This window comes from Bergeyella zoohelcum ATCC 43767, assembly GCF_000301075.1.
GTDB classification, from domain to species: Bacteria; Bacteroidota; Bacteroidia; order Flavobacteriales; family Weeksellaceae; genus Bergeyella; species Bergeyella zoohelcum.
In genome coordinates this window covers 50,878-106,395 of record NZ_JH932293.1, presented here as the reverse complement: position 1 = coordinate 106,395, position 55,518 = coordinate 50,878, and the positions used below count along the sequence as shown (strand labels likewise).

Genomic DNA, 55,518 nt, shown 5'->3' with positions numbered 1-55,518 from the left:
ACTACATTAGCCAGCTTATGGACGGAAGATGTTACTAACAATTCCATTAAACTTGCTGTAAATTCGGATGGTTCTACTCGTTCAAATACGGTTAGTATTTTAGATGATGGTAAAGTACATGCGTCTTCATTTATGGGTACCAATGGAGCTACTATTTTCCCAGACTATGTATTCCAAAAGTACTATACAGGGACTTCGTCTATCAAGGCAGATTACAATTTCAAATCACTGAGTCAAATAGAAGATTTTGTAAAAACCAATGGACATTTACCAGGGTATAAATCTGCGGAGACTATTAAAGCACAAGGTTATGTAGATTTAATGGAAACGCAGCTGACCAATGTAGAGAAAATAGAAGAGCTTTATTTACATCTTATGGAGAAGGAAAAAGAGATTCAAGATTTGAAGCAAAGATTAGAAAGACTAGAACAATTGTTAAAATAAAGATGGAAAGTTGTCTCATTTGAGGCAACTTTTTTACATTTGCAAAAAATAGAAATGAAAAAATTATTTGTGTTATTATGCACCCCTGTGCTTACCATGGCCCAGCTACAGAGTGGCGTACAAACTTACTTTGTGGGAGGAAGAGCGTATGATATTACTACACCTACCAATTACAATCCTAGTAAAGAATATCCCATTGTATTTGAACTTCATTCCTTTGGAAAAAATAAAACCCAAATGGATGACCAGGATATCATCAATGCTCAGCAATACATTTCGGTACGCCCAGAAGGGAAATATATAAATTTATTCTTCTGGGAAGGTAATGTGTGGAACACTTGGAAGGTTACAGATTCTTTTACTAATAGGAGCGATGATGTGGTATATATTACCCATGTTTATAATGATGTACAGCAAAAAATGGGTTCGGTATTTAATCCTGAGAAAGTATTTGTATATGGTTTTAGTAATGGTGGAGCTATGGCAATGAAACTAGCAGAGGAAACTTCGCTTTTCAAGGCAGCCGTTATTCGTTCCATGAGTTTTGAAGCAGGGCATGACATCCCGAATACTGCATCTAAAATCCCTATGATTTTTATCCATGCTACAGGTGATGAAGTAGTACCTTACCAAGGAGGGAAGGGGAAGTATTCTCTTGTAAGTCCTAATTTTGAATCGGTAAAAGAAACGGTAAATAAATGGGCAGCTTATAATGGGCTTTCGCACTTTACAGAGATTAAATATTTGGCAGGTAACCCTACTACTTCCAAAGAAAACTTTTATTTTAGAGAGTATCCACATGCTATACATCCTCTATATTTTTTTGTAATAGAAGGAAATAAGCATGCTACGGGTAATCTATTTTCTAATGCGAACATAAAACGAGCAATGCAGAGACTGATAAAAGACCCTAAACGATACGGAATTTATAAGTAGTAAAGCAATGGGGGAAGTTTATTTTTATCAAATACAGAAACCACTTCCTTATAAATACGAAAAGAGTCCTCACAAAAATGAGGACTCTTTTCATGTTTCAAAAAGGTATTACTCCCTATTCTTCACTAAAATCCATCCTGTGCTTTCTATTAATTTTTGAGTATAAGGGTCACGCCATGTTACTTGATACCAATAGGTGTTGGTAGGCACATGGGCATTCAAATATTTTCCTTTCCATACCGTATTCCCTTGGGAAGCACGGAATACCTCCTTTCCATATCGGTCAAAAATGACGGCTTGGAAGTCGGGGTATTTACTCACGCCTGAGAAATCTAGTACATCATTAATTCCATCGCCATTAGGGGTAAGCACATTCTGAAGGTTAAAAGTATAGTATTCTGTCATAGAATAGCAGTTCATACCTTTTTGTCTCACATAGATAAAATAAGCTTTGTTTCTTTGGATATAATGAAAAATAGCACTCGATTGCCAATTAATTCCATCGGTAGAATATTCATAATTCAATGCTGAATTTTTCATTACGATACTCAGTGTATGTCCTTTGGGGTCATAATGAATTTCCGACGGCTGTGGCATTTCTGCATAAGAAGCCGTGATGGTAAATTTCTTGGTACAAGCACCATTGGAAATCTCCACCCAATATTCTCCGTCTGCAGTAATTTCGGTAGTTTGGGTGGTAGCTCCCGTACTCCATAGGTAGGTGTAGTTAGGTCCTGTTCCTGCATCTAAAATATATTTTTCACCTTTACAAAATTCCACATCAGTGAGCGGACTGGTAATATTCGGACGAACGATAATGGTTACCGTAGCTACATTTCCTTGGCATCCATTTGCTCCGATACCTGTTACGGTATAAGTGGTAGTTGTAGTAGGCGAAACGGTCTGTATAGCCCCATTCCCTGGAAGTCCATCCCAAGTATAAGTAACTGCCCCCGTCGCTACCAAATCTACAGATTCTCCTTCGCAAATCACGGTTTTATTCGCCATAAGAATAATCCCTGGAGCACTGGTATCCCTAAGCACCGTTACACTACGAGAGACTGCACATTGTAATCCCGAAGGATTGGTAATCGTAAGGGTATAGGTTCCAGGCTGATTTACGATAGGGTTAAGCGTATTGGCACCTGACACAATATTTCCACCCGGACTTGCTGTCCATGCAATGGTAGCACCAGTAGGCATATTGGTTACTGTGGCATGAATAGGCACAGCATTTACGGCACAGTTCAATTGTGCTGGATTTGCAATGGCAATAGCAGCTACTGCTTCTCGAACTACTTGTACCGTCTGTGTATATTGGCATCCCGCAGGAGTAGTTACTGTTACCGTATAGGTTCCCGCTGTATTGACTGTAATAGATGGTGTAGTAGCTCCATTAGACCAATTGTAGGCATTCACCACTCCAGTAGTACTAGCAGTGAGTGTAGTAGAACTTCCTTGGCAGAAAGTAAGATTCCCTGTAATACTAAGATTCGGGTCATTTTCTTGAACAATGGTAACTGAAACAGGCGTACTGGTACAATTGCCATTGGTTACAGTAAGGGTATAAGTTCCGGGAGTATTTACGGTAATGGATGGGCTTGTTGCTCCATTAGACCAAAGGTTTCCAGTAGGATAATTGGAGGTCAAAGTAACGGGAGCAATACCACAAATAGCGGGAGCAGACTGCTGAATTTGCGGTGTAGGAATTAGCTGAACATTCAATGTCAATTCCGCTATTGCGAAACAATTTCCATCGCTTACACGCACAAAGACGGTTCTGGTGCCCGTGGTATATGCTGTAGGGTTGGCAATGGTATTCGCATTTCCTGCCATTGCATCTGCTTGATTTTCATAATAGGTAAACACCACTCCTGCGGTAGTAGAGATATTCGGTTCATAAGTGGTAAGGTCAAAGGCATGCATACCATTAGGACTACATACATCTACTTGATGGGGGGCTACAGTAGGGGCGTTGGTTATTATTACAGTAGCTGAAGCCTCAAACTGGCAACCATTTGCTGTAGTAACCGTTACCGTATAAGTTCCTGCTGTATTCACTGTAATGGTAGGAGTAGTAGCTCCATTAGACCAAAGGTAGCTATTTATTGCTCCTGTAGTATCAGCAGTAAGCGTGGTGGTACTACCTTGGCACAATGAAAGATTTCCTGTAATATTAAGATTCGGATTCAATTCTTGAGCAATGGTTACCGAAACAGGCGTACTGGTACAGCCATTTTCTGTTACTGTAAGCGTATAAGTCCCGGGGGTGTTTACAGTAATGGATGAGCTGGTTGCTCCATTAGACCAAAGGTTTCCAGTAGGATAATTGGAAGTCAAAGTAACGGGAGTAGTACCACAGATCACAGCAGCAGACTGCTGAATTTGTGGTGTAGGAATTGGTTTAATATTTAAAGTCAATTCCGCTATTGCAAAACAATTCCCATCACTTACACGCACAAAGACGGTTCTGGTGCCCGTGGTGTATGCTGTAGGGTTGGCAATAGTGTTCGCATTTCCCGCCATTGCATCTGCTTGATTTTCATAGTAGGTAAACGCAATTCCTGTAGCGGTAGAAATATTCGGTTCATAAGTGGTAAGGTCAAAGGTATGCATACCATTAGGACTACATACATCTACTTGATGGGCTGTTACTACAGGAGCAGTGCCTATGGTCACGGTAGCTGAGGCCTGAAACTGACAACCATTTGCTGTGGTTACCATTACCGTATAAGTTCCTGTTGTATTCACAGTAATGGTAGGAGTAGTAGCTCCGTTAGACCAAAGATAGGAAACAAAGTTTCCATTTCCGACAGCCGTTAATGTGGTATCATTTCCCGTGCAGATGCTCAAATTTCCTGTAATTTGTAGTGCAGGGTCTGGGTCATGAGTAATGGTAATATCAGCAGAAGAACTACTACATCCGTTTTGTGTGGCCGTTACGCTATATACTCCACCCGTATTTACGGTAATAGAAGGTGTAGTTTCTCCTGTAGACCATACAATTCCCTGAGTAACACTAGAGGTTAATGTTACCGTGCCTGTTCCACAAATATTCGTTGCGGAAGCTGTAATTACAGGCGTAGGAGGTGTAGGATTCGCAGTAAGGGTAATGGTAGCAATGGCGTAACATTGCCCTACCGAAACACGGGCATATACTATGCCTGACGCTGAAGTATAAGCATTAGGATTAGCAATGGTGTTGGCATTTCCTGCCATTGCATCGGCTTGATTTTGATAAAATTGAAAGGTAGCATTTGGTGTGGTACTAATGGTATTTTGTACCGAGGTAAGGTCAAATATCGCCTGATTCCCCGTAGTACATACAGAAATATCGGCATTGTTTACCTGAGGGGCAGGGAGTACATTTACTGTGATTTCCACCGACTCATTACAGCTATTATTCCCAGTTTGAATTTCCAATTTATAGACTCCAGATTGAGTGGCTGTATAGGTGTTAGTATTAGCTCCAGTGATAGGATTTCCGTTCAGAAACCACTGATAAGTAACACCAGCAATAGCAATATTTGCGGTCAGTACTTGAGATTCTCCTTGGCATAATTCAATTGTAGAAGGAAGTGCATTTCCGGAACTATCTACTAACTGCAATCCTAGATTAAAAGACCCTCCTTTAAGGAAAACAGCTGTGTCAAACTGAGCATCATTATAATCTGCTAAAACCATTTTAAATCTGTAAGTTTCTCCGGGAACTACGGAAGCTGTGGCAGTGAGAGGAATGGTTCTTCCTGCAAAATTAGTTTCTACATTTCCGGAATTTAGCCCATGAAAATACTGTTGATTTACCGCAGGACATGAAGAATTAATATAATGATGGATATTAGAGACGCTTACAGGGCCTCCATTATTGGGAAGTACCGCCAAGTTGGTATAATTAGGGTCAGTTACTTTTTTTAGTAATAAGGCAAACCCATCGGTGTAGTTACATGCATAGCTCCCTGAATATTCCTCAGAGGCAAAAATGTATTCAAAGCTAATGGTATTGCTATTGGGTACAAAATCAAACTGAATATAAGTAGCATCTTTAAATCGAGATGGGTTTATAGAAAGAGCAGTAGCTAAGTCTGTATCTCCCCCAGTGCCTAATGTGGTACTTAATGTAGCAGCGAACTGACTATTGGCAATGTTATTTAGTCTTCCTGTGGCAAGGACCACTCCTTCATCAAATGGAAAAGGGGAAGTAGATTTATTAAAATAGCCCCATGAACGCCTAGAGCTGGAGGCCTGAAGATTGGGAGAAACGATGACATTAGAAACCGTTCCTGCACATCCGCCACCGCTAATGAGCACATTCTGAATTAACTGCTCTATAGTGTAAGCACTTTGTGGATATTGTGGTACATTGACATCAATAAAATTCCCAGCTCTTGCCATAGAAATTTGCTGGGGTTTCTTAGTTTCAGGGTTCCTTTGTAACTGTGCGTTATACAATACACAAAAAGCTAAAAATAATATGGTAAAAAAATTCGTTTTCATGCTTATCATAAAATAATCGTAAAAATAATAAAAAAAGAAAACTGAACACAAGAAATGGCATTAAAAAATACTAAGTGCATTATATATTAATTTTTTGTTAAAATTAAATTTTGTTTTCATACAGGCATTATATTTGTATGTCTATGACAATTTTCTCCATAAAATGGATGTATGAAAGGATTCTTAAATATATTGGTTTTATTAATTTTTGTCAATTTTTTAGCACTACCGAGTATTGCTAAAGTATTTGATATTCATATTATGACAGCCAATATTATTCTTTCCGAAGAAGAAAATACCGTTTCTCAGGGATTTGTTTATTCTGAAAAAAATATTCCCAAAACGCTTTATATTCATGATTTTGTTAAATTCTTTGAACCGATAAAGAATCCTAAAAAATTTACTCAAAACAATGAGGATACGCATGTATCTCCTCATCTTTCTATATTTTCTCCTCCTCCAGAGTTTTTCATTTAACCGAATGGTGTTGGAATAAGTAGAGGCCAATAAGCCTTTTTTCTTTTACATGATGTTTTTTTATTCATTGTAGCTCGTACCGTTAGTCAATCTACAATGGTAAGAAATTATAATATCCTCCATTCTCCTAGTCTCAATAGGGAATGTGATTTTTAAATGTTTCTTTAAAAAACATCGCCAACTAAAATAATTCCAAACGCCTTTCAATATAATTGAACACATTTAGTTTCAAAAATTTAGAAACTGACAGTGATTTTTTCAATCTTTTCAATTTATTTCAATTTATTTTACAAATGAAAAAAACATCTTTAATAGGAGGTTTAAAAGAAAACTTCCCCTCTGGGTTAGTGGTATTTTTAGTAGCATTACCACTATGTTTAGGAATTGCATTAGCATCGGGGGCACCGCCTTTGTCTGGAATCATCTCTGGGATTATTGGAGGAATTGTGGTAGGATATCTCAGTAATTCTCATATTTCCGTAACAGGACCTGCCGCTGGACTTACAGCCATTATTCTCTCTGCCATTACAGATTTAGGGACATTTGAGCTATTTCTATGTGCAGGAATCATCGCAGGGGCATTACAGTTGGCACTCGGGTTTATAAAAGCGGGAAGTATTTCTAACTATTTTCCTACCAATGTCATTGAAGGGATGCTGGCAGGTATCGGGGTTATTATTATCTTAAAACAAATCCCTAATGCTTTAGGGTATGATGCTGATTTCCATAATAATGAAAGTCTTTTTAGTAATGGATACAGCTATGATGCCATCTCCAATAATTTGAATAATATGGTAAGCTCTATTCACTTAGGAGCTATTGTCATCACTTTAGTATCATTAGCTATATTATTAATTTGGGATAAAGTTCCTATGCTTAAAAGGTTAAAAATGCTTCCAGGTGCATTGGTGGCTGTAGTAGTAGGGATTCTCCTTAATCAGTTTTTTATCTCTTCAGGAAGTAGTCTTGCCATTGATGAAAAACATTTGGTAAAACTTCCTGTGCCACAATCTGCAAGTGATTTTGTGAACTTGATAACGCTTCCAGATTTCTCAGGCTTCCTGAATCCTAAAGTATGGATAGTGGGTGCTACCATTGCTATTGTAGCGTCCATTGAAACTCTCCTCTGTATTGAGGCATCAGACCGATTGGATAAACAAAGGAGAATCACAGATACCAACTTAGAGCTGAGAGCTCAAGGCATTGGGAATTTAGCAAGTTCATTCATCGGAGGATTACCAATGACCTCTGTGGTAGTTCGTTCATCTGCCAATGCCAATGCGGGAGCCACTTCTAAACTATCTGCCATCATCCACGGATTTTTACTTTTAATCTGTGTACTCACTATTCCTGTACTACTTAATAAAATTCCTTTGGCTACTTTAGCTGCCGTACTTCTTTTGGTGGGATATAAACTGGCTAAACCTGCTACGGTAATGCACTTTTGGCATAAAGGTAAATATCAGTTTATTCCTTTCATAGCAACCATCATTGCGGTAGTAGCTACAGATTTACTCACAGGGGTGGGCATAGGTATGGCCATTGCCATATTCTATATTTTACAAGGAAACATGAAGAGAGCATATTACTATAGCCGTGAGGAATTAGATGACGCTGATGAGATTAAGATTAAGTTGGCCGAAGAGGTGTCGTTCCTAAATAAAGCCGCAATTAAAAAGACACTCAAAAATATTAAACCCAATTCTAAAGTCATTATAGATGCTCGTACCACCCAATACATTACCATGGATGTTCTGGAACTGATTCAGGATTTTGCCAATGTACGAGCCAGAGAAAACGATATAGAGGTAGAACTATTAGGGTTTAAAACTTCCTATACAGACTATGAAAAAGACCAGCACTCCCACATTGAAATCCATCATAGGAGAGCTATGTAATTTTTTTATGGAAAAGAATACTCATCTCTATTTGAGCTTTGACTGATTTGAACAACAGAATGAGTGGATTTTTACCATTCCATAGTTTTCAAATTCAAAAATAAAAATCATTAACTTTAACAAATTTTAAAAACAATATTATGTCGCATTCGTATAAAAACATTTTCGAAAACAATAAAAAATGGATAGAAACTCGCTTAGGTGAAGATGCTGATTTTTTTAATCGCCTTGCAGAGGGGCAATCTCCTGAATATCTGTATATTGGATGTTCAGACTCTAGAGCTACCGCAGAAGAACTCATGGGGCTAAAACCTGGGGAAGTCTTCGTACATAGAAATATAGCCAATGTAGTGAATACCCTAGATATGAGTTCTACGGCAGTAATAGAATATGCTGTAAGCCATCTCAAGGTAAAACATATCATCGTATGTGGACACTATGGCTGTGGTGGGGTAAAAGCCGCAATGACGCCTCAGAACCTCGGTCTTCTTAACCCTTGGCTGAGAAATATCCGTGATGTTTATAGATTACACCAAACAGAATTAGACGCCATAGAAGATGAAGAAGCAAGATATAACCGACTTATAGAACTCAATGTACAAGAACAAGCCATCAATGTTATTAAAATGGCATGTGTACAAGAGCGATATGCTGAAGAGGAGTATCCCATTGTACACGGCTGGGTATTCGATTTAAAAACAGGGAGACTGAAAGATTTAGAAATTGATTTTGAAAAAATACTTAAAGACATTCAAAAGATCTATAATCTTACTGAAACCAACTGGAATATGAGCTTAAACTCTAACAGAAATCTATTGGATACACCATAGACTAACAAATAAAAAATAACTCCTCAGAAATGAGGAGTTATTTTTTTATCATTGCGATATTTTATCGTAATAACACTTCGAAAGTGTTGCCCTGTCGGATACTCTGAGCACGATACCCCTTCATGAACCATTCTTTTCTTTGAGCAGAAGAACCATGTGTAAAACTTTCTTGGTTTACATGTCCTTGTGTGCGTCTTTGGATATTATCATCTCCTACTGCTTCCGCTGCTGAAATGGCAGCTTCTATATCTCCTGGTTCTATAATCATTTGTCTTTGGTTGGTTCTATTCGCCCAAAGCCCTGCGAAAAAATCCGCTTGAAGCTCTGTAGCTACAGATATTTCATTAAGCTGTTTCTCTGTATATCTTCCACTCTGTCTCATCTGATGTGTTTTAGTGAGCGTTCCCAAAAGATACTGAATATGATGTCCATACTCATGCCCTAAAACATAGGCAACAGTAAAATCAGAGACCTCTGCACCAAATCTTTTTTCTAATTCTTGAAAAAAGCTCATGTCCACATATATGGTTTGGTCTGCAGGGCAATAAAAAGGTCCCATTGCCGATTGTGCCGTGCCACAGCCAGAATGCGTAGTTTGTTCAAAAAGTACCACTTTGGCCGCCTGAAAAGGAATTCCTTCTTCTTTAAATAATTGATTCCAAGTTACCTCATTTGCCCCAGTAAGCATATTTACAAATTCATACACATGCTTTTCTTCTTTGGTTAATTCTCTTTGTTCGGTTGTGGGTGAAGAAGCATTCATATTAGAATTGAGCACCATGGAAGGGTCTCCTCCTAAGAAAAAAACTATTGCAGCAATGATGAGGGTGCCTAGTCCTCCCCCGATGACAGCTCCGCCACCTCTACCACGGCGGTCATCCACATTGCCACTACGATCGTTGGTCCATTTCATACTTATTTTGATTTGAGATTATTCTATCTTTCTTTTAAAGTCTATCATTTGTAATGCCGTTACAGCAGCTTCTACGCCTTTATTTCCCAGATTACCTCCACTTCTGGCTATAGATTGTTCCTTAGTGTCATCTGTGAGCACACAGAAAACAGCAGGCACATCTGTAGAAACATTGCAATCTTTAATTCCCTGAGCTACCGCAGAGCAAACATAATCAAAATGCGATGTTTCTCCACGAATAACGCATCCTATAGCAATTACTGCGTCATACTTTTTACTTTTACAGAGCTGCATTGTGGCATAAGAAAGTTCAAAGGCACCAGGCACTTGGAAGATGGAAATATGATTTTCTCCTACGCCTTCTTTTTTTAAAATTTCTATCGCTGCATCTCTGAGACGATGCGTAACAAAATTATTCCACTCTGAAAATACAATGCCGATGGTGAATTCATCGGCATTATTTATTTCTAATGGTTGGTATTCTGAAAGATTAATTGTAGCCATATTAATAATATTTTACCATTTCTATATATGCATCAGACATGCCATTATCATAGTCTTTGTATTTCTCATCAATAGTAGTAAAATGTTTTTTAGCAATATCTTTTTTGTTTAGGGCTACTGCTAAAACGCCTGATTTTTTTGTAAAATAATATACGGTATATGGGTCGTCTGAAGCAGAAATTGCTTTTTCTAGCAGAGAAAGTGCTTCGTCATTTTGGTTCATGCCTGATTTAGCATCTGCCATAGCACCGTACTTCAGTGCCATAAGTGTTTTATTATCAGAAGAGAATTTTTCTAGGAGTTCAAATGCTTCTTTGTATTTTCCTTCTTTGTATTTAAGTAGCCCTGCATTATAAGCCGAAAGTTTACCTACATTGGTTTCTGAATACTTGTCATAAGTTCCTAAAAAACCTGGATTTGCTCCAGATTTCCCTCCTAGAGCTTCTTTATCTTTGCCCTCTTGAAGATTTTTCTGAGCTGCCAAGAAAGTTTTCATTGCTTCTTCATTTTTAGGAGCTACCACAAACTGTTGGTACACAAAATAGCCCAATATAGCCAATATCAGTGCCCCAAAAATTCCAGCCAAAAGCTTAGCATTTCTCTCTATAAATCTTTCTGTTTGTAGGGCTTCTCTATCTAAATCTTTAAAAAACTCTACGGTTTCTTTACCTTCTTGTTCTTGTTTGTTCTGAGAATGTTTTGCCATTATGATTAATTTCTACAAAATGCAAATGTACTATTTTCTAATGATATTGCAGAAAAAAATAATAAATAATTACCATAAGCATATTTGTTTTTCAAGCGAAATTTATTAAAATATTAACACTACTGATAGACCGTAAGCGTATTGTTATAAGGATCATAGACATAGTTTCTATACATTTTTGGGGGAACATTGGCTATTTTAAGCATTTCTCCAGTAAGAAGCATCCATTCTGCTCCATCTTTGGGGCATATTATTTTGGTATCGTTAATTACTTCTAAAGTAGTTCCATTATCGGGACAAATATGCGGAGCGTTTCTATCGTAAATATGAAAGCCTGTATTCGTTCTGACAATGATAAGCCCTCTTGTTCCTGAAGATTGTTCATCTATATATTGCCATCCACCAATGATATTAAGCGGTTGGTAGGCAGGTAGATTAAGATGGATAGTAACATTAATTGGGCTGTGAGGGAAACAATTTATGGCTTCGGGTGTATTTCGGCATGATATTGGTATTAATGTAAAAAGTAAACATAATAACAATGCTGCGTAAAGGGAAATGATTTTTTTCATCACAAAAATTTTATACCTTTGCAAAGTAAAATAAAATTTATCTATTGTCCGTGCCATTGGGGCGGATAATTTTTTTTATATTAATTTTTAAACAATAAAACTATGGCAACTTATGTTACAAAAGAAGGCTTAGACAAGATGAAGAAAGAACTAGAGCATCTAGAAAGTGTAGAAAGACCAAAGGTTACTCAGCAAATTGCAGAAGCGAGAGATAAAGGAGATTTGTCTGAAAATGCAGAGTACGATGCAGCGAAAGAAGCACAGGGACTACTAGAAATGAAAATCTCTAAGTTAAAAGATGCTATTGCTACTTCTAAAGTTATCGATGAGTCGCAGTTAGACACTTCTAAAGTGGCAATTCTTACCACAGTAAGACTTATGAATAATGCTACAAAAAAAGAGCAAACATTTACCTTTGTTCCAGATAATGAAAGTGATTTAAAAGCAGGCAAGATTTCTGTAAATACACCTATCGCTAAAGGTCTTTTGGGGAAAGCTGTAGGTGAAACGGCTGAAATAGTACTTCCAAATGGTAATAAACTTTCATTTGAAGTTCTAGAAATTACTTTGTAATTTTAGGCATGATTATTGGTACTAATAAAAACTAAGCGATGAGTTCCATTTTTACGAAAATAGTGCAAGGAGAAATTCCTTGTTATAAAGTAGATGAGTCTGAAAATGAATTGGCATTTTTAGATGTCATGCCTTTAGTAGAAGGGCATACTTTGGTGATTCCTAAAAAGGAGGTTGATTTTATCTTTGATATAGATACACCAGCGTATCAGGAGTTATGGGGGTTTGCTCAGCAGGTGGCCAAAAAACTTCAGAAAGCATACCCAGATAAACGCATCGCTGTAGCTGTGGTAGGCTTAGAGGTGCCACATGCACATATTCATCTTTTACCTATTCATAAAGTGGAGGAAATGAATTTTTCTAATGAAAGATTAAAATTTAGTACAGAGGAATACCAAAATATCATCAACAAAATAAGTAGAGCGTAATTGTATGGATGCAAATACTTGTACTTTCTGCGGGAGAAATAGAAAAGATGTACAGATGCTTATCAAAGGTATGTATGGGCATATTTGTGAAAATTGTGTAGAACAGGCACATCATATCGTAGAAGAAAATTTAATAGAAGGAGAAGAAGACTCATTAGATTTTAATTTTGAATCTTTAAAAAAACCTAAGGAGATTAAGGTGTTCTTGGACCAATATGTGATAGGTCAAGATCAAGCCAAGAAACAGATGTCCATTGCGGTATATAATCATTATAAAAGATTGTTACACGCGGAGAATGATGATAGAACGGTGGAATTGGAGAAATCCAATATCATTATGATAGGTGAAACAGGAACGGGAAAAACACTCTTAGCAAAAACTATAGCGAGAGAACTAGATGTTCCTTTTTGTATTGTAGATGCCACGATTCTTACAGAAGCAGGGTATGTAGGTGAGGATGTGGAGAGTATTTTATCAAGGCTGCTTATGGTGGCAGATTATGATGTGGAGAGAGCGGAAAGAGGAATTGTTTTCATTGATGAGATTGATAAAATTGCAAGAAAATCAGATAATCCAAGTATTACCAGAGATGTTTCGGGCGAAGGGGTACAGCAGGGTTTGCTAAAACTCTTGGAGGGAAGTATTGTTAATGTACCTCCTCAGGGCGGAAGAAAACATCCGGATCAGAAATACATTCAGGTCAATACACAGAATATATTATTCATTGCTGGAGGTGCTTTTGATGGTATTAAAGAAATCATAGAAAGAAGACTTAATAAACAAGCAATAGGTTTTAGTTCTGAAAAACATCAACAGGGGGAAGATGCCAATGTTTTGAGTAAAATCAATGCGATTGATTTAAGAAAGTTCGGGTTGATTCCGGAGTTGCTTGGAAGATTTCCTATCATCACTCATTTAGATAGCCTTACCAAAGAAACCATGATAAGAATCATGACGGAACCGAAAAATTCCATCGTAAATCAATTTGTTGAATTATTTAATATGGATGGAGTGGAACTTGTATTCACCGAAGAGGCAGTAGAGAAAATAGTAGAGGAAACCATAGAAAAAGGACTTGGAGCAAGAGGTTTAAGAGGGACAACGGAAAAAGTATTGGAGCCCTATATGTATGCCATCGGTGAACAGGAAAAAATAATATTAACAAAAGATAATATACTGAATTAAAAATATTTTTGTTTAGAGTGATAAAATATTTGTATATTTGCCTACTGAAATAAATTGTAATTAATAAAAAATATATAAAAATGAAGAAAAGTTTATTGTCTATAGGTCTTTTGGCTGGACTCTTTTCTATATCTGCACAGTCTACTTTGCATATAGATGATCAGTCCTCTATGTATGTTTCGGAGGAATCGCTATTGTATAATGGTGGAGGAATGCAAACTAAAGGGGCAGGATTGTTAGATGTTTATGGCAATGTTATGGTGGTAGGTGGAAATACTGATACTTTCCGTACATTGACTGTTGCTGGATTAGATAAATCAAATGCTGAGGATAATATTGTTCTTAGGCTTAACGATGCCGCGAATTATGGTGCTTCCAAATACGGTCAGTTGTATATTACGGGTATTTTGCAAGGTAATATGAATGCTTTTGTAACGAAAGAATACAAAGCGAAAAAACATGGTGCATATCAGCAAATGGCGTTGCCTTTTTACCAAAAGACGCTAGCGTCTTTAAAAACAGAGTTAGGACTTCAAGGTTTTAGCAATCAAAGGGGTAACCCGTCCGTGATGTACTGGGATAATAATGGGATGCCACAGTTTCATCATTTGTTAGCTGCACAAAGTACTCAGCACAAAAATCGATTTGATGACGATAATATTTCAGAAAAAAATTATGCTGCAAGATATTATATTGTAGGGACAGGTTCTGGTACTAATACTTGGGATCCTGAGGGTTCTGTTAAAAAAATTTCTGGTCAGTTGTATAGTGATGTAGATGAAATAAGCTTTACACTTAAAAATGCTGGATATCGTCTGGATGGTAGTCCGGTGCCTTATGGGGTAGGGACTGGTAGAAGACTTAATAATCATGGTGAGTTAGTTTATTCTTACTTGCAAGATGTTCTTGATTATAATACTCAAGGTTTTTTTAACCAAACTATTGGTTCTGAGAATGGTACTTTTGGTAGAAACTACTATCAGTTTGGTAACCCATTTATGACGAATATTGACCTTAGTACTATTGGTTATAAGGAGCGTACTGATGGAACGGATGACGGAAATACACTTTGTCAAATTCAAGCAGTTCGTTATGAGGCAACGGGGGTTAAAATAACGAATCAAGTGAATGGGTCTACTTCTTTTAAATATATCACTTATACAGATAAAACCCCTTCTGGAATTCCTGTAGGGGATTATGAAGGTGCTCTTATCAAGCCAATGCAATCATTTGCTATTAAGATGAGAAATAATACTTGTCCTGATAATGAAAGAGTATTTTCGTTTAATAAACTTAGGAGATTTTCTTACAAACCAAGAAGAGTTGATCCAAATTCCAATATAGCATTTAACCCTTATGGAGTTAATTCGGATAGAAATGGAAATATCTCTTCTATCAAACAGCTTAAAGTGATTGCTTTTGATTCTGATGATAGTGAAGTGGGAAGAACTTATTTTGTAGTATCTGATCAATTTAAAACAGGGGTTAATAATGGAGCTACTGTTCAAGTAGGGACTTCTATTCATTCTAATGTATTTACAAAAGAAGAACTTCCAACTGGTGGAGCAGATACTTCATTAATTAGTAATACAGCAATGTACATTAATGAAGCAAATGAGACGGACTTTGAAGGCAAGAAAATGCATTTAGAAACTAAACTTGCCAATGTTGCTAAATATAAATTTGAACTTGCAGAAAACGCACAAGGGTTTACCAATGGTCAGTCTCAATTTGCAGATGGAGGAAAGAGTTTTTATATAGAACAAACTCCGGGGCAATTTGTTAAGATTACTCATGATATGGTTGTTTCGGCTACTGTAGGAGAGGCAGGATTATATTTTGGATTACCAGCAACGGCTCAACTTTCTATAAATGAAAATAAATTAGAAGTAGATAATGAGTTAGAAGTAGCTTATGAAAAAGAATCTTCAACACATCAGGTTATTTTCCCTAAGAGATGGAATAAGGCAACAGTAACCATCTTCGATATGTCAGGAAGAAGAATTTCAGTCAATAGAGATGTAGATGCTTCTAAAAACTTTGTACTTCCTTCATTAGTAGAAGGAGCCTACATCGTAGAGGTAGTTTCAGACAAAGGGGTTAAGGCCGTTAGAAAAGTAATTAAATAAAATTAAAAAAATGAAAAAAATACTAGCGATAGGGCTTCTCTTTATGGCACACCTCATGTTGGTTTTTGGCCAAGGAGGTTCTGCTCCAGGAAATAATCCTCCTACTCCTGAAGAAGGTCCAGGAGGAGCGGGAGGTACTGCCCCAGGACATAGAGTGGTGGATATAGATATGTATATTCCTTTGTTAATCATAGTGGCTGTTATGCTTGTTCTATTTTACACTTACACTTATAAGAAAAGAAGCCTCACAGAATAGTTGTGATAATATTTCAAAACTCATCAGACTTGTGTTTGATGAGTTTTATTTGTTCGGAGTAAAATAAGGTTAATGAATTCTTATGCTGCTAAAATGCTGACTATAGGTTATTAAAAGACTAAAAGTCTTATAGTTTTTTATGCTTATTCAAATATCTGTGTAAGTGGAATTATAGCAAAAATACAAAAACTATTTAGTAAAATTTTATCAAGTAAATTTTAAAGTATGATCAATAATAAAAGTATATTTTTAGGGGCAATGTTATCTGTAGCTATGATGGCAAATGCCCAAATATCTTTAAAACTTTCATCAAGTTCTGTTTTTCCAAATCAAGAAGTATATATATATGGTGTAAATGGTTCTAAAGATATAATGCTCGGTAGAGAAAAAACCAATAATAAAGGGGAATTAAATTTTTCATCTAAGCAAAATTATATAGGACTCATGAAGGCTTATTTCCCAGATGAAAATTTTACTGTTCGTTTTGTTTCTGAAAATAAACCTGTGTCTATTGTCATTAATCAAGATAAGAAAATCACCTATCTAGATGAAGCAAATAAAATGATGAATACTGCACAAGAGTTAATGCATAAAAGTGAAATCATCCTCCCAGCATTAGTTCAGATTGCGGGGTATTATGAGCCATCATCTGCCTTTGGAAAAGCATTAGATCAAGAGATTAATTTCTTGAAAAATACCAATACAAATACCAGTGCATATCCTTTTGTAACTTATTATCTTACTACTTTTTCTAAGTATGGGAAGCAAATGACAGGAAAGGAAAAGAATATTAAGGGGGAAGATTTCATTTCATTTATTAATAAATCTGGCCCTTATTTAGAAAGTTCAGGATTGCTTAGAACCATCTTGTTAAATTATCTTAATATCAGCGGTAAAAATCCTGAACAAGCAACGGATGATATGATGGCGGTATTACAATATGAAACCCCAAGGGGACAAACCGTACTATCTGAATTTATTGATATCTTTGATGCTTATGGTATGAAAGATACGAAACAAAAGTACCTTGCCAATGCTCAAAATTTAAAATGTACAATCAATGACCGACTGGCAAAAACCATTAAAGCGAATAAAGATACTTCTGTAGGAGCTACCCTCCCCAACTATGCTTTCGTTAATGCGATTAATACCAAAGCTAAAACGGTACATGAGGTAAAAGCGGATAAAAAGGTGATTGTATTTTGGTCTTCTACTTGTGCACATTGCGAAACCGAACTTCCAAAAATTTTGGAAAAATATCCTCAGATGAAGCAAAAGGGGATAGAAGTTATTGGATTATCTCTTGACGCTGATAAAGCGAATTATGAAAACAAAGCGAATATGTATCCGTGGATTAACGCTTCAGAGCTGAGAGGATGGAATAGTTCTTTTGTTTCTACTTATAATGTTCACGGTACACCATCATATTATGTAGTTGATAATAAGAATAAGATCATTGCAGTACCAGAACATTTACAAGATTTATTACAATTTTTAGGATTATAATTTTGTAGATAACTTTTTTTTGCTATCTTTGCACCACTCAAATGGCGAGGTAGCTCAGATGGTTAGAGCGCAGGATTCATAACCCTGAGGTCACGGGTTCAATTCCCGTCTTCGCTACAAATCGCACTGATTATCAGTGCGATTTTTTATTTATACTTCATCATTTATTGAATAAATGCAGTGGTAGAATCCTTGTTTTGGATAAATCCATATTTGTTTTACTTATTTTTCGTATTATTATACATAGAACTCATCTCGACTTTCTCTTTTGTTTAAATTTTCTGAGTCCTAAGACGATAAAGGCAAGGTAATTAAAACCTATCCAACTACTTACGGTAGTATCAAAACGATTTAAAACCGAACGAAAACTATCCATCCAAGCGTTGCTTCTTTCAATGGCGTAACGCTCTTTATAGAGTTTTTTATCGAAATAATGTTCCGTTTCAGAGGGTGATTTTTGGTTTCTTTTGTTTTCACAAATATTGGCTATGATACCTTCTGAGGCGGTTATTTTCCGAAGATTTTCACTGTCAAAACCTGCATCAAAATTCACAAATAAACCTTCTGTGGAGATTTCAGCCTTTTTCAAAACGGATGTAATTTCTTGAAAATGAGTCTCTATGTTATACAAGTCGTGATGCTGGCCAGATATAGGCTGAGACATTGCTAACATCAAACCTTGCCTGTCGGACAAGAACAAACTATTCGTTGTTTTTGCTTTTTTACGAGCTTGATATCCTACTTGTTCCCCTCCTTTTTTTGCGGGTGTTTGGCTACCGTCAAAATCGCAACTTGAACAATCTATTTTCGATTTGTTTTTCTTCAAAATTTCTACCCAACAAGTCTGCCAAGCACCTTCTTTGCACCATTTCCGGTAATGCCCAAACACGGTTTTATAGCTCGGAACTACCTCTGAAAACAATTGTTCCATTGGTAAAAGTGCCCATTGAATACCTGTTTTTAATTTGTATAAAATACAGTTAATTATCTCACTAATAGGCGATTTTGGTTTAAATCCTCTTTTTCTTTTAGGTAAATGTGGGATAATTTCTTCTACTATCGTATCTTTGTCCAGTACTACAAACAAGGTCTTAGGTTTTTATGTTTCACACCACAAAAATCATAATTCCTTGTTTGTTTTCAAAAAGTCAAGATAGACTCATAGTAAAATACTCATCTAAGGTATTAAAGAAAATTTTACGCCTTACCACTCCGATATTATTCCTTATCTTTGCACAAATTTTTTAAAATCAATGACTAAAAGCGGAAAAATAGAACTCATGTCTCCTGCGGGAGATTTTACTTCCTTACAAGCAGCGTTGGATAACGGAGCAGACTCCGTCTATTTCGGAGTGGAGCAGCTCAATATGAGAGCAAGGGCTTCCATGAACTTTACCATAGATGATTTGCCCGAAATTTCCAGAAGATGCCAAGAAAAAGGAGTGAGAACTTATCTTACGCTGAATACTATCATCTATGATCATGACTTATCCATTATAAAAACCCTTTTGGATAAGGCTAAGGCAGCAAATTTAACTGCAGTCATTGCGATGGATCAAGCGGTCATCGCTTATGCAAGGCAAATCGGGATGGAGGTGCATATTTCTACGCAAATCAATATTACCAATATAGAGACGGTGCGTTTCTATGCCATGTTTGCAGATACTATGGTAATGAGCCGAGAGTTGAGCATTAGCCAGATCAAAAAAATTTGTGATCAGATAGAAAAAGAACAAATCAAAGGCCCTTCAGGGAATTTGGTGGAAATTGAAATATTCGGGCATGGGGCACTTTGTATGGCAGTTTCTGGGAAATGCTATCTCAGTTTGCACTCACATAATTCCTCTGCCAATAGAGGGGCTTGTAAACAAAATTGCCGTAAGAAATATACCGTGATTGACCAAGAATCAGGCTTCGAAATAGAACTGGATAATGAATACATGATGTCTCCTAAAGATCTTTGTACCATAGGATTTTTAGATGAAATCATCGGTGCAGGGGTGAAAGTACTTAAAGTAGAAGGGCGAGGCAGAGCTCCCGAATATGTAGCTACCGTAACTAAATGCTACCGAGAAGCTATTGATGCTATAGCGGAAGGTACTTTTTCCCAAGATAAAGTGGCGGAATGGATGAAGCAGCTGGAAACGGTGTACAACCGAGGCTTTTGGAGTGGTTATTATTTGGGACAAGAGTTGGGAGAATGGTCACCGAATCCAGGCTCTAATGCGACGCAGAAAAAGGTGTATATCGGTAAGGGAAGACACTTCTATCCAAAGTCCAATATTTCCGAATTTTTGATAGAAGCTTATGATTTAACGGTGGGCGATAAAGTGCTTATCCAAGGGCCTACTACTGGATCTCAAGAGATGGAAATTACGGAAATGATGGTAGATGGTAAAGGGATGCAAGAGAAAGCTACTAAAGCGGATGTGATTACTTTTAAAACCGAATTTCGTGTACGCCCGAGTGATAAACTGTATAAAATAGTGAAAGCGGATTAAAGCAGTGCTAATATGAGCTTCTTGCTTAAAGCCTAAAGTGAAAACATGGTCATCATTACATTACAAAGAGATAAATGCATCGGGTGCAACTATTGTGCAGAGTTTGCTCCCGAGTATTTTCGCATGTCCAAGAAAGATGGAAAATCAGTCCTTTTAAAATCTACGGATAAGAAAGGATTTTTTACACTCAAAACTCCTATCCCTGATGCTTTTGAACCTTGTGATAAAGCAGCCAAAGCGTGTCCTGTGAAAATTATTTCAGTAAAGGAGGTTTAGACTGAAAATTAATTCGAGTGTTTCTTAACTTTATTTTTTGCCCAAGTGCATAGTGTTTTCTCTATGATTTAGATTTGATAATTAGTTTTTTTGGTTATTAAAATCACAACTAAAATGATTTGCTATTTTTTAAATTTTTGAAAAGAAGAACCGTTTCTTTCCCATAGTTTTGATGTAAGATTTCTTCTAATTTTGAAATAGAGGATATTTTATTTTTTATAATCGTTTGTAAGAGATTTCTAAAATTATTTTTTCCAATCTTTTTTTCAACTTCATAACAAATAATAGCTCCTTTTGTATAAAGTATTTTTTCACGAACATTGCCATCCATATTCTTACTTACATCCATCAAAGAGTAAGCTATTTCATTAGACTCTTTTTTCTTTTTTTCAATAAGATTTTTAAAAGCATCTTCTCCATAAATGGTTCTATAGTAGATATAGCTCATGTACTCTGATAGACTCTCATTAATGAAAGCATCACTGGTATAATTAAATATTTCCGCATTGTGAAACCAGCTATGGGCTATTTCATGGGACAGAAGATACACAGTTCCCTTTAGATATGGGATATTCTGTAAACTTATAAAGTTGTCTCTAGAATAAAAAGAATAGTCGTAATAATTATTAATGAGTATGTTGATGCTCTTTAGCTCATTTATTTTCAGGTAATTATTGTAAATATTCTTTATTTTTTCGGTTTCTTTTATTATGAAATTAATTTTATCATCGGTTACTTCAGTAGAAAATACATTAATATGGTTTTTGCTTAATTTTGAATATTTATTATTCGATAATATTAGTATTATTCTATCTGTCAGATTTTTATCTGTGATATCATGATTAGTTATATAATATTTGTAAGGTGTTATGTTTTTAGGAATGATTTCATAGGAGAAAAAATGAATATGTGTATCATCATTTATTTGAGGTACAAGAGACTTATTCATTAATAATAAGCCTGATGTATCCTTGTAATGAATAGACTTTAAAGGGATTTTGTATGTGAATTTTATATTTTTTACATGATCACTTAAAAAAGTGAAATTTATTTTTTTGACATCTGAAAGAGTGTCCATGGTATAATGGTAATCAGCAGTATTATTTATTCTTATATCATAAATATTTTTGTCAATTACAAAAGAGAGTGTTTTCTTAATAGGTTTATTAAATTCAAAATGACTTTCCACTTCTATTGTTTCATTATTTTTGATGTCAATAGCTATGGTGCATAGATTATCTTTCGGTGTGCTTGGGGTTTGGCAAGAAAAGGGGATGCTTACATACACGAGGCAAATTATGATGAGAAATAATTTTTGCATTTTTAGTAATACTTTGTTTCTATACAAATTTAGGTAAAATAAATTTATAGTATGAAAAATTATACTTGAGGATTGAATGTGCCTGACATATTATTTGGTATAAATTTTGACTACTAATGAAAATAATGCTTAACTTTGTCTCAAAGAATTTAATCAATATATCCAGTTAATTATGAAGAAAACATTCGCGTTTTTTGCTTTTCTAGGAGCAATGGCATTTACTGCAGCACAAACTATTACATTTGATAATACCACTTTGGATTACGGAACAGTAAAACAAAATTCAGATGGAAATAGAGTTTTTACGGTAAAAAATACAGGAAAAAAACCATTGATTATCACCAGTGTAAAACCTTCGTGCGGGTGTACTACGCCAGATTTCAGTAAGGACCCTATAGCACCAGGAAAGTCAGGGCATATTAAAGTACATTACAATACTGCTATAACAGGCGGCTTCCAAAAACTCATTGAAGTTTTTTCTAACGACCCTGAAAATAGCCGTTCGGTGATTTATATTAAAGGAAATGTATTGGCAGCAGGTACTCCTGAAACGAAATCAGTAACCAATACCGCTCGTAAAAAATAATCTTTTAAAGGTGGAATAACGAAAAAACACTCTTCAAATTTGAAGAGTGTTTTTTCGTTGTTGATGAAAAAGTAGGAAAACTTATAAGCCGGATTCTGTACTTCTCTGTGGAGAAGTGTCTGCTATTTATCTGTATTTTACTTTGCAGTAAAATTATAGCTGCTTACCCCTCGGCATTGGACGAGCCACCCTTAGTTGCCGATATACTTAGCATTGCACCACATAGAGTTTACCTGATTTCACTACAGCCGAACTGTACATTCTTTCTGTTGCACTGGTCCTCGTATTACTACGGATGGGCGTTACCCATTATGCTGCTCTATGGTGTCCAGACTTTCCTACCATTCTAAATTAAGAATGATCAGCAGACTCATTTTCCTACTGGCAAAGATACTATTTTATCATGTATATTGAAAAAAACGAAAAGAAGGAAAAATGAAAATAATAGAAACAATTTTTCTCTTCCTTTTATTATCGAAGCTATATCTCGACTTATTGGATAAGAATAGCCATTAAGAAGTAAGGAAAATGAAGTGATAACATTCTTTTTTTGTTAGAAATCTATAAATGAGTTAATGAAGAATATTGAGTTGAATGAATTTCGTTATTTTGGGTACTTTATCAAAGTACTAAAAACTTTGACAAAGTGTTTTGAAAGCGAATAAAGCTCAAGAAATTTAAACAAAATAAAAAGTCAAGACGAGTTTATCGTTAATTATTTTGATGAGAGAAAAAATGAAAAAGCTGTTTCATAATGGATGAAACAGCTTTTGTTGTTTTGTTAACAATTTTTTATGCTTTTATTGCTTTCTTTTTGGCACTTCTCTTAAGTATCATAAATCCTACAATTCCTGAAAGTCCTGATGCGATTAAAATAGCGAACTTAGCTTCATTTTGTATGTCTATATGGCTTTTAAAAGATAATAAAGCGATAAAAATAGACATAGTGAAACCTATTCCTGCTAAAAACCCAGTTCCAATCATTTGAATCCAGTTACTTCCTACAGGTAATGAGCTGAGTTTTAATTGGATTGCAACCCACGAGAAAAGCCCAATGCCCAATGCCTTGCCTACGAAAAGCCCACCTAGAATTCCTAATCCTAAGCTAGAAGCCAATCCATCTACCATACCCTCTACAAAGGTAATATTCGTATTGGCCAAAGCAAAAATTGGCATGATGAGAAAATTAACAGGTTTGTGGAGTCCGTGTTCTAATTTTTCCAATGGTGAAATTTCTGTTTTAGAAACATTAGTAGGGATGGTAAATGCTAAGAGCACTCCTGCAATGGTAGCGTGAATCCCAGAATGGTGCATACAATACCAAAGTACTACTCCAGGAAGGAGGTAGAAAATATGTTTTTGCACATTAAAATAATTGAGTGCAGCTAATAGCAGCATGATTCCACCGCTGATGCCTAGGTACATCCAATGAATCTGTTCAGTATAGAAAATGGCAATTACCAGAATAGCTCCCAAATCATCCACAATGGCGAGGGCAGCTAGGAAAATTTTAATAGATGCAGGAACTTTTTTGCCCAGCATAGAGACAATGGCGAGTGAAAAGGCGATGTCTGTAGCCATAGGGATTCCCCATCCGTTGCTATACTCAGTACCCGAATTGAAAATAGCGTAGATGGCAGCAGGTACAAGCATTCCTCCTAATGCTGCCACAATGGGCAGTGAGGCGTTTTTGATGTCTGACAATTCTCCCTCCACTATTTCTCTTTTAATTTCTAAACCTACCAAGAGGAAGAATATGGCCATCAGTCCGTCATTAATCCATATTTCTACGGAATAAGCACCAAGGGTATAATGAAGGAGATGCTGAAAACTTTCTGCCAATGAAGAATTAGCAATAAGTAGTGAAATAGCTACACAAAATAGGAGTATAACGCCAGAAGACTGGCTATTATTGAAAAAGTTTTGAAAATACTTAGTAATTGTAATCATATATTCTTTTTATTTTTTAATCTATATTCTTTTTATTTTTACTACACCAGTGATGCCTTTTAATTTTTTTAGTGTTTCTTCCAGTTGGTCTTTATTTTTTACTTCTAGAGTGATGGTACCTAGGAAAAGACCTTCATTAGAAGAGATGCTCATGTTTTTCATATCAATGTTCATAGCATTGGTAATCACCTGAGAAATATCACTCATCATTCCCATACGGTCTATACCTTCCACTTCTATTTTTACTCTGTTTTTGAAACTTTCGGCATTTACCCATTTAGCGGTCATCACTCTGTAATCGTATTGAGCACGGAGGTTTATCGCATTAGGACATACATCATTATGTACTTTGATGCCGTCATTGATGGTAATGAACCCAAAAATCTTATCCCCAGGAACTACGCTACAGCATTTGGCGAAAGAGTAATTCAGTTTTTCTTCATCTTTCCCGAAGACAATCATATCCACATTGGCGGGTTCTGTGGCTAATGGGGCAGCAGGGTTTTTGCTGGTACCTTTTCTAAATCTGCTCAGTAGGCTAGAGAAAACACTCTTGCTATCAGCGTATCTTTTGAGGTCCCCAATATCTAAAACGCCATTATAAAATGCTAGGAAGAGGTCTTGAGAGTTTTTTAAATTAAAAAACTTCTGCATTTTATTGATTTCATCTTCAGAAAATTGCAGTTTAGCATTTTTCATTTTTCGCTGAAGAATTTCTTTTCCTTCCTTGGTGTTTTGGTTTTTCTCTGCATTAAGGAAACCTTTGATTTTAGATTTTGCCCTTGCCGTTACCACGATGTCTAGCCAGTCGGGTTTAGGTTTTTGATTTTGGGAAGATAGAATATCTATTTGGTCTCCATTTTTTAGGACATAAGAAATCGGCACCAGTTTTCCATTGACCTTGGCACCTAGGCATTTGGTGCCTAAATCTGTATGTACAGAGAAAGCAAAGTCTAGTGCTGTAGAGCCTACGGGAAGTATTTTTATCTCTCCTTTAGGAGTAAAGATGAAAACTTCCTTGGAGTAGAGATTGAGTTTAATATTATCTAAAAGTTCGGCAGTAGATACATCCTGTGGATTTTCTAATACTTCACGGATTTGTGTTACCCATTGTTCAAAATTGGTGTCATCAGAGTTTTGTCTAAAACCTTCTTTGTAACGATAGTGGGCAGCAACGCCTTTTTCCGCTATGGCATCCATCCTTTCAGAGCGTATCTGTACTTCTATCCACTTTTTATCAGGCCCTAGGACGGTGAGGTGTAAACTTTCATATCCTGTGGAACGAGGCTGCGTAATCCAGTCTCTCATTCTCCTTGGGTTACTGTGGTACAAATCTGTTACGATAGAATAAATTTTCCAAGCGAGGAATTTTTCATTCTTAGTGTCTGATTTGTAAATAATTCTGATGGCATAGTTATCATACACTTCCTCAAAAGTTACTCCCTGATGGAGCATTTTTCGGTAGATAGATGAGATGGCTTTGGTTCTTCCTTTGATAATAAAATTAAGTCCTTCCTCTTTTAGTTTTTCTGAGACTTGTTTTTTAAATTCGTCCAAGTAGGCTTGCCGGTGTTCACTGGCTACTTCTAGTTTTTCGGTGATTTCATTATAGACCTCAGGATTATTGTATTTCATGGAGAGGTCTTCTAGCTCCGATTTAATATTGTACAATCCTAATCGGTGTGCCAATGGAGCATAGATGTACACGGTCTCACTCGCAATCTTTTTTTGTTTATCAGGACGCATACTTTCCAGCGTACGCATATTATGCAGTCGGTCTGCTATTTTTACCAAAATCACACGGAAATCCTCTGAAAGTGTGAGCAGGAGTTTCCTATAATTTTCAGATTGGATAGAAATATTTTTTTGGTTCATCACGGAAATTTTGGTAAGCCCCGAGACGATGTTTGCTACTTTGTCCCCAAATAATTTCTGAATATCTTCATAAGTGTATTCAGAGTCTTCTATCACATCATGAAGCAAAGCACAAGCGATGGAGGTGGCTCCTAAACCAATTTCATTTGCTACAATTTTTGCCACTTCTATCGGGTGATAAATATACGGCTCTCCTGTTTTTCTGCGTTGGTCTTTATGAGCATCTAGGGCAATATCAAACGCTTTTCTTATGAGTTTTTTTTCCTCATCAGATAGCTTCCTATAGGTATGAGCTATCATATCTTTGTACCGAGCCAATATTTCCTTTTGCTCTTGTTCTAAATCATACATAATCAATCTGCTTACTAACTCGCTAAAATAAGGAAAAGTTTTTGAGAAAAGAAATGAAAAGCGATATTCTTCTAAATATTTAACAATTGGTTTATTTTAGGGGAAAGGTTTCCCCAATGAACGCCATAATGATTCAGAAGATTTTTACTACAAAGGAAAGGGACATAGTAAAGAGGTTTTTTCCTATATTTGTACTGAAGATTAACCTTGTTAAGGAAGAGGTCTTTGATTACAATTATTTAAGGAGAATAACATGAAAATAGGCGTGATAGGAAGTGGAAGTTTCGCCACGGCAATTGTAAAAATGTTGGTAGAAAATGTAGAAAAGGTGTATTGGTGTGTTCGGAATGAATATGTAAAAGGTGCGATAGAAAAGAGAGGGCATAATCCTAATTATCTTACTTCGGTATTCTTTGATGTGGCACATCTTGAACTCACTACGGAGGTAAATGAATTGGTAGAAGCGTGTGATTATATCGTATTGGCTACTCCGTCCATTTATCTTTCGGATGCGTTAGAGCAAATGACGGTGAACTGCTCGGGGAAAATATTTATCTCTGCTATTAAGGGTATCGTTCCTGTTGCCAATGATATTGTAGCACATTACCTCAGAGAAAGATTTGATATAGGGTTTAGAAATCAGGCAGTGATTGCAGGACCTTGTCATGCTGAGGAAGTAGCCATGGAGAGGCTATCTTATCTTACTATAGCTACAGCAGAAGTATCAGTAGCAGAAGAACTGAAAAAAGCGTTTTCTTCCTCTTTTATTAAAGTGAATTGTAGTGCGGATATTCTTGGGAATGAGTACAGTGCTATTCTTAAAAATATTTATGCCATAGGAGCAGGAATTGCCAGTGGATTAGGGTATGGGGATAATTTTACGGCGGTTTTTGTGTCTAATGCCATTCGGGAGATGGAAAGGTTTTTAGGAGCCGTTTATGAAATTCCAAGAGATGTAAATGAAAGTGCATATTTAGGAGATTTACTCGTTACGGCATATTCTCTTTTCTCCAGAAACCGAAGTTTAGGAAACCTCATAGGGAAAGGCTATACTGTAAAATCTGCCATTCAATCTATGAATATGGTGGCCGAAGGATACTATGCCGCCAAATCTATCTACGAAACCGCCCAGAAACATGCCATAGAAACTCCTATTATTAACGCAGTTTATCGTATTCTGTACGAAGATAAAAACGCTGAAAAAGAATTTGAAAATCTCACACAAGTACTGAATTAGTAGTACCCATGTTCAGCGATTGCTATCCTTACTATCATTACAAAATAAAGATTTGTTTTTTCTCATGGATACATTGATAAAAAAACCGATTGTTTCTCCACTCTTGAAAGAAGAAACTCTTGTGGAGCAGGAAAAGCAGGTCATTATTCATTGTACTTATAAGAATAAAGAAAACTTTGAAACGCTGCTGAGAATATGGCCTAGTACTTATCTGATGCATGAAAAGCAGGTAGTTTCCTCATTATTATTTGCCGAAAATATTACCATGTTTCCTCATTGGACTGCCGTGCCGCCCTTTTGTGCTTATACTTTTTCATTGATTTTTTCAGGATTACCGAAAGCGTGTAGTGTTTTTGATTTGGTAGAAGTAATACCACAGCCTGGCGGGTTTGTGTATCAGCATATTGAGAGGAATGAAAGGGATGTCTATCATATTGTATTTTAATCATTAGTAGTTTGTATTTTTGTGAAAACACTGATCTCCGTTGTAGGAACCACAGGCATCGGGAAAACGAAACTCGCTATTGACTTAGCGAAACACTATGGTACAGAGATTATTTCTTGTGATAGTAGGCAGTTTTTTAGAGAAATGCCCATTGGTACTGCAGCTCCCACACCAGAAGAGCAGCAAGAGGCAGCACATCATTTTATTGGAAATCTTTCTGTGCAAGATTATTATTCCATTGGTCAGTTTGAAATCGATGCCTTGCAGCGGCTAAATGAGTTATTTGAAAAACATGATGTCATGATTATGGTAGGGGGAAGTATGATGTATGAGAAAGCGGTGATAGAAGGACTCCATGACTTACCCGAAGCGAATGAAGAAAACCAAAAAAAACTGGAGCAAATTTGGGAAAATGAAGGACTTACGGCACTACAAGTGTTACTGGAACAATTAGACCCAGAATATCATCAGCAAGTGGATTTAGAAAACCCTCGTAGGCTTCTTCGTGCGATAGATGTCATTTGGCAAACGGGCAAAAAATATTCTGAACAGATACGTTTACCCAAAAAGCCTCGTAATTTCCAAACGATAAGAGTGGGTATAGCAGCTCCAAGGGAGGTAATCTATGAGAGAATTAACGCTCGGGTGGATCAAATGATGAATAAAGGATTACTAAAAGAAGTGGAGCAGCTGAAAAAATTTCAGCATCTTGTCCCGTTACAAACGGTAGGTTATACTGAACTTTTTAAGTATCTGGAGGGTACATGGGATTTAGATTTTGCTGTTTCAGAAATTAAAAAAAACTCTCGGAGATTTGCTAAACGCCAGCTTACTTGGTACAGAAAAGAAGGGAATATTCATTGGGTAAATTTTGAAAATCCATTAAAAGAATCCTTATCTTTGCTGGAAAATATACTCTAAATTTTAAAACAAAATCATTATGGCAAATACTCCATCTAATATGCTCCCTTTGGGAACGAAAGCACCGTTTTTTGAACTTCCAAATCCATCTCAAAATAATGAAATTCAATCTCTAGAAGAACTGAAAGGAGAAAAAGGGACTTTGGTGGTTTTTATGTGTAACCATTGTCCTTTTGTGCTTCATATCATAGATAAACTTACTGAGCTTTACGAGGATTATAATGAAAAAGGGATAGAATTTATCGCTATCAATGCTAATGATGTAGAAAAATATCCAGCAGATGCTCCCGAAAAAATGATAGAGTTCCAGATAGATAGAAGGTTTGATTTCCCATATTTGTATGATGAAAGTCAGGCAGTAGCAAAAGCCTATGACGCTGCCTGTACGCCCGATTTTTACTTCTTTGATGAAAAATTAGATCTTATCTATCGTGGTCAGATGGATGATTCTCGTCCTGGAAATACCAAGGAAATTACGGGGGAAGATCTTATCATCGCTTTTGAAAACCTTTTAGCAGGGGAACCTCAAGAGGAGAGCCAAAGACCAAGTTTGGGATGTAATATCAAATGGAAATAGTTTTAGCGAATGACTTTTAGCGATTTGTTTTCTAATTTTCAACATCCAATCTCTAAAAGCAGGATGCAGGAAGTAATTGGCGGTTGGCTTTTAGCGGATGGCATTTAGCTTTCTAACTTCCAAATTCTAATCTCCAACATCTAATTTCTAAAAGCAGTAGGCAGGAAGCAATGGGCAGGAGGCTTTCGGTTGCTAGCAGTTGGTTTCTAACTTTTTAGCCTTTTAGTTTTCTAACCTCTACTTTCCAACTTTTATAGGCTTTTAGTCTGACCTCGTAGAGGTCATATGTTTATAGAGGAATATTTTCCTATATAACATACGACCCCTTCGGAGTCGAATAACAAAACGGTGGCTGTTGCTATATACATTTGACCCCGCTGTAGTCATACATGCAGTAGAATTTGAGCGACTGGTTTCTAGCGAATAGCTTTCTAGCTTCCAAATTCTAAAATCATTATACATTCTACTTTGTACGCGGTACAATCTCCAACATCTAAAATTAACTTATAAAAAATTTTTTGTGTATTAGAAAACTTTATCTATCTTTGCCTCGTTATGTTACACACAATCAACACATATAAAATTACTGAAAAAAAGTGGGCCAAAAATTTGGTCAATTCAAATGATTGTGTAAACACACACACACACACACACACACACACACACACACACACACACACACACACACTTACCTTCGCTAAGTATATATAAATATGCGTGTGTACGCGGAATCTATAAAAAAAATCTAGAGCGAGCAAATATCGGATATTTTAATTTATATCCTCCTTCTTTCGGAAGGGGGCAATTTTGTTTGTGTCTGTGTCATCATCATAGTTATTTGTTATCCCATAGAGGAGAGACCTGCACCAGTACATTCCCTATCCTTCACCAGAACTTTTTACAAAAATCAATACGATATCAGTGTCTCCCTTCTAATTTGTACAGTTCACTAATTGTTTTTTGGGAGGATAGGGATTTAATAAGGAATTATCTAAAAAAAGGAAATAAACTAAAGAATCTAAAAAAATCTAAATCATCGAAACGAACGGAATCTTTTAATTTTTTTAATCTTTCAATCATTTAATAAAAAAAATAAATCAACATTTTAAATTTAAAAACGATGAACAAAACAACAATCAAGATCAGTGTGTTAGCGTTCTTAGGTTTTATGACTTATGGCTATGCACAGCAACAGCAGCAAGACCCTTACAAGGGTAAAGTAGGGATAAACACCGTAACACCGAGTGCTACGATGGATGTACAGCCGAATAGTGATAACGCCCGAGTAGAGTCAAAAACTAACGAAGGGATTATTGCCCCAAAGTTAAGCAAGACGAGAATTGCTAATATTGAAACTCCCGTAGAAGGTACTTTGGTATATGCTACGGATGCTACTTACTCCGCAGGAAGTGATGCTACAGTAAATAATAGAGTAGCGAAGATTACGGAAAAAGGGTACTATTTTTACAACGGTACAGAGTGGGTGAAAGCGGGGAGTGATGCTACTGACCAGCTTTGGGCTCAGAGAGATAATGGTGGAGTTACAGAGACTTATCTGAAACCTGCTGAAAATGATGGTACTTCATTTACTTATAAGAAATCAGAAGTAGAAATCACTAGTAAAGATAGTGGTTATAATAATACTAATCAAGGGTTAAGTAACTTTTCTGGTTATGGAATAAGTAGCCGTAGATATAATAATATTGGTTACGGCCCTGCTCTTTCTCTAGTAGCTGGTAGAGGGTCTATAGCGACTCCTGAAGCATCACAAGTAGGTGATACCTTGGGGAGAATTTATTTTAACCCTACTCCTTCCGTTTCAACAGCGAATGCGGGGTATGGAGTTTCAATTGTATCAAAATTAGTGGAAAAACAAAATGATACCTCTTATGCAACCAGTTTAGAAATAGGTGTAAGAAATATAGGAGAATCCTATCCTGTGGGGGCGATTCATATTAGTCCTAATAGAAATGTAGGGATAGGAAAAATAGCTGATGGATTTAGATTAGATGTCCATGGAGGGGTTAGAAGCCACGGTATTGAAATTAAAAGTCAAGGAAATATAGGACCTTCATTTTCTATTAGAAATGATTCCAAGGACAAACCCCATCAAGCAAATAAATGGGTGTTGTATAATATGACAGATGCAGACCCTAATACACCCGGTGGTTATAATGATGGGCTAGTATTTTGGTCATACAATAGTGATGATTCAGCAGGAGGTCCTAAACTTATGCTAACTGATTCTGGTAGCCTTATTGTAGGGGCGAAATATACTTATATTAACACATCATTACCAACTGAAAAGTTAGTCGTAGATGGTAACGCAAAAATTCAAAGTTTATCAGGCACAGGAGACCGTGTAGTAGTAGCAGATCAAGATGGGGTGCTGAAAACCAGTCAATTTGTAATGAAAGCTACGGATACTACTGACGGCTGTTCAGCTTCTAATGCAGGAGCTATTCACTATAAAGAAATAGATAAAGGAGGAAAAATGGTAGGTGTGTTTGGTTTCTGTACGCGTGATACACAAGGAAATTACAAGTGGGCATACAACATGGGAGGAGCGAATATGCTAGATGGTACAGGTGCTTTTGGTTCCGGATTGTAGCTTAAAATTTTTATAAAAGTAATTTGTATTTTAAATTTATTATTACTTTTTTACTTTGCCAAAGTCTTTAAGACTTTGGCAAAGTATTTTTTAAGTATTGACCTCGTAGAGGTCATATGTTTATAGTGGAATATTTTCCTATATAACATACGACCCCATTGGGGTCGCATAACAAAATGGTTATTATTGCTATATACATTTGACTCCGATGGAGTTAATACATGCAGTAGGATTTTGGCGACTGGCGAATAGCTACTGGCTTTTGGCAGATGGTTTTTGGCTATTAGTTTCTAATCTCTAAAGTCATTGTACTTTATACTTTGTACATCGTACAAGCCCTAATTTCTCACTTCTAAAATCATTGTACAATTTCTAAAATCAAAAAAGTTTTTCTACGAAATCCTCTATTTTTGCTACTTCTACGATGGTGATACTCTTTTTCTTTCGTGGAAATTTATTCAGATTAGAGATGAAAATTTTGTCGTATCCCAGTTTTTCAGCTTCGGTAATTCTTTGTTCTATTTGGGCTACGGGTCTTATCTCGCCGCTCAGTCCTATTTCTCCTGAGAAGCAATATTTTTCAGAAATGGCTTCATCTTCGTTGGAAGATAAAATACTGGCCACTACTGCCAAATCTAATGCAGGGTCTTGAGTTTTAATGCCTCCCGTGATATTGAGAAAAACATCCTTGGCTCCGAGCTGAAATCCTGCTCTTTTTTCTAGCACTGCCAAAAGCATATTGAGTCTTTTTGCATCAAATCCTGTGGAGCTTCGTTGGGGGGTTCCATATACGGCTGTGCTTACTAGGGCTTGTATTTCCAGCAGCATGGGTCTATTGCCTTCCAATGTTACTGCTACGGCATTCCCCGAGAGGTCTTCATTTTTTTTGGTAATAAGAATCTCCGAAGGATTTTTAATTTCTTTTAACCCTTGGGCAATCATTTCGTAGATGCCAATTTCAGTAGTAGAACCAAATCTATTTTTATGGGCTCTTAAAAGTCTGAAAAGATGATTCCTATCTCCATCAAAGCTGAGGACTACATCTACCATGTGTTCTAAAACTTTAGGCCCTGCGATATTGCCGTCTTTGGTAATATGCCCCACCAAAAATACGGGGGTTGCGGTTTCTTTGGCGAATTTTATGATTTCATTAGAGCATTCACGAATTTGGGAAACGGTACCTGGTGAACTTTCGATGAGCTGACTTTGGATGGTTTGTATAGAGTCTATAATCACAAAGTCAGGAGCTAATTTTTTAGCCTCGTGGATGATTTTTTCAAGGGAAGTTTCGGTGTAGAGAAAGCAGTTGGGGTTTTGGAGGTCAGTAAGTCTATCGGCACGCATTTTTATTTGAGAAGCACTTTCTTCTCCGGATACATAGAGGATTTTTTTCTTCATTTTCAGTGCCAGCTGAAGGAGTAGGGTAGATTTTCCTATGCCAGGCTCTCCACCGATGAGGGTTACCGAACCTAGTACGATGCCTCCTCCTAATACTCTGTTCAGTTCTTCAGAAGGCGTCTTTATTCTCGGTTCATCTTGTGTTTCTACCTCTATAATATTGATAATATGATTTTTACTTTTTTTAGAAGTAGGCAATATGCTTTTTTTCTCGGTGATTTCTTCTGCCAAAGTATTCCATTGTCCACAGTTTTTGCATTGCCCATGCCATTGTGCATACTGGGTGCCACAGTTCTGACAGAAATAAGCGGTTTTAAGTTTTGCCACAGTGATAGAATTGGGGGTGAAAATAATGATTTACAAATCAAAACCATTGGGAAATGCTTTTTTCCAAAATAGGAAAAGAAGAATTACCCCGATGGTAATGGAAGAATCTGCCACATTAAAAACATATTTGAAAAACTCCAAATGGTAATCGCCAATATAGGTGTCCACCATAGGGAAATGAAGCATATCTACCACACATCCTTTCATGAAGTGGGAATAGCCGCTACCGAAAGTGGTAAACTGTGAGATTCCGCCATAATTTATCCATCTTCCAGTAGTTTCATCAAAGGTGGTTCCACTATCGAAAATCATTCCGTAGAACATTCCATCGATGAGGTTGCCTATTGCTCCGGCAAAAATCATTGCCATAGGAATGAGTAAGTAATTGCTCGTTCGTCCTATTTTTATCCATTTTTTGAAAATGAAGAACATATAGGTAATCATCACGATTCTCAGAATGACTAAGGCGTATTTGCCTAAAATTCCACCAAACTGCAATCCATAAGCCATTCCTGGGTTTTCTACAAAGGTAAGCCTGAACCAATCTTGCCCTAAAACGGGGATACTTTCTCCCAAATGAAAATGGGTTTTAATGTATATTTTAGATATTTGATCAATGAGCAGTACCAAAATGGTAACTATTGCTATTTTCTTCATGAGCTTTTAAATTTCTTTTGAGTGTATTTTTATAGTTTTATTATTTGATAAATAGATATTTATACTTAGTGTTTCTGTCTTTTCAAAACCTTACAAAGCTACAATATTTTTTCTATTTTTATACGCTCCTATGGATAATTCGTTTGAGGCAAATTCACTACTTTTGCATAAATACTTTTAGATAGCTATGGCTAAAAATACTACTTGGAAAACTTTGGGCAAACTATTTACCATTGGTATGGAGTTCAGAAGGTGGTTTTTATTTGCACTTTTTCTTTCAATAGTTCTTGCTATAGTAGCTACCTATCGTCCGTATCTTACCATGCTGATAGTGGATGAAGATATATTAAAGTACAGAGATAAAGCTCAAATGATGAAGCATATTTATCTCTTGGCAGGACTGGTGGTTTTTGAAACGGCACTTAATTTTTTTCTTACCTATCTTTCGCATTTTATTTCTCAAAATGTTATTAGAAGTATCCGAGAGCGGCTTTTTGAAAAATTAATTTATTTTAGAACTTATTTTTTTGATAAAACGCCATTGGGGCAGTTGGTTACTCGTGCGGTAGGAGATGTAGATACTATTTCTACGGTATATACGGATGGTTTTTTAATGATATTCGGGGATGTATTGAGAATCATTTTCGTTTTATTTATGATGTTCCAAACGGATGTGCATCTCAGCTATATTTCCATTGCTATTCTTCCTATCATGGTCATTTTGACCCGAATTTTTCAGAAGAAATTAAAAAAAGCTTTTACCGAAGAAAGAAGCATGGTCTCCAAGCAGAATGCTTTTGTTCAAGAAAGACTGGCAGGCATGTCCATTGTTCAAATTTTTAGTAGGCAAAAGCAAGAATATCAGAAATTTGTAGATATTAATACCCAGCTGAAATCTGCGTTATTAAAGACAGTTTTCATCTTTTCGCTTTTCCTTCCAGTGGTAGAGCTGGTTTCTTCCCTGTTCATTGGGTTTATACTTCTTTATGGAGGGTATATTACCATTTCTGCGGGGGTGGTTATTGCTTTTATTCAGTATATTAATATGTTAATCAGGCCATTGAGGCAAATTGCAGATCGGTTTAATAATATCCAAAGAGGCATTGTAGGGGCAGAAAGAGTCTTTGGAGTAATGGAAGAAAGCCAAGCACTGCCCAATGAGGGAACGATAGTAAAAGATACTTTAGAAGGAGAGATAGCGTTTCAAGATGTCCATTTTTCTTATGATGACAAACAGGAAGTCCTCAAGGGAATTTCTTTCCGAGTAAAAAAAGGAGAAATGGTGGCGATAGTAGGGGCTACAGGAGCAGGGAAATCTACCATTATTTCTCTGATTCCAAGGTTGTATGATGTTAATTCTGGCAAAATAGTATTAGACGGAGAAGATATTACTTCTTATGAACTTTATCATCTCAGAAAAAATATTGGGGTGGTTTTACAAGATGTTTTTTTATTCCATGGAAGTATCCGTGAAAATCTTACTTTTGGCAATAGTGAAATCACCATTGCACAAATCCAAAAGGCTGCCGAAGAAATAGGAGTAGATGAGTTTATCCAAAAATTGCCTGGGGGATATGATTTCATTGTGAGCGAAAGAGGAAGTTCCATCTCTTTAGGACAAAGACAGTTGCTCTCTTTTCTTAGGGCATATCTCTCAGACCCTAAGATACTTATTTTAGATGAAGCTACCTCCTCTGTAGATATGGAAAGCGAGAAGCTCATTCAAAAAGCAACAGAGAAAATTACTCAGAATAGAACTTCTATCATCATTGCCCATCGTCTTTCTACCATAGTAAAGGCAGATAAAATCATTGTGATGAATAAAGGGAAGATAGTGGAAGAAGGAAAACATGAAGCACTGCTTTTACAAGGAGGGTATTATGCAAAGCTGTACCAGTCTCAGCTGGTAGAGGAAAATAAAAAATAAGGCTATGCACACAAGAGAAAAAATAGTAATCATCGGTGGTGGATTTGCTGGACTTCAGCTAGCAAAAACATTGAACAATAAAAATAAAAAAGTTATTGTCATTGATAGAATGAACCACCACATGTTTCAGCCTCTTTTCTATCAGGTGGCATGTGGGAGGATAGAGCCTTCTAATATTTCGTTTCCTTTTAGGAAAATTTTTCAGCGTTCTAGGAATACGCAGTACAGAATGACAGAGGTACAACGCATTGTCCCTGAACAAAATAAAATCATTACCAATGACGCGGAGTTTTCTTATGATAAACTCATTATTGCCACGGGCTGTAAAACCAATTTCTTTGGCAATAAGGAGATGGAAAACTTGGCATTCGGAATGAAAAATACCCAAGAAGCCATAGCCATTCGTAATCATATCTTGCTGACTTTTGAAAAATTAATTATCGAAAGAAAAAGAAGTGATGATGGTAACTGGAACATCGTCATTGTGGGAAGTGGCCCTACAGGAGTAGAACTAGCGGGGGCTTTTGCTGAAATGAAATCCGATATTTTACCTAGGGACTATCCGAATATGAATTTTAATGATTTGAATATTATTCTTATCAGTTCTACTGAGAAGCCATTGGGGGTAATGAGTCAGGAAGCACAGGATAAATCAGAGCAATATCTGAAACAGCTGGGTGTCAAATTTTTAAGCTCTGAGAGAGTAACAGGCTACGATGGTAATAAAGTTTTCTTAGAAAGTGGAAAAGAAATAGAGAGTAATAATGTGATTTGGGCAGCGGGAGTTACGGGCAATGTCATAGAAGGGCTGAATCCTGAAGTTATGGTAAGAAATAGGTATAAAACAGACAGGTATAACCGAGTGCTGGGGTATGAGAATATTTTTGCCATCGGAGATATCGCCTATATGGAAACACCTAAATACCCGAATGGACATCCTCAAGTGGCTAATGTAGCGATTAACCAAGGGAAAAATTTAGGGCGAAATATTTTAAAAACTCATCTTTCAGACTGGAAAGAATATGAATATGAAGACTTGGGCTCCATGGCAACTATCGGGAAGCACCGAGCGGTGGTAGATTTACCAAAGTTTAAATTTCAAGGAATTTTTGCGTGGTATTTCTGGATGTTCCTCCACTTGATGCTCATCCTTTCCGTACGAAATAAAATCGCTATTTTCTTTAATTGGATGTGGAGCTATTTAAACAAAGATTCATCACTGAGACTCATTATTATTCCGAATAAGAGTAATAGAACGGAGCAGTAAATAAAGATTAATAATTATTATGAGAATAGACATCATCAGCGTATTGCCAGAACTGATGGAAAGCCCATTTCAGGCGTCCATCCTGAGAAGGGCGGTACAAAAAGGATTGGTAGAAGTGCATTTTCATCAGTTAAGAGACTGGAGTGTAGGGAAACATCGTCAGGTAGATGATGAGCCTTACGGAGGTGGTGCAGGAATGGTCATGATGGTAGAGCCTTTGGATAAGTGTATCACTGAACTGAAATCCCAAAGAAATTATGATGAAATCATTTACCTTACGCCTGATGGCATTACGCTCAGCCAGAAAATAGCGAATACGCTTTCCATTAAAGAAAATTTATTGCTGGTGTGTGGACATTATAAGGGCATAGACCAACGAGTGAGAGATTTGCACATCACGATGGAAATTTCCATTGGTGATTTCGTGCTGACAGGTGGAGAATTGGCAGCGTGTGTTTTGGCAGATTCCGTTATTCGTCTATTGCCTGGTGTTCTGAATGATGAGCAAAGTGCTCTGACGGATAGTTTTCAGGACAATCTCCTTTCCCCTCCTATATATACTCGTCCAGAGGAATACAAAGGGCTAAAAGTACCTTCTATTCTGCTCAGCGGTAATACCCCAAAAATAGAAGAATGGAGACATAGTGAGGCACTCAGAATTACCGAGGAGAGAAGACCAGATTTGTTGGATTAAACCTTTCAAACTCTCTTGAACTTTCAAACCCTTTCAGAGTTCGAAACTCTGAAAGGGTTGATTTTAAATTTTTACAATGGGTAGACTGATTTTGTAGAGGTTAACTATTTAATAGTATTGGATAGGATGTTAGTTAATATACGCTAGTATGCTTATACCGAATTTTCTTTGAATGTACAGCGATACTTTGACTTTTCAGAATAAGTAGTGGTGTTTGGATATTTTTAAATTCATAGTACTTTATCCAATTAAAACTTTTTACCCCAGTAAATTGGAGATACGGACGATATTACCACTCTATCTCAGAAATTCCTTTTTGGGATAGGAAATTATTAATTTGCGAAAAAGGCCTACTCCCAAAGAAACCTCTATGTGCAGAGAGTGGTGAAGGGTGTGCAGACTGAAGCACAAAATGCTTTGCTTCATTGATGAGCATTTTTTTCTTTTGGGCAAAACTTCCCCAGAGTACAAAAACGATATTTTCTCTCTGCTCAGAAAGTGCTTTGATGATATAATCGGTAAAGTAATCCCAGCCCAAATCTTTATGAGAATTGGCATGATGGGCGCGTACGGTAAGTGTAGCATTGAGCAGTAAAATGCCCTGCTCTGCCCAGTCTTGTAGGTCTTTTCTCGTTCTGTTAATTCCCAAATCTGAGTGCAATTCTTGAAAAATATTCCGAAGTGAAGGCGGAGCCGCTACGCTTTCGTTTACGGAAAAAGAAAGTCCATTAGCTTGATAATCATTATGGTAAGGGTCTTGTCCTATAATGACTACTTTAACTTTTTCAAAAGGTGTGAGTTCTATGGCTCTAAAAATTTGATGCTTAGGAGGAAAACAAGTGTGTGTAGAATATTCGTCCTTTACTTTTTTCCATAAAGTGGTAAATTGTTCAGTTTCTTTTATAGGGGATAAAATATCTTTCCAAGTCATAAAAAAGTCATTAATCGGTTATTGAGTGTTTAGGCAATGGGCTAAAATTTTGCTTACTTCTTTGTGTTTGGTTACTGGAAATAAGTGTGTTCCTCCTTTAATGATGAAGTCTGGTTTACATTTTTCAATTGGGAAGACAATGTCCTTATCTCCCATGATTTGTATTACATGGGGTAAGGTTTTAAATTTCCATTGAATGATTTTTTCTATACTCCATTTCAAGTAGTAAGGGTCTTTTACTCTGAAATATTGATTGAGTGTAGGATTTTTGGGGTCAAAAATTTTTCGGATAATGAAATACATCGCTGCAGAATTCTGACTAAAAAACCGAGTAGGAATTTTTTTAATCATAGGAATTCTGTATCCCCAGTTCATGAGTGCAGATTTTTCTCTATGATTTCTGATGCTTCCTAAAATAATAATTTTTTCAGGGGACTTAAAAGTGGCAATCTCCTGCACGATGATCCCTCCAAAAGAATACCCAAGCAAAGAAAACGGCTGAGTATCATCTATTTTTTCTGCCATTCTATGAACATATCGGTCAAAAGATTCATTCGGTGTAGGAATGAGCCAATCAATGAAAACCACTTCATACTGTTCGGGGAATTGTATTTTTTCCAAAACAGTAAAATCAGCTCCTAGTCCGCTAATTACATAGAGTTTTTGTTTCATAAAGGAGAAAAAAGCTGTCTGAAAATACTTTCGGACAGCTTTTATTTTTTTAGTTAGCAGTCATTTTTATTTGAATATCAATTTGATTATTAATGAAATAATCTCTAATGGAAGATTGGTAATATACTTTATAGTCTCTTCTATTAAGGGATATTTTAGCAGATTCAAACTCTACAAATCTATCATTCGTTCTTATTTTTGCGGGAAAAGAGATGGTTTTTCTGGTTCCTTTAAGTGTGAGGTTTCCATAGATAAGGTAGTTGTACTCAGGGTTGGTAGAAGGTAGTACCTTAGTAATGATGAACTTGGAGGTAGGGTGCTTCTTTACATCAAAAAAATCAATACTTTTAAGATGATGGGTCAGCTTTTGCTGTTCTTCTCCTGTAATGTCCGTTGCGGCAATGCTTCTCATATCCAATGTAAATTCGCCCCCTGTAAGTACTTTATCGGTAAAGATAAATTTTCCGTTTTTCAGTTTCACAAAACCAGTATGTGTGGTAGCTTCGGATTTCACCATTTTATATCCCCACCAATTAATTTCAGAGGTCTGAACTTTAGAAACTTGTACGCCAGACTTTTTTCTTTTTTGTCCGAAAGCTGAAAAGAGTAAACAAAATAAAAATAATACTGATAGACTTTTTCTCATTTTGAATTATTTTAGTTTTCACAAATGTAATGATTATTTTTAAAAATAAAGTGAATATTTTGAGATAGGGAGGTGTTTGCGTCTGAAAGTTTTTATCGTTGTATTTTTTTCAAAGATGTATCATTGAGCTTTTAGTTGATTTAAAGTTTAGTATAATGATGGTGAGGTATTAAAAATCAATAATATAGAGAATTTATTAGGCATAAAGTACTACTAAGCGGGTCTGAATAACTTCTCTAGCTCTTTCCATTGCTGTCTTGATACTTCTATGCAGTCTCTGTCGTTAAGGTAGATATGGGCGTTTTGCACTCTTTTAATATGTCTCATATTCACGATGCTTTTTCTGTGGTGGGCAATGAAATAATCGATTTGATGGTTCTCAAAGAAACTGATGCATTCTTCCCAAGTTTTGCGTACAATGATAGGCTCACTATTACAAAAAATCATTCGCTTGCATCGAGGTTTGGTAGGCTCATTGATAATCGCCATGCAGTCCTGTGGTATGATGCGTTTTTTACAATGGGTATCATCTTCCACCCAAGCAAAATCTGCCATGGGACGGTTGAGCGTCATCTGTTCGGCCTCTTGTATATATTTTGCCAAGAAATTGGTCAGTTTTTCGTGAATGGGTTTTACGAGGTATTTTTGAACAAATCGATAACGGTTCAAAACTTCTTCCGGAATATCGGGTCTGTCTGATTGAAAACCTGTAAAAAAAATGATGTAAGGTTGGTAATGGGGTATTTTTTCTATGGTATTTAGGATATCAAAAGCATTTCCTCCCTGAATACTCCAATCCATAAAAATAAGCTGTGGCAAATGTTTTTTGATGAGCATAAGAGTTTTATCCAATTCTTCTGAAAAACCACAAGGCTGCCAGTTTGGAAAGGCTTTCATACGCATCTCTATATTGTTCCACACATTGGTATCATCTTCTATTACGAGGTAATTATAAATCATGGTTTTCATAGTGGATGTTTTTTTTCATTTTTATTCGTACGCGTGTTCCTGGGTTTTCTTTGTCCATAGGGTTGATTTCTTCAAATTCTATGGCAAGGGCATTGGGGATTTTGGAGTTGATAATGGCTATGGTCTCGTAGGTTTTTTGGATACCCGTTCCGTTTTTCTTGGAATTGATGAACTTTGCTGAATTTTCTTTCCCTACGCCGTTGTCTTCTATCTCTATGTAATAGAATTTATCGTCTTGGCTGATGCTAATCTTTAGCAAGTAAGGAGGCGATTTTCTATGTCTGATGCCGTGTAGTAGGGCATTTTCCACCATAATTTGTACCAAGCCGATGGGGATATTATAATTCTTGGGAATAATTTCTAAGCCTTGGTGGGTGAACTCTAATTCTTTGATAAAGATTTCCTTTTGAATATCGATGGTATTGAGCGTAAGTTTCCATTCCATCTCAAAGGGGAGATAGATTTTATTTTTCTTGATAAAGGAATACATGATATTGATGCTTTCGCCTATACGAGAGATGATTCGTTCGGCGTGGGGCATACCTATCATTTCGCTTCCCAGGCTGTTAAGTGCATTGAGCATAAAGTGAGGGCGGAATTGCTTACTCAGTGTAATGAGGTTAAGCTGAGTGATGGTCGCTTTTTGCCGCTCTACTTCTCGGTGTTTACGGAAATAAAGGTAAATGATAGAGATTATCAAGAGTGATAGCGTTGCCCAGAATGTCCAATATTCCCACCAGTGTTTGCTGATTTCTATAGGATACGAAAATTCTTCATACGAGCCATCTTGCTGGCAAACCAATACTTTTGCGGTATAATTTCCTGAAGCTAAATTTTTGAAATCAAATTTTCGGTCTGTTCCTAATTTTTGGTGAGTGGTTGAGGTTTCGCTTTCATGTGTTAAAATCATAGAAATAAACCTTGGCATATTGTCTTTTGCCTGATAAAATACATTCAGTTCAAATGAATTTTGGTCAGGGGCGAGGCGAGTTTTTTCCTTCGATTGAAGAGTAAAATCAACCTTTTCGGTTTTGATATTAAGTACAGGCTTTACTTTGTAGGTAGGTAACTTTGTCCATCGTTTGATGTCCCAGTTGTAGAGCATATCTGTGGTGGAAAACCAAAGGGTTTCGTCCCGAAAATCAGTAAAGATGGTGTTTTGTCCCAACATTCCTGAAAAAGCAGCTTCTACAGGATTGAGATAACGGATTTTTACTTCTTTAGCACTGTACCATGCCTTTAAGTCCAGTAATAGAATTTTATTGTGTTTTCCTAAGATGAGATAATCTTTCCACTGATGGATGAAAGAAATGTTTTCATGGTCTAAATCCAAGAGCGGATGGTGTAGCGAAATGAAATTTTTGGTATCAAAATCTTCTTTATGCTTTCCATTCCAGTAATAGAGTTGTCCTTTGTTGGTAGCTATCCATAGGGTTTGGTAGGAGTCAGTAAGCATGGCACCACTGCCAAAAGGGATTTCATTTTTGTCTATCCGCCAAGTTTTTCCTTGGTCTTTATCAGGCTGATACACGGCGATACCCGAGGAAGAGTGTCCTGTCCAGATGTTTCCAAAGCGGTCTTCGGCTATGGTGAGGCAATTGATGAGGTGGATCCCCTTTTCTTTTCCTGCAAATTTCCAAGAGATTTGGGTATTTTCTATTTCTTTTACAGGCTTGTACATGAGTCCTCTGTAGTTGTTTACTCCTGCGTAAAAGATATTTTTACTACTGACGAAGTTGTAAAATCCTGCTACATTTTCAGCAATTTTTTTGTAGCGGTTTTCATTCTCGAAGAGAAGTAAAGATAGCGTGTATTGGTCGTTGATGATGTGTTTATTACCTACAGAAATTCCTCCAGGGAGTGCCAATACTTCCTGTACTTTGCTTTGCGTTTGTTTTTCGCCGTCTAGGGTGGTGATGTATCCGTTGTAAGAGCCTGTCCATACTTTGCCGTCGGCGGTTTGCCCGATGGAGAAAATCGCATCAGAGTTGGACTCATTAAAAAGTCTCGGATATTTTTTCAGTAAGAGAAACATTCTCGCCAAATCGTTCATCGTTCCGAAATAGATACTTTCCGTTTCTGGCGAATAGGTTTTTTTGTGTACTTTTTCTACAGCGGTGGTTTGTGCAAAAGGTTTTTCATTTTTGTTCAAGTCATAAAACTGCGTGAGCTGTCCGTTTTTGTGTGTAAAAAACAATTGAAATGCAGAGGAGGTATAGGCGTGTAGTAGTGGAAAGGCAGTAGATATTTTCCCGTTTTTGTAGTGAAAGATAGCTTCTCTATAAGGTGTTTCTTCCCCTACGAAATAAAAATCTTCCAGACTGTTGAAGTGTAGCTCACTTATCACGAAAGGTACTTGTTTTACGGCTTTTACTTCGCTGTCTTTTAGGGTGTAAAAAGTAGTTTTTTTGTTTTTTCTGTCTTTTAGAAACCAATATTGCACCCCGTGATAGATGCCTATTTTCATAAAAGCACCTTTGAATTTTTTAAGCTCTCGGATTTGCTCTCCATCGAATAAGTAGAGGGCAGAAGTTTGGGTTTCGTCATTTCTTCCTGCGATGTACGCACGGTGGTTTTGTACAAGCGTGTTATCGTAATGGTATTGGGGAAGTGTGGTGATGAGCTGGTATTGTTTTTCTTTGTATGAATCGATGGAATTTATGCGATAGATTTGGTTTTTGAATATGATAAATACTTGGTTTTTAATCGAAAATGTATTGGTGTATTCTCCTATTTCGGTCAGGTGTTTTTTTACATTGGTGTAGTAATTGGCACCTATTTTGGCGGCATCGCCGTAGTACGGTTTTAGGAATACCTCGCCGTTGGGTAGAGGAAAGATGTCGGCCCATACATTAAAAAAAGTTCGTCCCGTATTGTATTGGTTGTACCAATAGATATTATTTTCCCATGCGGGCAGCTTTTGCTTTTGTCCCCACGACAAGGAAAAGAAAGATAACATGAGTACGGAAACGAAAATTTTCATAGGGGCAAATTTAATAGTATAAAACCAATTTTACCTTACCGTTCATGCACGATTTTCTACCGTTCATGTATAAAATTCAATTATTTAGAAGAAACTTTTTGTTTATTGAAGTTGTTTGATATGGTTTGAAGGTTTGAAGTTGTTTGAAGCTTACAGCTTACAGCCTATTGCCTCCTGCTTCCTGCCTCCTGCCTATTGCTTCCTGCCTCTTGCCTATTGAAGTTGTTTGATATGGTTTGAAGGTTTGAAGTTGTTTGAAGCTTACAGCTTACAGCCTATTGCCTCCTGCTTCCTGCCTCCTGCCTATTGCTTCCTGCCTCTTGCCTATTGAAGTTGTTTGATATGGTTTGAAGGTTTGAAGTTGTTTGAAGCTTACAGCTTACAGCCTATTGCCTCCTGCTTATAGCATATAAAACGCTGTTTTTTTGTCTCCACACTTACCGTTCATGCACGATTTTTTACCGTTTATGTATAAATTCATACCGTTCATGTGTTATTTTATACCGTTCATGTTCAGGCTATTGTGAGATAAAAATGTTTGGTGGAAATTTGTGCTGTACAGCCGCTATGCGTGGCGTTTCCCAATGCGGAGCCACGATGTATCTCGGCTTTACAACGAAACAAATATTTTATTGTATAACCTTTTAATCATAATAATTATGTCTTTAAACAATCTCAACAATCATCACCTAAGTGATGAGCAGAAAGAAGCGATTAATGAGGCTTTAGCGAAATTAGAACAGGCATTGGAAAGCCTTAATATTAACCTCACGCCCGAAGACCGCAACCGATATGGCAGAGTAAACGAGCAGAATAAACTCTTTATCCACAAAACGAGAGACTATGCCCTGTCTCAGCCTAACCTAAAGTCGCCAGATGTAGATTGGGCAGAGTTTGAGAAAGATTTTCAGTCTAGAAATTTCTTAGAAACGGTCATCAGTAGGCTCAATAATCTATCTCACCGATGTAATAATTCCAAAATCTTTCACGATTTTGATAACTATCAGGATAGCCTTGCAGATTATGCCTTTACGCAGTTTCGTGCCAGCTCTAAAATGGTAGGTTTTGAGGAGAAATACAAGGAACAGAAGCAGTTTTTTAGACGCCCAAGAAAGGGAAACACTCCTTCAGAGGCTAAGCAAGACGAAAATAATGACCTCCGAGATGAAAAATAACACCTCCAAGGTGGTACAAAAGACCAAAACGGTCATCTGAAAGACCTCCGAGATGAAAAATAATACCTCCAAGGTGGTACGAAAGACCAAAACGGTCATCTGAAAGACCTACGAGGTGCAAAATAATACCTCCAAAGTGGTACGAAAGACCAAAACGGTCATTCTGTAGAGCCGCTGCATGGTGGTTCTATTACCACAAGATAGCCTTTTAACCTTTTAGCTTTTTAACTTTTTAACAAATTTAAATATTTACAACAATGAAATTAAAAAATCTTTTATTACCACTGGCGATGACGATGCTCGCAGTGGTAGGATGTCGGAAAGATGACATAGAAACATCCGCTCCACAAGAGGAAACGGTGATAGAGCAAGAAAAAGTAAATGTACTTTTACCAGCAGAGGTGGATAAAAGTATATTAGATGAGCTAGTAGTTTCTAATGCTTTTGGAGAGTATCCAATGACTGCTTCTAATGAAAGTGGAAATACGGGTAAATCTGTAACAGTAGGGTACACTGCCACTATACAATATTCTCCTACGGGGCTTATTATTACCAATGTAATCAATAAGAAAGGGGAAATGGTTATGTGTAGTATAGATGATCCCGCCTCTGACCCTAATACCCTTATAGATGCCGAAAAAACTGCAGTAGCATTAGTAATGACTCATCCGTTGTTTATTACCACGGATAAAACAGTATTTACCAATACGGTAAAGTATATTAAGACTTTACCTGAATTTTCGACTTATAGAAATCAAGTATATCAAGCCTTAGTAGCAGGATTAAAAGGGCTTTATACGCCTGATTATTCCGCTATTAATATGAAACCACTAATAATGGCTGTTATACAAAAGCATTGGGATAGTGCCAATCTTTCTACTAACTTGGTAAGTATTAATAATTTGAAAAGAGCCGATGGAAAATACGAGTTCTCCATTGCGAATGAACACAAAAGAGTACTTCATATTTATTTTAAAAAAGCCAAAGTAGAAGCCAATGGTGTTCCCAAAGAAGAGGTAGATGTATTGAATCAAGTATCTCTTCCACATTTGGAAACCATCATACCTAATAGTACAGACTATTGGTCTTTGGTCAAAGGTTCTGCTTTTGGGGATACTAGCAGTCCGTTTGAAAACACTACAGAGACTATTAATATTGATATACAAGACTATGATAAACTGGCGATAGAGTTTTATGGGCTTGGAAAATTAGATAAACCTTTTAACCAATACACGGAAGAGCAACGCCTAAAAATGATGTTGGTGGCGGTACACGGTGCATATAATGATTTTATAAAGCCAATGATAGCACTCTATTTAGGAATAGGTGATGTAATTAAATCTTCTAAAGATGATTTTAAATATGATTTAAGATACGGTACCAAAAAAAGTCCGTTCACAGATTTTATAACCAATTTGGGGTTGGCTTTTGTTAATGACCAAGACGAGGTACAAGAGTTTACCCAAAGTATGATAAAAAAAGAGTTTGGAGAAGCCTCAAAACAAGTTTTGCTGTTTTGTTTAGATCAAATTGCAAGTAATAAACCAAAACCTAGACCTTTCAGTGCAAAAGATACCTATATCAATAACCTCTATGATATATTTAAAAAGTATATGGGGGTGAGTTCCGTTCCAGATAAGGCAAGAAATTTCACTAAGGATATTGCAAACCAGCTTACCCACAAAATAAACTTTGTAGCAAACACCGTAAAAATAGCAGAATTAGGAACAGACATTGCAGGAGCTATTTATGCTTATAACTCTACTTCTATGTTTGAGAAAAGGTATCTGAACCGTACAGATGTACCTACCGTAAGCCTTGTTACACCTACTCATAATCAAGAGTTTCTTCAGATAGGAGAGGTAGATTTTAAATGGACTTTTGACCAAGGAAACCATATTGGAAGTACTGTTTTTGAGCTTACTATACAAGCAATGGACGCAAATAATACCGTATTACAAACCAAAACCTATACTCAGCAACAAACCCAGCGAGTAGTAAATATGGCAACCGAAATTCTTAACCAAGGGGTCAACCATTACCGTTGGAAAGTAAGAGCGTTAAAGCAAAATAATAATTCTGAATTGGCAAATACCAATTATCAAATTTTTAAAGTACAAGGAACTACTTTACCACCTACTACCCACCAAACCGTACTCGTAGAGGGCGGTACTTTTCTTATGGGTAGCCCTAATGGGGTAGGGTATAGTAATGAACGCCCACAGCATCAGGTTACGGTAAGTACTTTTAGAATGAGCAAGTACGAGGTTACCAATGCACAGTATGCCCAGTTTCTTAATGTCAAAGGCAACCAAACAGAGGGAGGGAACAGTTGGTATGATGAATATTATGGAAGTATCAAAAAAAATGGTGGAGTGTATTTAGTCACGCCGGGCTATGAAAACCACCCTGTAGGACATGTTTCTTGGTATGGTGCTAGAGCTTATGCTCAGTGGGTAGGGGGTAGGCTTCCTACCGAAGCGGAATGGGAATATGCCGCACGCGGTGGGAAATATAGCTTAGGCTTCTTTTATGCAGGAAGTAATAATGTAGGTGATGTAGCTTGGTATGATGATAATTCTTCAGTGAATGGTACCCGTACTACCCATCCTGTAGGGCAAAAACAACCGAATGAATTAGGGCTTTATGATATGAGTGGTAATGTATGGGAGTGGTGTTCGGACTGGTACGGTGCTTATAGCAGTAATGCACAGTCTAATCCTACTGGGCCTACTACTGGCAACCTCCGTGTTCTCCGTGGTGGTGGTTTCAACGACGACGCCAACATTACTCGCGTTGCCCATCGGCGCAGCAACTATCCGAGTAATCAGCTCAATTATTTCGGGTTCCGCGTTGTATTCCCGTAGGACAAAAAAGTAAAAAATAAGGAACAAAACCCAAAAAGAAAAAGCCAAATAAAAAAGGCTTTTTCTTGGGAAAAGAATCCCGTAGAGCAGCGATGCATCGCTGCTCTACACAATGAAAAATAAATCAATTTTAATAATTTCCTACAATGAAAAAAACAATCACATTATTTCTATTTTTAGGTGTATGTACACTTCATGCACAGAATATCCTTTCGGGATTGAAGATTACTCCTGCTATCAGTACCCCTAAGAGCGACGGAATAGACGAGTTTTCCGAAGGTTTGGCAAGAGTGCAGGTAGATGGAAAGCAGGGGTTTATAGATAAGAATGGTATAGTGGTAGTTCCTTTGAAATACGATAGGGTTAGTCGTTTTTCTGAGGGATTGGCAAGGGTGGAAAAAGATGAAAAATACGGCTTTGTAGATAAAACAGGCAAAGAAGTAATTCCCTTGCAGTACAGTGATGCAGGAGATTTTTCCGAAGGTTTGGCAGAGGTGAGGCTTAATGAAAACTATGGCTTTATAGACGCAACGGGGCAAATTCGTATGCCCATACAGTATGATTTTTTAGGCAATTTTTCCGAGGGATTGGCAAGGGTGATAAAGGACGGAAAAGAAGGTTTTATCAATAAAGCAGGAGAAATAGTCATCATTTCTGATTATGACATGGTGTATCCGTTTTCTGAAGGCTTGGCAAGGGTGAAAAAAGATGAAAAATACGGTTTTATAGATGCACAGGGCAAGGAGGTTATTCCTATTCAATACGAATATGCGGAGGATTTTTCCGAAGATTTGGCAAGGGTACAAATTAATGGCAAATACAGTTTTATAAATAAAAAAGGCGAGGTGGTGCTTTCGCCGAATTATCCTTTTGTAAAGTCTTTTTCCGGAGGCTTGGCACTTGTATCCTCACATAAAGGTCTTTATGGCTTTATAGCTAAGGACGGGAGAGAGGTAATCCCAGTAAAATATGAGCATGCCTATACTTTCTCTGATGGACTAGCGGCGGTTTTGTACAAGGAAAAGTACGGATTTATAGACCCTACAGGAAAAGTGGTGATTCCTTTTCAGTATGATAGAGTAAATCATTTTAATGGGGGGATAACGAGCGTATTGTCTGGCAAAAACATTTTTTTGATAGACCGGCAAGGTCGTTGCATCGCTTTGTGTAAAGATGTACCTAAAAAAGTGCTTAAAAAACAATAGAAATAGAGACCCAATTGCTTCGCGTCTCTATACAAAATCCATTTTCTATTAGACAATTAGAAATTCAGTAAGGCTATTTGATTTTCCAAATCGCTCCGTTTTTGGTCTCAAATTTAGTGAGGATACCTTGCTGGGTAAGGGTGTTGAGGAGCTGTTCGCTGTCCTTTCTAGGCGTTCCTGAAAGTTCTGTGAACTCTCGGGCGGTGAGGCTAGGGTAGTATCCGAAAAGTGATTTCCAGTCTTTATGGTACTCTTGTTTTACCGCATCAGGATTCAGTTTAAGAATTGCCATTTCAAAAAAAGCATAGGGTCTAGCACCGTACACCACTTCTTGCTGATTACCGTTTAAGAAAATTACGGTAGGAAACCCACGAACGCCTATTTTTCTTGCCCAGTCTAAATCTTGCTGAAATGATTTGGGAGCTTGGTGTTCATAGTCCGATTTTAGTTGAGCAATATCCAGCTGAGCATTTTGGGCGGCTTCGGTAATGTGTTCCCATTGGGTGATGTTTTTCTTTTGGAGGAAAACCATTTCTCGTAATTCGCGTAGGAAAACCACCGCTTTGTCTGTGTCTTGTAGCTGAGCAGCTTTAAAAGCAATGGAGGGCGGATAGGAAGAATCTAGAGGATTTTCTAGCCAGATGTCTCCATCTATGGGCATATCATAATAAGGGCTCACTTCGTCCCAATGGTGGGCTACATCGGAGGGTTTACTGATGCCACCGCTGTTATAGCTCCAGTCGGGGAGGAGTCCGCCCATATGATAGTCAATGGTAAATAGGTCTCCATATTCGAGTTTCAGCTTACGCAATTGAGGTTCGATGCCCCAGCAGGAAGAACAAATCGGGTCTGTGTAGTAGATGATTTGTATTTTCTTTGAGTTGCTGTGTAGGAAATTCTCAGTGTTTTTCTCGGATTGTGAAGTTCCGCATACGCCTGTTTGGGGGTCGCATAGTAAAGGATGATTATTTTGTGCCATTATAAAAAAGGGTTTAATGTAAGTAAAATCAGAATCCATGATTGCATAGAATCTATTTTAATGGTATTCATATTCGCTAAAAGTCTATAAAAACTTTGAACAAAGGTACAATAAAAATGCAGATGCATCGGGACTCTCTTACAGACCAAACGATATAACTATTCTATTTTTTTTGATGCTCATTTCTATATGCAGGAAAGAGTATGGTATGTCCATGAAATGGAAGAAATTACCTTTTGCTCAATTCCTGCTTAGGTTTTTCCGAACTCTTAACTAAGTTTTGTCTAACTCTTAGTTAAGTTTTGCCCAACTCTTAGCTAAGTTTTGTCTAACTCTTAGCTAAGTTTTTCCCAACTCCGCAGTAAGCATGAAAATACGATGGTGAAAAGTTATTGAAACAGCGGGTTTTATTGGGGAAATAGGTGTCTGCTATCTCTGTATTTCCATATTTCCTTTTCATCATTTCCATCAGATAAAAATGCTATGTTTTCTTTATCTTTGCAGGGATTTTTAAGCATTAAACAAATAAGAAATGTCAAGAATACTTACAGGAATACAGGCTACGGGGACACCGCATTTGGGGAATCTTTTAGGAGCCATTATCCCCGCTATAGAACTTTCTAAACAAGCGGAAAATGAATCTTTTTTATTCATTGCTAATATGCACTCGCTTACGCAAATTAAAAATGCAGAGGAGCTGAAAAAGAATACTTATGAAATTGCAGCAGCGTGGTTAGCGTGTGGTTTGGATACAGAGAAAACTTATTTCTATCGTCAGAGTGATATCCCTGAAGTGTGTGAGCTTTCTTGGTATTTGTCTTGTTTTTTTCCTTACCAGAGGATGACTTTGGCACATTCTTTTAAAGATAAAGCCGACCGACTGGAAGATGTGAATGTAGGGCTTTTTACCTACCCTGTACTCATGGCAGCAGATATTTTACTGTATGATGCCGAAGTAGTTCCCGTAGGAAAAGACCAGCTGCAGCACCTAGAAATGGCAAGAGATATGGGGGCGAGGTTTAATCATCAGATGGGAGAGACTTTTGTGCTGCCTCAAGCAGAGCTGCAAGAAAATACCAAATATGTTCCAGGGACAGATGGAAATAAAATGTCTAAATCTAGAGGCAACCTTATCAATATTTTCCTTCCAGATAAACAATTAAAGAAACAAATCATGTCTATAGAGACCGATTCTACTCCTTTGGAAGAACCCAAAAATCCAGATACTTGTAAGGTGTTTGCCATCTATACACTCATTGCGGATGAATCACAAATTGAAGAATTGAGAGCAAAATATTTGGCAGGAAACTTTGGCTATGGACATGCTAAAACGGAACTTCTGAACCTTATATTACAAAAATTTGAGAAAGAAAGAACATTGTTTAATCATTATATGACGCATCTGGATGAGCTAGAGGCAAAACTCCAACAAGGTGCCGATAAAACCAGAAAGATAGCTGAACAAACCCTCAAGAGAGTAAGGGAAAAACTGGGCATGTAATAAAAAAATACCTTTGTCTTCATGAAAATTTTATCTTATAATGTCAATGGAATTCGTGCTGCCATTACCAAAGATTTCTTTGGATGGTTACAAGTGGCAGCTCCTGATGTCCTCTGTGTACAGGAAAGCAAAGCCGAAGTAGCGAAAATAGATGTGGAAAGTTTTGAGAAATTGGGCTACCATTCTTTTTGGCATTCGGCGGTGAGAAAAGGCTATAGCGGAGTAGGAATCGTAACGAAACAGCTTCCTAAAAATGTGCATTATGGCTGTGGAATAGAGAAATATGATGTGGAGGGCAGAGTGCTGAGGGCAGACTTTGAGGGCTTCTCTGTCATCTCGGTCTATGTGCCTAGTGCTTCTAATATAGAAAGATTGGGCTATAAAATGGAATTTTGTTTTGATTTTCTGGAGTACATCAAAGCGTTACAAAAGGACATTCCGAACCTTATCATCTGTGGAGATTTTAATATATGTCATCAGGCCATTGATATTCATAATCCCGTAGGGCTTAAAAATGTATCAGGATTTTTACCAGAGGAAAGGGCTTGGATGAGTCAGTTTATAGAAGAGTGTGGGCTTATAGATTCATTTAGGTATTTTAATCAAGAGCCTGACCAATATACTTGGTGGAGCTACAGACAGCAATCCCGAGAGCGAAATAAAGGCTGGCGAATAGATTATCATTTTGCTACTAAAACATTAGAAGCTCAGCTCAAAAGGGGACTCATCTTATCCGAAGTAAAGCATAGTGACCACTGTCCTATCCTCGTGGAATTGGATGTAGATTAAGGAAAAGGAGGTTGTTTTTTTGTTTTTTCCATTTTTTTAATCTTTCATATTGCTCATCCATTGGAGATTAAATACTACATTTGTAAAAATATTCATTATGGAAATTACTAATATCAATCAGTTAGACTTAGATAAAACTTACTCCTATGCGGACTATCTTCTTTGGAAATTTAAAGAAAGAGTGGAACTGTTTAGAGGTAAAATATTACAGATGTCTCCTGCACCAAGTAGAAGGCATCAGAGTATTTCGAGTAATTTGCATGGTTTCATGTTCATACTTTTTAAGAATAAAACTTGTAAATTGTTTCCAGCTCCATTTGATGTGAGGTTACCTAAGCAAAATACAGAAGACCAAAGTATTTATACCGTAGTTCAGCCAGACCTTTGTGTGATTTGTGATAAAAGTAAGTTAGACGAAAAAGGCTGTATAGGTGCTCCGGATTTAATTATAGAAATTCTTTCACCTGGGAACTCAAAACGGGAGATGAAATATAAGTTTGAACTCTATGAGGAGGCGGGAGTAAGAGAATATTGGATAGTAGATCCTAACCAAGAGAGTGTTCTTATGAATGTTTTGGAAAATGGGAAATACACTACTTTAAATCCTATCGTTGATAAAGAATTTTCCAGTGTTATTTTCCCTAGCCTAAAGATGCACACCAATGCTATTTTTGAGGTATAAATGAAAATGTAAAAATATTAATTATGGAAATTACTAATATCAATCAGCTGGACCTAGATAAAACCTACTCCTATGCGGACTATCTTCTTTGGAAATTCAAAGAAAGAGTGGAACTGTTTAGAGGTAAAATATTACGGATGTCTCCGGCTCCTAATGTGAAGCATCAAACGATAGCAAGAACACTATATGGTCATTTTTTTAGTTTTTACAAAGATAATATGATTTGTAATTTTTTTCCAGCTCCGTTTGATGTGAGGCTACCTAAGCAAAATACAGAAGACCAAAGCATTTATACTGTAGTTCAACCAGACCTTTGTGTGATTTGCGATGAAAGTAAGTTAGACGAAAAAGGTTGTATAGGTGCTCCGGATTTAATCATAGAGATTCTTTCACCTGGGAACTCAAAGCGAGAAATGAAATATAAGTTTGAACTCTATGAGGAGGCAGGAGTAAGGGAATATTGGATAATAGACCCTAACCAAGAGAGTGTTCTTATGAATGTTTTGGAAAATGGGAAATACACTACTTTAAATCCTATCGTTGATAAAGAATTTTCCAGTGTTATTTTTCCTAGCCTAAAAATGCACACCAATGCTATTTTTGAGGTATAAATGAAAATGTAAAAATATTCATTATGGAAATTACTAATATCAATCAGCTAGACTTAGATAAAACTTACTCCTATGCGGACTATCTTCTTTGGAAATTTAAAGAAAGAGTGGAACTGTTTAGAGGTAAAATATTACAGATGTCTCCTGCACCAAGTAGAAGGCATCAGAGTATTTCGAGTAATTTGCATGGTTTCATGTTCATACTTTTTAAGAATAAAACTTGTAAATTGTTTCCAGCTCCATTTGATGTGAGGTTACCTAAGCAAAATACAGAAGACCAAAGTATTTATACCGTAGTTCAGCCAGACCTTTGTGTGATTTGTGATAAAAGTAAGTTAGACGAAAAAGGCTGTATAGGTGCTCCGGATTTAATTATAGAAATTCTTTCACCTGGGAACTCAAAACGGGAGATGAAATATAAGTTTGAACTCTATGAGGAGGCGGGAGTAAGAGAATATTGGATAGTAGATCCTAACCAAGAGAGTGTTCTTATGAATGTTTTGGAAAATGGGAAATACACTACTTTAAATCCTATCGTTGATAAAGAATTTTCCAGTGTTATTTTCCCTAGCCTAAAGATGCACACCAATGCTATTTTTGAGGTATAAATGAAAATGTAAAAATATTAATTATGGAAATTACTAATATCAATCAGCTGGACCTAGATAAAACCTACTCCTATGCGGACTATCTTCTTTGGAAATTCAAAGAAAGAGTGGAACTGTTTAGAGGTAA

46 protein-coding genes, 1 tRNA gene, 1 other RNA gene and 2 pseudogenes are annotated in these 55,518 nt (G+C 36.8%); 32 read left to right on the top strand and 18 right to left on the bottom strand.

Annotated elements, in window-relative coordinates; genetic code table 11:
• Nucleotides 1-444 (top strand): annotated as a pseudogene (locus HMPREF9699_RS00530) (hypothetical protein); the annotation flags it as partial.
• A 54-nt stretch (nt 445-498) separates the two neighbouring features.
• Nucleotides 499-1,380 carry a CE1 family esterase gene (locus tag HMPREF9699_RS00525; RefSeq protein WP_002661481.1) on the top strand — a complete coding sequence of 294 codons (882 nt, stop codon included), beginning with the start codon at nt 499-501 and terminating at the stop codon, nt 1,378-1,380.
• A gap of 108 nt (nt 1,381-1,488) precedes the next feature.
• Here HMPREF9699_RS00525 and HMPREF9699_RS00520 read toward each other — a convergent pair whose 3' ends face one another.
• On the bottom strand, nt 1,489-5,874 hold the full coding sequence (locus HMPREF9699_RS00520) for a choice-of-anchor L domain-containing protein (RefSeq protein ID WP_245946115.1): 4,386 nt from the start codon (nt 5,872-5,874) through the stop codon (nt 1,489-1,491).
• 171 nt (nt 5,875-6,045) lie between these two features.
• Here HMPREF9699_RS00520 and HMPREF9699_RS00515 point away from each other — a divergent pair, with 171 nt between their 5' ends.
• The 3 genes from HMPREF9699_RS00515 to HMPREF9699_RS00505 all read left to right on the top strand — a co-directional run bounded on the left by HMPREF9699_RS00515 (nt 6,046) and on the right by HMPREF9699_RS00505 (nt 9,079).
• Nucleotides 6,046-6,351, top strand: coding sequence for a hypothetical protein (locus tag HMPREF9699_RS00515; protein ID WP_002661476.1), 306 nt, complete (start codon nt 6,046-6,048; stop codon nt 6,349-6,351).
• Between the two features lie 293 nt (nt 6,352-6,644).
• Entirely contained in the window at nt 6,645-8,249 is a 1,605-nt protein-coding gene (locus HMPREF9699_RS00510; protein ID WP_002661475.1) for a SulP family inorganic anion transporter, read from the top strand.
• 140 nt (nt 8,250-8,389) lie between these two features.
• Complete coding sequence (locus HMPREF9699_RS00505) at nt 8,390-9,079, top strand: carbonic anhydrase (protein ID WP_002661474.1); 690 nt, start codon at nt 8,390-8,392, stop codon at nt 9,077-9,079.
• A gap of 61 nt (nt 9,080-9,140) precedes the next feature.
• On the opposite strand, the gene ypfJ is transcribed toward HMPREF9699_RS00505, so the two are convergent.
• From ypfJ to HMPREF9699_RS00485, 4 genes are all read right to left on the bottom strand, one after another.
• Nucleotides 9,141-9,992: a KPN_02809 family neutral zinc metallopeptidase gene (gene ypfJ, locus HMPREF9699_RS00500; protein WP_002661472.1), complete on the bottom strand. Its 852-nt coding sequence runs from the start codon at nt 9,990-9,992 to the stop codon at nt 9,141-9,143.
• An 18-nt stretch (nt 9,993-10,010) separates the two neighbouring features.
• Nucleotides 10,011-10,496 carry a 6,7-dimethyl-8-ribityllumazine synthase gene (gene ribH, locus HMPREF9699_RS00495; protein ID WP_002661470.1) on the bottom strand — a complete coding sequence of 162 codons (486 nt, stop codon included), beginning with the start codon at nt 10,494-10,496 and terminating at the stop codon, nt 10,011-10,013.
• Nucleotide 10,497: 1 nt separating this feature from the next.
• Nucleotides 10,498-11,202, bottom strand: coding sequence for a YfgM family protein (locus HMPREF9699_RS00490; RefSeq protein WP_002661469.1), 705 nt, complete (start codon nt 11,200-11,202; stop codon nt 10,498-10,500).
• A gap of 119 nt (nt 11,203-11,321) precedes the next feature.
• A complete protein-coding gene (locus HMPREF9699_RS00485; RefSeq protein WP_002661467.1) occupies nt 11,322-11,831 on the bottom strand; it encodes a Rieske (2Fe-2S) protein in 510 nt (169 codons plus the stop codon).
• A 45-nt stretch (nt 11,832-11,876) separates the two neighbouring features.
• Between HMPREF9699_RS00485 and greA the strand changes: the two genes are divergently transcribed.
• The 7 genes from greA to HMPREF9699_RS00450 all read left to right on the top strand — a co-directional run bounded on the left by greA (nt 11,877) and on the right by HMPREF9699_RS00450 (nt 17,969).
• Complete coding sequence (gene greA, locus HMPREF9699_RS00480) at nt 11,877-12,347, top strand: transcription elongation factor GreA (protein ID WP_002661465.1); 471 nt, start codon at nt 11,877-11,879, stop codon at nt 12,345-12,347.
• Between the two features lie 38 nt (nt 12,348-12,385).
• The gene (locus tag HMPREF9699_RS00475) at nt 12,386-12,775 is read left to right on the top strand and encodes an HIT family protein (RefSeq protein WP_002661464.1); all 390 of its coding nucleotides are present in this window, start codon (nt 12,386-12,388) and stop codon (nt 12,773-12,775) included.
• Between the two features lie 4 nt (nt 12,776-12,779).
• Nucleotides 12,780-13,961, top strand: coding sequence for an ATP-dependent Clp protease ATP-binding subunit ClpX (clpX, locus tag HMPREF9699_RS00470; RefSeq protein ID WP_002661462.1), 1,182 nt, complete (start codon nt 12,780-12,782; stop codon nt 13,959-13,961).
• 80 nt (nt 13,962-14,041) lie between these two features.
• Nucleotides 14,042-16,090, top strand: a complete 2,049-nt coding sequence (locus HMPREF9699_RS00465; RefSeq protein WP_002661461.1) for a T9SS type A sorting domain-containing protein — start codon at nt 14,042-14,044, stop codon at nt 16,088-16,090.
• Nucleotides 16,091-16,100: 10 nt separating this feature from the next.
• On the top strand, nt 16,101-16,346 hold the full coding sequence (locus HMPREF9699_RS00460) for a hypothetical protein (protein ID WP_002661460.1): 246 nt from the start codon (nt 16,101-16,103) through the stop codon (nt 16,344-16,346).
• 225 nt (nt 16,347-16,571) lie between these two features.
• Nucleotides 16,572-17,852 (top strand): TlpA family protein disulfide reductase, encoded by a 1,281-nt coding sequence (locus tag HMPREF9699_RS00455; RefSeq protein ID WP_002661458.1) that lies wholly within the window; start codon nt 16,572-16,574, stop codon nt 17,850-17,852.
• A 43-nt stretch (nt 17,853-17,895) separates the two neighbouring features.
• Nucleotides 17,896-17,969: transfer RNA gene (locus HMPREF9699_RS00450), tRNA-Met, on the top strand.
• Between the two features lie 133 nt (nt 17,970-18,102).
• Here HMPREF9699_RS00450 and HMPREF9699_RS00445 read toward each other — a convergent pair.
• Nucleotides 18,103-18,939, bottom strand: a complete 837-nt coding sequence (locus tag HMPREF9699_RS00445) for an IS5 family transposase (protein WP_002661457.1) — start codon at nt 18,937-18,939, stop codon at nt 18,103-18,105.
• 166 nt (nt 18,940-19,105) lie between these two features.
• Between HMPREF9699_RS00445 and HMPREF9699_RS00440 the strand changes: the two genes are divergently transcribed.
• Together HMPREF9699_RS00440 and HMPREF9699_RS00435 are read left to right on the top strand one after the other, a co-directional pair.
• Nucleotides 19,106-20,353: a peptidase U32 family protein gene (locus HMPREF9699_RS00440; protein ID WP_002661455.1), complete on the top strand. Its 1,248-nt coding sequence runs from the start codon at nt 19,106-19,108 to the stop codon at nt 20,351-20,353.
• Between the two features lie 45 nt (nt 20,354-20,398).
• Nucleotides 20,399-20,629 carry a ferredoxin gene (locus HMPREF9699_RS00435; protein ID WP_002661454.1) on the top strand — a complete coding sequence of 77 codons (231 nt, stop codon included), beginning with the start codon at nt 20,399-20,401 and terminating at the stop codon, nt 20,627-20,629.
• Nucleotides 20,630-20,738: 109 nt separating this feature from the next.
• Here HMPREF9699_RS00435 and HMPREF9699_RS00430 read toward each other — a convergent pair whose 3' ends face one another.
• Nucleotides 20,739-21,950, bottom strand: a complete 1,212-nt coding sequence (locus tag HMPREF9699_RS00430; RefSeq protein WP_002661452.1) for a M1 family aminopeptidase — start codon at nt 21,948-21,950, stop codon at nt 20,739-20,741.
• 172 nt (nt 21,951-22,122) lie between these two features.
• Here HMPREF9699_RS00430 and HMPREF9699_RS00425 point away from each other — a divergent pair, with 172 nt between their 5' ends.
• Complete coding sequence (locus tag HMPREF9699_RS00425) at nt 22,123-22,536, top strand: DUF1573 domain-containing protein (RefSeq protein ID WP_002661450.1); 414 nt, start codon at nt 22,123-22,125, stop codon at nt 22,534-22,536.
• 68 nt (nt 22,537-22,604) lie between these two features.
• On the opposite strand, the gene rnpB is transcribed toward HMPREF9699_RS00425, so the two are convergent.
• The 3 genes from rnpB to HMPREF9699_RS00415 form a co-directional block, all read right to left on the bottom strand.
• Nucleotides 22,605-22,917, bottom strand: an RNA gene (gene rnpB, locus HMPREF9699_RS10880) — RNase P RNA component class A.
• Between the two features lie 411 nt (nt 22,918-23,328).
• Nucleotides 23,329-24,486, bottom strand: a complete 1,158-nt coding sequence (gene nhaA, locus HMPREF9699_RS00420; protein ID WP_002661449.1) for a Na+/H+ antiporter NhaA — start codon at nt 24,484-24,486, stop codon at nt 23,329-23,331.
• 21 nt (nt 24,487-24,507) lie between these two features.
• Nucleotides 24,508-26,712, bottom strand: a complete 2,205-nt coding sequence (locus HMPREF9699_RS00415) for a RelA/SpoT family protein (protein WP_002661447.1) — start codon at nt 26,710-26,712, stop codon at nt 24,508-24,510.
• 253 nt (nt 26,713-26,965) lie between these two features.
• On the opposite strand from HMPREF9699_RS00415, the gene HMPREF9699_RS00410 reads away from it, so the two are divergent.
• The 5 genes from HMPREF9699_RS00410 (at nt 26,966) to HMPREF9699_RS10710 (ending at nt 32,503) form a co-directional block, all read left to right on the top strand.
• Complete coding sequence (locus tag HMPREF9699_RS00410) at nt 26,966-27,949, top strand: NAD(P)H-dependent glycerol-3-phosphate dehydrogenase (protein WP_002661446.1); 984 nt, start codon at nt 26,966-26,968, stop codon at nt 27,947-27,949.
• 64 nt (nt 27,950-28,013) lie between these two features.
• On the top strand, nt 28,014-28,394 hold the full coding sequence (locus HMPREF9699_RS00405; RefSeq protein ID WP_002661444.1) for a hypothetical protein: 381 nt from the start codon (nt 28,014-28,016) through the stop codon (nt 28,392-28,394).
• A 21-nt stretch (nt 28,395-28,415) separates the two neighbouring features.
• Nucleotides 28,416-29,315, top strand: coding sequence for a tRNA (adenosine(37)-N6)-dimethylallyltransferase MiaA (gene miaA, locus HMPREF9699_RS00400; RefSeq protein WP_002661443.1), 900 nt, complete (start codon nt 28,416-28,418; stop codon nt 29,313-29,315).
• A gap of 19 nt (nt 29,316-29,334) precedes the next feature.
• Nucleotides 29,335-29,892, top strand: coding sequence for a thioredoxin family protein (locus tag HMPREF9699_RS00395; protein WP_002661441.1), 558 nt, complete (start codon nt 29,335-29,337; stop codon nt 29,890-29,892).
• Between the two features lie 1,120 nt (nt 29,893-31,012).
• Nucleotides 31,013-32,503 (top strand): hypothetical protein, encoded by a 1,491-nt coding sequence (locus tag HMPREF9699_RS10710; RefSeq protein WP_002661439.1) that lies wholly within the window; start codon nt 31,013-31,015, stop codon nt 32,501-32,503.
• A 378-nt stretch (nt 32,504-32,881) separates the two neighbouring features.
• Here the strand turns inward: HMPREF9699_RS10710 and radA are convergent, their stop codons facing one another.
• Together radA and HMPREF9699_RS00380 are read right to left on the bottom strand one after the other, a co-directional pair.
• Nucleotides 32,882-34,228, bottom strand: a complete 1,347-nt coding sequence (gene radA / locus HMPREF9699_RS00385) for a DNA repair protein RadA (protein WP_002661437.1) — start codon at nt 34,226-34,228, stop codon at nt 32,882-32,884.
• A gap of 30 nt (nt 34,229-34,258) precedes the next feature.
• The gene (locus tag HMPREF9699_RS00380) at nt 34,259-34,885 is read right to left on the bottom strand and encodes a lipoprotein signal peptidase (protein WP_002661435.1); all 627 of its coding nucleotides are present in this window, start codon (nt 34,883-34,885) and stop codon (nt 34,259-34,261) included.
• A gap of 187 nt (nt 34,886-35,072) precedes the next feature.
• Between HMPREF9699_RS00380 and HMPREF9699_RS00375 the strand changes: the two genes are divergently transcribed.
• From HMPREF9699_RS00375 to trmD, 3 genes are read left to right on the top strand one after another with little or no spacing between them, the layout of a single operon-like run.
• Nucleotides 35,073-36,812 carry an ABC transporter ATP-binding protein gene (locus tag HMPREF9699_RS00375; RefSeq protein WP_002661433.1) on the top strand — a complete coding sequence of 580 codons (1,740 nt, stop codon included), beginning with the start codon at nt 35,073-35,075 and terminating at the stop codon, nt 36,810-36,812.
• Nucleotides 36,813-36,816: 4 nt separating this feature from the next.
• Nucleotides 36,817-38,079 (top strand): NAD(P)/FAD-dependent oxidoreductase, encoded by a 1,263-nt coding sequence (locus tag HMPREF9699_RS00370; protein WP_002661431.1) that lies wholly within the window; start codon nt 36,817-36,819, stop codon nt 38,077-38,079.
• Between the two features lie 19 nt (nt 38,080-38,098).
• On the top strand, nt 38,099-38,773 hold the full coding sequence (trmD, locus tag HMPREF9699_RS00365) for a tRNA (guanosine(37)-N1)-methyltransferase TrmD (protein ID WP_002661429.1): 675 nt from the start codon (nt 38,099-38,101) through the stop codon (nt 38,771-38,773).
• Between the two features lie 289 nt (nt 38,774-39,062).
• On the opposite strand, the gene HMPREF9699_RS00360 is transcribed toward trmD, so the two are convergent.
• The 5 genes from HMPREF9699_RS00360 to HMPREF9699_RS00340 all read right to left on the bottom strand — a co-directional run bounded on the left by HMPREF9699_RS00360 (nt 39,063) and on the right by HMPREF9699_RS00340 (nt 44,974).
• Nucleotides 39,063-39,704 (bottom strand): uracil-DNA glycosylase, encoded by a 642-nt coding sequence (locus HMPREF9699_RS00360; protein WP_002661427.1) that lies wholly within the window; start codon nt 39,702-39,704, stop codon nt 39,063-39,065.
• Nucleotides 39,705-39,722: 18 nt separating this feature from the next.
• Nucleotides 39,723-40,376, bottom strand: coding sequence for an alpha/beta fold hydrolase (locus HMPREF9699_RS00355; protein ID WP_002661426.1), 654 nt, complete (start codon nt 40,374-40,376; stop codon nt 39,723-39,725).
• 49 nt (nt 40,377-40,425) lie between these two features.
• A complete protein-coding gene (locus tag HMPREF9699_RS00350; protein ID WP_002661424.1) occupies nt 40,426-41,022 on the bottom strand; it encodes a YceI family protein in 597 nt (198 codons plus the stop codon).
• A 213-nt stretch (nt 41,023-41,235) separates the two neighbouring features.
• Nucleotides 41,236-41,991: a LytR/AlgR family response regulator transcription factor gene (locus tag HMPREF9699_RS00345; protein ID WP_002661422.1), complete on the bottom strand. Its 756-nt coding sequence runs from the start codon at nt 41,989-41,991 to the stop codon at nt 41,236-41,238.
• Nucleotides 41,972-44,974: a sensor histidine kinase gene (locus HMPREF9699_RS00340; RefSeq protein ID WP_002661421.1), complete on the bottom strand. Its 3,003-nt coding sequence runs from the start codon at nt 44,972-44,974 to the stop codon at nt 41,972-41,974. Before HMPREF9699_RS00340 ends, HMPREF9699_RS00345 begins: the two co-directional genes overlap by 20 nt.
• Before the next feature lie 659 nt (nt 44,975-45,633).
• On the opposite strand from HMPREF9699_RS00340, the gene HMPREF9699_RS00335 reads away from it, so the two are divergent.
• The 3 genes from HMPREF9699_RS00335 to HMPREF9699_RS00325 all read left to right on the top strand — a co-directional run bounded on the left by HMPREF9699_RS00335 (nt 45,634) and on the right by HMPREF9699_RS00325 (nt 50,221).
• On the top strand, nt 45,634-46,149 hold the full coding sequence (locus tag HMPREF9699_RS00335) for a hypothetical protein (protein ID WP_002661419.1): 516 nt from the start codon (nt 45,634-45,636) through the stop codon (nt 46,147-46,149).
• A gap of 257 nt (nt 46,150-46,406) precedes the next feature.
• Entirely contained in the window at nt 46,407-49,016 is a 2,610-nt protein-coding gene (locus HMPREF9699_RS11150; protein WP_002661417.1) for a formylglycine-generating enzyme family protein, read from the top strand.
• Nucleotides 49,017-49,162: 146 nt separating this feature from the next.
• Nucleotides 49,163-50,221 (top strand): WG repeat-containing protein, encoded by a 1,059-nt coding sequence (locus tag HMPREF9699_RS00325; RefSeq protein WP_002661416.1) that lies wholly within the window; start codon nt 49,163-49,165, stop codon nt 50,219-50,221.
• Nucleotides 50,222-50,294: 73 nt separating this feature from the next.
• Here the strand turns inward: HMPREF9699_RS00325 and HMPREF9699_RS00320 are convergent, their stop codons facing one another.
• Nucleotides 50,295-51,200: a DsbA family protein gene (locus HMPREF9699_RS00320; RefSeq protein WP_002661414.1), complete on the bottom strand. Its 906-nt coding sequence runs from the start codon at nt 51,198-51,200 to the stop codon at nt 50,295-50,297.
• Between the two features lie 532 nt (nt 51,201-51,732).
• On the opposite strand from HMPREF9699_RS00320, the gene trpS reads away from it, so the two are divergent.
• From trpS to HMPREF9699_RS11390, 6 genes and pseudogenes are all read left to right on the top strand, one after another.
• Nucleotides 51,733-52,701: a tryptophan--tRNA ligase gene (trpS, locus tag HMPREF9699_RS00315; RefSeq protein WP_002661412.1), complete on the top strand. Its 969-nt coding sequence runs from the start codon at nt 51,733-51,735 to the stop codon at nt 52,699-52,701.
• A gap of 21 nt (nt 52,702-52,722) precedes the next feature.
• On the top strand, nt 52,723-53,490 hold the full coding sequence (locus HMPREF9699_RS00310) for an exodeoxyribonuclease III (RefSeq protein ID WP_002661410.1): 768 nt from the start codon (nt 52,723-52,725) through the stop codon (nt 53,488-53,490).
• Nucleotides 53,491-53,587: 97 nt separating this feature from the next.
• Complete coding sequence (locus tag HMPREF9699_RS00305) at nt 53,588-54,172, top strand: Uma2 family endonuclease (RefSeq protein WP_002661407.1); 585 nt, start codon at nt 53,588-53,590, stop codon at nt 54,170-54,172.
• A gap of 23 nt (nt 54,173-54,195) precedes the next feature.
• The gene (locus tag HMPREF9699_RS00300; RefSeq protein ID WP_002661408.1) at nt 54,196-54,783 is read left to right on the top strand and encodes a Uma2 family endonuclease; all 588 of its coding nucleotides are present in this window, start codon (nt 54,196-54,198) and stop codon (nt 54,781-54,783) included.
• Between the two features lie 23 nt (nt 54,784-54,806).
• Nucleotides 54,807-55,391 carry a Uma2 family endonuclease gene (locus HMPREF9699_RS00295; RefSeq protein WP_002661407.1) on the top strand — a complete coding sequence of 195 codons (585 nt, stop codon included), beginning with the start codon at nt 54,807-54,809 and terminating at the stop codon, nt 55,389-55,391.
• Nucleotides 55,392-55,414: 23 nt separating this feature from the next.
• Nucleotides 55,415-55,518: pseudogene (locus tag HMPREF9699_RS11390) on the top strand (Uma2 family endonuclease); the annotation flags it as partial.

Coding starts and splice junctions, on each gene's coding strand:
- HMPREF9699_RS00525 (WP_002661481.1), top strand. CDS start 499: ATGAAAAAATTATTTGTGTTATTATGCACCCCTGTGCTTACCATGGCC.
- HMPREF9699_RS00520 (WP_245946115.1), bottom strand. CDS start 5,874: ATGAAAACGAATTTTTTTACCATATTATTTTTAGCTTTTTGTGTATTG.
- HMPREF9699_RS00515 (WP_002661476.1), top strand. CDS start 6,046: ATGAAAGGATTCTTAAATATATTGGTTTTATTAATTTTTGTCAATTTT.
- HMPREF9699_RS00510 (WP_002661475.1), top strand. CDS start 6,645: ATGAAAAAAACATCTTTAATAGGAGGTTTAAAAGAAAACTTCCCCTCT.
- HMPREF9699_RS00505 (WP_002661474.1), top strand. CDS start 8,390: ATGTCGCATTCGTATAAAAACATTTTCGAAAACAATAAAAAATGGATA.
- ypfJ (WP_002661472.1), bottom strand. CDS start 9,992: ATGAAATGGACCAACGATCGTAGTGGCAATGTGGATGACCGCCGTGGT.
- ribH (WP_002661470.1), bottom strand. CDS start 10,496: ATGGCTACAATTAATCTTTCAGAATACCAACCATTAGAAATAAATAAT.
- HMPREF9699_RS00490 (WP_002661469.1), bottom strand. CDS start 11,202: ATGGCAAAACATTCTCAGAACAAACAAGAACAAGAAGGTAAAGAAACC.
- HMPREF9699_RS00485 (WP_002661467.1), bottom strand. CDS start 11,831: ATGGCACGGACAATAGATAAATTTTATTTTACTTTGCAAAGGTATAAA.
- greA (WP_002661465.1), top strand. CDS start 11,877: ATGGCAACTTATGTTACAAAAGAAGGCTTAGACAAGATGAAGAAAGAA.
- HMPREF9699_RS00475 (WP_002661464.1), top strand. CDS start 12,386: ATGAGTTCCATTTTTACGAAAATAGTGCAAGGAGAAATTCCTTGTTAT.
- clpX (WP_002661462.1), top strand. CDS start 12,780: ATGGATGCAAATACTTGTACTTTCTGCGGGAGAAATAGAAAAGATGTA.
- HMPREF9699_RS00465 (WP_002661461.1), top strand. CDS start 14,042: ATGAAGAAAAGTTTATTGTCTATAGGTCTTTTGGCTGGACTCTTTTCT.
- HMPREF9699_RS00460 (WP_002661460.1), top strand. CDS start 16,101: ATGAAAAAAATACTAGCGATAGGGCTTCTCTTTATGGCACACCTCATG.
- HMPREF9699_RS00455 (WP_002661458.1), top strand. CDS start 16,572: ATGATCAATAATAAAAGTATATTTTTAGGGGCAATGTTATCTGTAGCT.
- HMPREF9699_RS00440 (WP_002661455.1), top strand. CDS start 19,106: ATGACTAAAAGCGGAAAAATAGAACTCATGTCTCCTGCGGGAGATTTT.
- HMPREF9699_RS00435 (WP_002661454.1), top strand. CDS start 20,399: ATGGTCATCATTACATTACAAAGAGATAAATGCATCGGGTGCAACTAT.
- HMPREF9699_RS00430 (WP_002661452.1), bottom strand. CDS start 21,950: ATGCAAAAATTATTTCTCATCATAATTTGCCTCGTGTATGTAAGCATC.
- HMPREF9699_RS00425 (WP_002661450.1), top strand. CDS start 22,123: ATGAAGAAAACATTCGCGTTTTTTGCTTTTCTAGGAGCAATGGCATTT.
- nhaA (WP_002661449.1), bottom strand. CDS start 24,486: ATGATTACAATTACTAAGTATTTTCAAAACTTTTTCAATAATAGCCAG.
- HMPREF9699_RS00415 (WP_002661447.1), bottom strand. CDS start 26,712: ATGTATGATTTAGAACAAGAGCAAAAGGAAATATTGGCTCGGTACAAA.
- HMPREF9699_RS00410 (WP_002661446.1), top strand. CDS start 26,966: ATGAAAATAGGCGTGATAGGAAGTGGAAGTTTCGCCACGGCAATTGTA.
- HMPREF9699_RS00405 (WP_002661444.1), top strand. CDS start 28,014: ATGGATACATTGATAAAAAAACCGATTGTTTCTCCACTCTTGAAAGAA.
- HMPREF9699_RS00395 (WP_002661441.1), top strand. CDS start 29,335: ATGGCAAATACTCCATCTAATATGCTCCCTTTGGGAACGAAAGCACCG.
- HMPREF9699_RS10710 (WP_002661439.1), top strand. CDS start 31,013: ATGAACAAAACAACAATCAAGATCAGTGTGTTAGCGTTCTTAGGTTTT.
- HMPREF9699_RS00380 (WP_002661435.1), bottom strand. CDS start 34,885: ATGAAGAAAATAGCAATAGTTACCATTTTGGTACTGCTCATTGATCAA.
- HMPREF9699_RS00375 (WP_002661433.1), top strand. CDS start 35,073: ATGGCTAAAAATACTACTTGGAAAACTTTGGGCAAACTATTTACCATT.
- HMPREF9699_RS00370 (WP_002661431.1), top strand. CDS start 36,817: ATGCACACAAGAGAAAAAATAGTAATCATCGGTGGTGGATTTGCTGGA.
- trmD (WP_002661429.1), top strand. CDS start 38,099: ATGAGAATAGACATCATCAGCGTATTGCCAGAACTGATGGAAAGCCCA.
- HMPREF9699_RS00360 (WP_002661427.1), bottom strand. CDS start 39,704: ATGACTTGGAAAGATATTTTATCCCCTATAAAAGAAACTGAACAATTT.
- HMPREF9699_RS00355 (WP_002661426.1), bottom strand. CDS start 40,376: ATGAAACAAAAACTCTATGTAATTAGCGGACTAGGAGCTGATTTTACT.
- HMPREF9699_RS00350 (WP_002661424.1), bottom strand. CDS start 41,022: ATGAGAAAAAGTCTATCAGTATTATTTTTATTTTGTTTACTCTTTTCA.
- HMPREF9699_RS00345 (WP_002661422.1), bottom strand. CDS start 41,991: ATGAAAACCATGATTTATAATTACCTCGTAATAGAAGATGATACCAAT.
- HMPREF9699_RS00340 (WP_002661421.1), bottom strand. CDS start 44,974: ATGAAAATTTTCGTTTCCGTACTCATGTTATCTTTCTTTTCCTTGTCG.
- HMPREF9699_RS00335 (WP_002661419.1), top strand. CDS start 45,634: ATGTCTTTAAACAATCTCAACAATCATCACCTAAGTGATGAGCAGAAA.
- HMPREF9699_RS11150 (WP_002661417.1), top strand. CDS start 46,407: ATGAAATTAAAAAATCTTTTATTACCACTGGCGATGACGATGCTCGCA.
- HMPREF9699_RS00325 (WP_002661416.1), top strand. CDS start 49,163: ATGAAAAAAACAATCACATTATTTCTATTTTTAGGTGTATGTACACTT.
- HMPREF9699_RS00320 (WP_002661414.1), bottom strand. CDS start 51,200: ATGGCACAAAATAATCATCCTTTACTATGCGACCCCCAAACAGGCGTA.
- trpS (WP_002661412.1), top strand. CDS start 51,733: ATGTCAAGAATACTTACAGGAATACAGGCTACGGGGACACCGCATTTG.
- HMPREF9699_RS00310 (WP_002661410.1), top strand. CDS start 52,723: ATGAAAATTTTATCTTATAATGTCAATGGAATTCGTGCTGCCATTACC.
- HMPREF9699_RS00305 (WP_002661407.1), top strand. CDS start 53,588: ATGGAAATTACTAATATCAATCAGTTAGACTTAGATAAAACTTACTCC.
- HMPREF9699_RS00300 (WP_002661408.1), top strand. CDS start 54,196: ATGGAAATTACTAATATCAATCAGCTGGACCTAGATAAAACCTACTCC.
- HMPREF9699_RS00295 (WP_002661407.1), top strand. CDS start 54,807: ATGGAAATTACTAATATCAATCAGCTAGACTTAGATAAAACTTACTCC.